This window comes from Vibrio echinoideorum, from assembly GCF_024347455.1.
GTDB classification, from domain to species: Bacteria; Pseudomonadota; Gammaproteobacteria; order Enterobacterales; family Vibrionaceae; genus Vibrio; species Vibrio echinoideorum.
Map to the genome: position 1 here is coordinate 1326077 of NZ_AP025484.1, position 57671 is coordinate 1383747.

Here is a 57671-nt window from a genome sequence, read left to right on the forward strand (position 1 = left end):
CCCATCAAAAATGAATTCACATGGCGCTGCACCAATTTCTCAGACGAAAATTCAACATGAGGAGCTGGTATAACGGTAGTAAATGGCCATTTCGGGTTATTAAAAACCAACGTATCATGCGGGTTACTTTTACACAGCGTATAACTTATCGCTCTAGATTCTTTAGATCGACCAGCGCGACCTGCTCGCTGAAGATAGTTCGCAGGGTGTGGCGGCACATTGTTCATCACTACCGCTGTAATACCCCCGATGTCAACGCCCATTTCCATTGTTGTTGAGCAATTGAGGACATTTTTCCTGCCAACTTTAAACTCATCCTCATAGATTTTAAGTCGCTCAGCGGATTGTTGCGCAGAGTGTTCTGCTGAAGCATAGTAAAAACCACCCTCTACTGTTCGGTCATTAATGTCCGTCCACAAATTCTGCTCTCTAAGTGATCTCACTTCCGATGATTTTTCAATATCCTTACGCGTTAGAATCAATGAAAGTAAGAAGTCGTCACTCCCTTCAAAAGCCCATACCGCGGGAAGTTTCACTTTTTCACATAGGTTGCTATCTAACTGGCCTTTAAACGGAATATAAGGAGTGATCCCTTTAAACGTAGTGTCCAACAGCTTGTTCGTAATCGGGCATATATAAGCCGAATTCATCAAAGAAAAGCTGACATTAGTCAGGTTCAAACTATATTGTTTGTCTGCTGTTGAATCTTGTAAAATTTTTGATCCAGTTAATGCATTCCATGCAGAAATCAACCAACCATTAACCGTGTCTTCCCCTAATGTACTCGTAATATCAATTCCTGTGGCAACAGTGAGCAGAGTGATTATACGTTGTTGACGTTTACTGCCTTTTCGCACTAACGGCCAACTCTTCGCTCTGTTTTCATCGACATCACTAGCATCTGGCCCTAATAATGTTTTAGGTGAAAAGTGCATACCGATCCAACGAATCCATTCACGATCAATGGTTATATAAGAGTTTTCGCGGACAAAAAAATCCAAACAAACTTTAAGGTAATCACGCCAATCTTTTACCGTTAGGCCGTAATTCTCCCAAAGCTCCGGAACAACATCGATTTTATCCAATCCTGGGTAGACTATTTTGACCAACCCCTGAGTCTCTAGACTGTTTCTATTTTTTGGCCGTCTCGCAAACTCTCTCGTCAATAGCATTTGAGTGAGTCGTAAAGGTCCGGTCGAGTCATCGAAAATTTCTGGCGATAGCCGCTTGTTCTCTTTTAACATCGACTCTTTTAGATCGTTATCTTGCTTAATAACAGCTGCCAATTCAGACCAAGGGATCGTTTGAGGCAAAGGTATAGCAACCGAACTACTGACAACATCAATATATTCTTTTAGTGCCTTTGCATCTTCAGGCATGGATTGTTCGATGGATGGCAACATGACTCGTAATTTGTCGATAGGCATACTCAAGTAGTCCTTTACGCTGTCGAGTAACGCCTCATCTATAACGACTTTCTCTTCAACATGCCTGCGAAGCTCCTTAAATACTAAACCTCGCAATCGAGAGCGCTCTGCTTCTTGCTGCATTCGAATGGACATTTTTGCCGTTCCTTGTCGGCTATCGGTAAAAGTAATTAACCGACGCCCTCGACCCGGGACAGAATTAGGACCTATTTTGGATTCTTTATCGACTTCAATATCCGGACAGTATTCTAATACTGTTGGTACCGCATTTGCTGTATAAAATGGTGCACCCAACAACCCTCTTCGTAACGCTTTACTGTACTGACCTCTACCTGAGTAACCACATTCGCAGCACTGTTGCGATTCACTCATCAACACAGCTAAGTGAATTGAACTGTTTTCCAAAGATTCTTCACACCCAGCATTATCAAATCCTTTTAATTGGTATTCATATTCATCGCTCTGTTTTGAACCAATAACGATTTGAGTATTACTTGCCGTTGTCTTTTTGGAACACTGATCTGAGCGCTCTTCATCTACCTCTTTTTCTTCTTCATCAAGTAGCGAAAATTCATCGCTTATTTTCCCGGTACATTGTTGCAATTGACCATTTTGGTCTATGGCTAATAGGTGTGGTTCATTACAATCATTGCAAAATGTCAATTCAAGTACTGCAGACCCACAATGACATTTCTGACGATGTTCACTATAAACAAGACCAAATGGCCATGCGCCATTCAGTTTAGACTGTTTCTTATTCGCACAATTTGGGTCAATGCAGCACCACAAACCATGCAATGTGCGCTGAAAATAGTGAGCTCTAAGCTTTAAAAAGGCCTCACTGTTATGAAACTGCTTGGTTCCGGTACAGATATCTAGCCATCGGCATAATTCTGCTTCGTTTAAATCATAAGGTTGTAATTTATCCAGCAATTCAGCGTAATGTACCGGACCTATATTGTCGCCAGCTAACAACGCTCGTATTCTAACGGCTAGTTTGGAACTCGCTAAAGCAGAGTATCGACGCTCTGATACTTCCGAGTTTTGACTTAGCTTCTTCTCTTTAGGTTGTTCACCTTCTGGATCTATCGCTTCTATTTCACTGATGGTTAGGTTTGCTGGTGTTACTTTGGGTAAGCCCGGAACAACGCGTCTCCCCCCAATGACGGCTACCTGCTCTACGCCGACATTAGCTAGCCTAGCGAGGTATTGTTTAAGTTGCGTTTCTGCTTCAGCGCCCGCAATTGTTGCGGACGTAGCAATAAATCGAATATCCTCTGGCTTAACATCAAAAGCTTGCATCACACGTCTTAGCTGCAAAGCAAGTTCAGCGGCTTGGGAACCAATATACGTATGCGCTTCATCTAATACGATCCAACGCAGCTTGCCCTGCGATTGCTGGATAATGGGAGCATCTGCTTGCCTCACCAACATATACTCCAACATGGTTCCGTTGGTGACCAAAATAGGAGCTGGGTTGTCTCGCATCAACGTCCTCGAAAGCACTTCCTGAGGCTGATTTTTTTGCCTTTGCCTATCTTGAGCTTTAAGGTCATTAGGCGTATTACCGTTATACAGACAAAAACGAATATCACCGTTAAAGTGTGTCGTCCAAGCATTCAGTCGTTCTTTCTGCGAGTTTATTAACGCATTCAAAGGATACAAAAATAGCGCTCTCACCCCGGTTAGCGAACTGTTGGTCTGTTGTGTTTCTCGATACAAATCTTCGAGAACTGGTACCATGAAACACTCTGTTTTACCCGAACCTGTACCACTAGTGATAATTTGGGATTGGGGGCGAGGGTCAAGCAAACCTCTCCATGCTTCTAGTTGATGTTTGTACGGCTTTATCTCTCGATTCAGAACATACTTACACTTGCAGCTACTGTCTCTTTTACACCCCTCTTTATGCGGTGCGACATCTAGCGCGTCTAGTAGCTCTGGGCTGAGTAGGTTGTTATATTCAGGGGTAGAAAGGTCTTCTATCGTTATTTCGTCTGCTTCCCAAGAGAACATTTGCTCAAACACCGGGCCGTGAACAAATTTTTCATCCGTTTCCATTCTCTCGCTTAAATGGTTTCTAAGCGCCGGGTTATTGATACCCAAAATACTTAAAGTTGACTCTTTTGCTCGGCTATTAGCTTGTTGTTTTAGAGTGGAAAAATATTGCTTCATTTAAGCTTCCTCTTGGGAAAATACGCACAATGCACTTTGAAATACGGGGTTAAACCAATGACGGTCAAACTCGACAATCTGTCGTAGATGGAAATAATCTATGGGGTAAAGTGACGGTGACAATTCTTCCAGTTGCACTTTTCCACACGCCACTGCAGCGGCAAAAATAGGGAAATAAAGCACACTTTTGTGTGAACTTCGGTTTACTTCAAAATGAATAAGCGATTCGCAATGTTTCTGGCACCATGTTTCTAAGTCATAGCCAAATGCTTTAGGCCATTCACGGTCAGACAAGTGAACTCGCATCAAGTCCTGGCTCCATTTCGGTAGAAAGTATTGAAACACAGCTGATAAATTGGTTGTTTGCTGAGTAAATTGATCGTCAATTAGTGCTCGGCACTGCTTTTCAAACAATGGGGTAAATTCAGAAAGAGTTTCTAGCTTGCTCTTAACTTTGTTATCCACCACTTTTTCAGGCAGCCCTATATCTAGCAACATCTGGCGATACTTAACAGTATGTGACCGCCAAATACTCAGCGGTATAAGCTCTCAAATAACATTGAACTCAACTTTCAAACGTTCCATTAATTGAGCGGGGTTATCGGCTTTAAACGCAAGAGCCGATAAGCAAGTCGTATTCGTCACTATTGCCTTCCACACTTCAAAGGTCGCCATCGGAAGATGCGAGTAATTAGCAAACAAATCGTTGATAAAGCGCCAGCTACTGTGATTAAAGTCATTCGCTAACATTGGGAGCACATCGGCTATCGCGTTTGGGTTAGTTACTGGATGAAATAACGCAACCGCCTTATTTAAAGTTTTAACATCACTAGAATGTTCAATAGGCTCACGACTTGGAATAAACTTCGCGCGAAAAGCCAACTGAGTCTTGTTTGAAGGAACGATTAACGCTGGCTGAGATAATTTTGTATTTAGCTCGAATACGCCTGTCGCTACGCCATTGGAATATCTTTGTTGAAGGGCGTGCGGTTTTTCTGCTGGGTCAGCCAAATTAATCAATTCTGGCTTAATAATGAGTTCTTTTTCCAGTTTTACATTAAAGCTCACAGTGTCATTTAGCTGTTGAGCTTCTGTGGCATATCGTCCAATGATAGTTTGTTGTTCTCTACAACCCGACCCTCCAATAACCATTCGGATTTCATCATCAAGTTCACCAGATGCTGCCAATAGTTCGCGAATTCGATGGCGAAACTCATATAAGCTGACCTCTAGCACCTTATCTGCAACCTTGTACTCCCAATAATAAGACGCATCACGAGACCTCGTCGGCCCTTTCAATTCAATATGGTAACTTGCCGCTACATCTACACGCGGGAAAAACTGAATACGTGCACCTAATAAATCATCGATGGTGATACGATTGGCTAGACCGTTACCATGTTTGTCAAAGGTTAACGCTCCTGAGGCTGGAAAAGGTACCCGTACTTTTATCGGGTCAGCCATCAAGTTAGCACTGATAGAGAGAATAATATCCGCTGGCGGTGACCCTTCAGCTGTCACCGTTATTCTCTTGCCACCTTCTATATTGGTTTGTTTATAGGAGACCTGTTCGCCTTCTATGGATACAAATAAGTTCCTTTCACAATGAAGATCGACAAAACCACTATTAGCCTGCTTAGACGGCTTAAGTTCAATGCCGAATGATTGCGGAAGAATAGCGAAGCGTTTACGAAGCATTGTTCGATTACCACTCGCCTTTAAACGTACTGATTGGATACCAAACAAGCCAGCTTGATGCGTTTCTCCTAGTGGTTTATTACCTAACCATAATTCTGTATGCGCTTCTTGGCTGGTAATGGTTGGCAACCCCAGATAGATAGGTTGTCCAGTACTTGAGTAATATTGTAATTTGACACCTCGAACGCTCACTTGCTCTGCTAAGACTGCAGACTGTCGCGTTGATATTACATAAGTATCATGCTCATCATCTTCAGTATAATAATTAACCTTAATTTCCCCACTAAAGTGGACAAACTGGCAGTGTTCTGTCGTTACTGATGTGCACAATTCTGGAAACTCGGCAGTGTACGTCGAACCTTTTGATAAGATAGCTTTCAGTTGATCTGCTTTAACATTTACACTTCCTTGTCCAACGACCCAATCATGTTCACCGTCTGACTTAAGCACAATGGGCATCTCATTCATAGCGAGATCAGAATTAGCGATTTCTTCACGATGAAGCTCAACACCGGCTTGCAATACGACTAAGTACAGATCTTGCTCTATAGCTTGGCGACGAAATTCACAAGCAGGAGTTCGTAAAATAACCTTCGTCGTTTCTCCTTCAAAGGTTGTATGACCAATGCCTAGCTCTGCAATTACTCTATTGCCTTCTTGTATAAATAACTCAACTCGACTGTTAATCAATGCTTCGCGTTTAAAAGGCATAGGTATCGCCTTCATCAATTTAATTTGAGCAACAAAGCCCAAATCATCATTGTTCGAAAGCCTTTGCCTGCAAATAATTCGTTTTGTTTGTTGTGATTTATCTTTTCGCTGAACGGAGGCTGAAGTCAGCAAGCCAGTGAGAAATTCACTTCCGGTGTCTACATCAAGCGGGATTGGAAATAGGTCTCTCCAATTGGGTAATTGGGTGTCTAAATGATCGGCTGGTTGCTCTTGTTGTTGCAGGTTGTATTCGTCAGTTAAACGCAGCAATAGCTCCGCCATATTAGTGATTAGATCAACCGTCGTTTCTTGTCTAAATGCCTCAGGTAAATGTTCAAGGCCCTCCGACACTAACTGAAAAGGCGATTGGCCAAATTCCTGAGCGTCGTCAAAAAACCTAAGAATACGTTTAAAGATTGTTTGGAAACGGCCGCCTTCACTCGCTAGCAGCCCATAGGGCAAACCGCCCTCTCGAAATACTGAACCAAGAAAACTATGCCTTTCATCGTTATATTGGCTAACCGTACGCTGCCAATATTTAAAACCTGTTTTTATTACTTTACTACGTTGGTTAGCATCTAACTCAAACTCTAAGCTGCTTGATATACCACTCCAGCTCCATCCACCTTGATATTGACGTCGATACCATTCAGCACTAAAAAGGCAAAAAGCGGCACACCAGCTACTATCTCCGTGCAATCTTGTTGGCAATTTTTGGTTTTTTAAACTGGTTCGTAAGTGATGATATTCGGATTCTGATAGCTGATAGGTAAAGAGCGGCTGACCTGTTGGCTGAGATAGTTCTCGCTTCGTCAAAATGGCTCGTAGGCAACCATTAACCGAAGTAGAGCCGAGTATCGCACTTGTAGGTTCAAGTGCGCTGGGGGACGTAGTATCCATTAATAACCTAACCTTATTTACTTAACCTTAACTGTAAGCCGGCCAAATACTTCGCACTTAGCCATTTTTATACAAGCCAATGCATTGCAACAAACATTCCGATTAGTAACAAGTTGATTTATCAAGGAATAAGTCGGTAATCACACTTTAACTTTGGAAGTTAAATTACCAAGGTGTAATTAATTTTACGGTTAAGTTTAGAGAAAATAGATTATTTGGATAACCACTGATGTGGTGAGTACTATTGCGATCTAGGCTTAACTTTTATGCCGTTGAAACCACCAACGGAAAGCAATGCTGTTTAACGTTATTTAAAGTAGAACAGGCCTAACCTTTGATCAAAAAAAGAGGCATCCGAAGATGCCTCTGAAATTTATAACTGACCTGAAAATGCTTTTTGAGATAAAGAGTTAAAAGATTCTTTCAGAAACACGTTAGTACTGTTTAGCTTTGCGTACCACTGGTTATAACTTGAGACCAACTTGACAAATTTAAGTTGCTCTTCCATGGGAGGAAGCATGAGTGGAAGCTCCTTTTGGCGTGTAATACCGATATAAGCTCTCGTGGACTGCTTACCTTCTTTTTCTAACAATGTTTGAAATGATTGCGTGTCAAAATACCCTTTCAAATATTCGGGTATTAGAGTGCGTTCATCTAGCCTATAGTAAGTGGTTTGAGGGCTAAAAATATAATCATCATACGTACTATCAAGCACGGCTGTTAAACCAAGAGTTCCTTTGTGAGATAGCAAAACGTCCCTAGGTTTTGCAAACCCAATACGCAATTTATCTAACCATTCTGAAGACAGATAATAACAACTATCAAATAGTACTTTGCCTTTTCGAATCACGTTAGCCGCCAAGAATGGGATACCTTCCGAAGAAAAATCGCTTACCTTTGGATGGCTATTACCATGATTCCCGTCTTGGACATCAAGAATTATCTTAGCCTCAAGACATTCTTTGACTGTTTTTGTCTCCCACCCCTTCGGGTTCGTCACCGGGTCACCAAACATATCCAAGAACACGCTGCGTAAAAAATCATCAGCAAGGTCAATGGCTTGTTTACGTTTCTGGCGAATCGCATCGGCTTTATCCAAAATGGTAGCGATGCGTTTTTGTTCATCTAGTGGGGGGAGTGGGATCTGAAAAGTTTTCAAATCAGTTGCTGATAGATTCGGTTGAGCAGCGCCATTTTCATATAATTGAATCTCTCTTTCGCAAAGAAAGCTACCTAAGTAGTGCTTCAAATAATCGATGTGTATTTTCTCATTCACGCGAATGATCACAAGAGATGAAGCTATTGCCCCTTTCATATCTGAGTCAACCAATGCGAACTTACCTAGAGAGCCTCGCAAACAAAAAAGGATATCCCCTTTTTCGATTTTCCCGCTGTTCAATGAATTGAACTTATCCTCAGTTATGTAATTGAGCGCATCTGCATAAATAGTATGAACAAGGCTTAGATTACCAGCATTAATAAATGGGATACCCTCATCAACAAAAGAGCCTTTTGATGGGTAGTTTTTCCCTCTATCACCATTAATAAACTGGGCTACGTCTCCAAAGCTTACGACGGGCCAACTCATAGCATCGACTCCAACTCATTTAGGTCAGCTAGAATGTCATTCTCGAGGGCTTTGAGTTTGCCTAAAATCACTTTTGGTTCTTCATAAGTTTCTTGCTCATAGACTACTTCTTTATAGCGATTGATCGACAGATCATATTTGTTCGACTTGATATCATCTTTCGCCACCAAGAAAGCTTTTTGTTTTTTATTCGCCCATTGCTCGGTTGACTCACCCGCCATTACCGCCGCTTGATACGCTTTGTACTGAGTAACAAGATCAGGTAAGTCGTTATCTTTGATTGGGGTACGTTTATCGTCAAGTGATTTACCATCGGCCTGTACATCGTAGAACCAAACGTTATCGGTACTGCCACCTTTGGTGAAGATGATAATTGCGGTAGACACACCGGCATATGGCTTGAACACACCGCTTGGTAGTGAGATAACAGCTTCTAACTGGTTATCTTCAATTAAGTGTGCACGAAGCGTTTGGTGCGCTTTAGAACTACCAAATAAAACACCGTCAGGCACAACAGTCGCACTACGGCCACCAACCTTAAGCATGCGTTGAATCAAAGCAACAAACAGTAGCTCGGTTTTTTTGGTTTTAACTACTTTTAGAATGGCAGGATCGACATCTTCTTCATCTAGGCTGCCTTTAAATGGCGGGTTAGCTAGGATGATATCGAAGCCATTTTTTGCCTCATCGGGGAAGCGTTCAATAAAGCTTTGGCTTAATGTATCTTGGTAGTGGATACCCGGCTGTTTTACACCGTGCATCACCAAGTTCATTGCCGCAACACGTAGCATGGTAGAGTCAAAATCGAAGCCGTGGAACATGTCGTAATCGATATGGGCGCGATTTTCAAGCTCGTCACCTGCATACAGATAATTAAATACCGGATTACCGTCAATATCTAATACTGGCTTACCTTCTACGTCAAATGCTTGCTCTTTCTCGGTGCCTTCTGGTGAAGAGTATTTCTCTAACAGGTATTCGTACGTCGATGAAAGAAAGCCGCCAGTACCGCAAGCAGGGTCACAAATGCGATGTGTTTCTTCAACATCGAGCATTTCGATCATGGCTCGGATGATATGGCGCGGTGTACGGAACTGACCGTTGATACCTGCAGTAGTTAATTTCGAAAGCAGGTATTCGTACAAGTCACCTTTTACGTCTTTGTTTTCTAGCGGTAGCTCACTCACCAACTCAACCGCCTTCACCAATAGCGATTGCTTTTGAATCATTAGCTGAGCATCTTTCATAAACTCAGCAAACAAGGTGTCATCGCTGGTCAGCTCTTTAAAGAAGGGAAATACCTCGTCTTTAACCAATGGGTAAAGCTTTTCCGCACCTAAGTGACGAAATTTTTCCCAGCGGATATGTTGCTTATCCTTCTCTTTATCTTCGCTCATAGGAAAACGACGAGTGAATGGCTTACCAGTACGAGCGCTACGCTTCTCATCGTTACGTTCATTCATGTCTAACATACGGGCGTACATCAGGTAAGTAATTTGCTCAACGACGGTTAAAGGGTTGGTGATACCACCGGTCCAGAACTCTTCCCATAGCTTATCGATTTGGCTTTTTAGTGCACCTGATGTAATCATTATTCATTCTCTTAGTTTTTCGCTTGACTGCTTGCTTAATTCTTCGGCAAAGCTAGTTCGGGAGCAACCAACGGCGTATTCAGAGCCTTAATTCAAGGCCCTCATTCAAGGTAGTAGCCGCTGGTTTTTAATGGTTGTAGTGTAATCAGCTTGCTGGCTTAACCAAAGGGCTAATTCACTGCTTTCTCGACGCTTGATTGTTTATTACCCAAATGCACGCTAAAGCGACGCACAAATTGCTCAACTACATCTGCTTGAGCAGGGTTTGGGAACACGCCGTCTAATCCCGCATCGTCAATTTGATTAAATGGTGCGTCATAAAGAGCTTCAATATCAACGCTGCCATAACGACATAAGTGATTCTTGAGCATGCCGATAAAACGCTGCTGTCTTGCGTTCAAGTGAGTATGAACTTGTTGAACGAATGCGGTAAATTCATGCTCAATTTGTTGTTCATCCATCCCTACAATCGTTCGTAAAATTTGGTCTAACTCGGCGGTTGATTCAGGGAAGAACTCTTTGAGTGTATGTAAATCCACATTTGGGTTTTGTGTATGCACCAGTGCATTCAGTGTTGATAAATCAGCTTCTGTCACCGCTTGGCCGCCACGTATTTTCTGTAGCACAGTGTTAGATTCAAACAGTGGCGTCAGTGTTTTTTCAACTTCTTGACGGTAGATCTCGTAATCCACAGTGATGATGTCGGTTTTAATCTCTTCTGTTTCATAGAGCGTTGGATCTTCACGTAGGTCAATAATAGGCGTTTGCGGCGCAGGAGGCGCTACGCCTTTATCACGCAAGTGGATAACCGTGCGTAAATTATGGCGACACGTTTCTACCGCAAAATAATCGGCATCACTCAAATAGTTGGGTTGTTGAATCTGCTTGATCGTTGCCGCTTTACTACGCACTTCATTGAGATGCATCGACAGACTGATGACTTTGTCTAAGATCGGCGATGCCTCTAACTCAACTTTACTTGGCTGCTGCAGTTTGGTGAGTTGCAATTGTAAGAATTGTAGGTCTAAACGCAGCGCTTCACTTTCACCAGTAGTCTTCTTCCACTGCATCAGAGGTGCCATTTCATCAAAGAGTAACGCTTTAGTATCTGGCGCCATCTGCATTAAACGTTTTTCTTCACTCAGCTGTGCTTTTAGTTTCCATTTCTCGCGTACCGCGATGGTTTGATCATTTAGAGAGTCAATGTCTGCCTTAATCTGCGGTATAACGTCGGCAAAGATTTCCATTTCTGCTTTTTTAAGCGCTTCGACGGCAAGCACTAATTTTGCTTCAAATACTTTTTGCGCCAAAGATTTACTTTGCGTTCCTTCATCCTCATCTGGGTTCATTTTGAAATGCTCAAAGTTGCCCCAGTGGTCGAAGATGAGGAAGTGCTTCTTATCTGCTCCAGGCCCGTACAAGTTTTCACATAAACGTGTACCACGCCCTACCATTTGCCAAAATTTTACTTTTGATTTTATAGGCTTAGCAAAGACCAAGTTAACACATTCAGGCACATCAATACCGGTGTCTAACATATCAACCGAGACGGCAATGGTAACTTCATCATCGTTACCTTCAGTACTTTTGAAGTTGTCGATAAGCTCTTCTGCTCTCTCATATTTTGAGTGGATAACTCGGCAAAAATTTCCACCCATATCTGGGTACATTTCACTAAACAACTCAACTAGCAGTTCGGCGTGAGCTATGTTTCTTGCAAAGATAATCGATTTACCAGGAAGTTGGTCATCCACATCTTTTAACCCCTTTTCCATTAGGTTGCGGATGATTGCTCGGTTGGTATCTTTATTGAATATGGCTTTATCAACCTGCTTCGCATCGAAATCCAGAGTGTTTGGATCAATACCTTGATCTTCTAGTTCTGCAATCTGCTCATCCGTCAGTTCGCTTGCCTTAATGCCGTCACGTAAGAATTGAGTTGTGTGGGTAACGACTTTAAATGGAACTAAGTTTTTCTCTTCAATCGCTTGCTCAAGTGGGTAGTTCGCCGTCGGCATTTTGTAGTCACAGCCGAACAACTGACTGGTTGAGCGCGAAATCATCTCAACAGGAGTCGCGGTTAAACCCACTTGTAATGCATCGAAATATTTGAATAGCTCGCCGTACTTGTTGTAAATCGAACGATGCGATTCATCAGCAACGATCAGGTCAAAGTGGCCAACATCATACTCTTCATAATTTTGGATCATACCCGGATAGGTCGCGATAACGATACGCGCCTTTGAAGCTAGTTCTTTCTTACTTTTACCTTTGATGAAAAGCGGCTCTTTAGTGTGCTCATTAAACGCATTACCAGCCTGTTTACGTAGCTCTTTTCGGTCACATAAGAACAGAATACGTTTCGCCCAACCTGCATCTAACAAGCGCTTGGCTAATGCAATAGAGACTCGCGTTTTACCCGTCCCGGTTGCCTGTACAATAAGGGCCTTTCGATGCTTGTCTGAAAAGCGCTCACAAATACGGCTGATGCTTTCCATTTGATATAAACGACCCGCAACTTTTGTATCAATGGGTGTGCTGTTTAAATCTTTCTTTATTTCTCGTTGAAGAATCAGATATTGAAGGCTGTCTTTTGAGTAATAGCCAAAAATCAGTCTAGGTGCGTAACCCTGAGCATCATCCCAAATATAGATTTCGTAACCGTTAGTGTAGAAAATGACTGGTCGCTGGCCGGTACTTGCTTCTAGTGCGTCTGCGTATAGTTTCGCTTGCTCACGCCCTGCATTGGCATCTTTTCGAGTACGCTTAGCTTCAATAACTGCTAATGGTTTGCCATTATCATCCCACAATACATAATCGCAGCGACCTTTGCCTGTTGTGGTTGGTTGGCCGTCGACTTCGTACTCTTTTGACACCTGTTCCGTGCTTTCATTATCAAGAGCGACATCCCAACCTTCACTGCGTAATTCAGCATCAATGAGACGCTTACGAGTTTCGGCTTCATTAAAGTCAAAGCTGCTTTTTAGTGACAGGGTATTAGTGCGAATTTTATCGGCTTTAACGTGGTCAGTTTGCTGCTTCAGCTGAGCGGCTTGTTTCTGAGCTTCTAACTGCGCTTGCTTTACTTCTTCTAATTCTTTTAGCGCTTTCTTAAGAAGGTCATCATTTTGGTTAAGCTTCTGCTGTAACAGTTTGTTCTTTCTCTTGAACTCAGCTTTAGACTCTTCACCCGTTGGTGCATTGTCTGGAACAGTAAATTTAGGGCAACCTTCTATATCACCGTCGCCATAGGCCATATAGAGCCAACAACCAATAAAGTAAGACTCTTTCAACAACCAAATCGAATCATGTTGTGAGACTTTCCCTTCATGAGCAGCTTTGTTGCCCCCCTTGCGAACAGCGTGAAACTTATCAGCAATGGTTTTATCAACAACCGAGGTAAAAGCGCCACTGACAAGTTTGTCGTGCATTGAAGCATTGGGAGCAACAGGTAGGTGAAGTTCTTGGTATAGGTAACCAACAATTTTTTCAACATAACAACGTAGCTTCACGAGAGCACTTTGCGGATCAACAACGGCATACGTTTCAGCAAAAGCACCAAGCTCAGCTAACTCGGGCCACTGTTCTCTTAAATGTTCAAAATTCATAGACTTCTTCACCTTTCTGTCTCCTAAGATGAGTGATACTTTGCAACGTTTACGCCAATTTCAAACTTGGTTGTTTTTATGATTCTAAATTGAGCGTTTTCAGCCAGTTATTTAGCGTTTGATGATTATTTAAACCTAACGATTTTGCAGCTTTAGATTTGTTTCCAGCAGCATAATCCATCGCAGACTCAATTGCACTTTTCTTTATATTATCAATATGTTGCTGAAGGTCACCAGGAACCCTAAATTCACCATTGTTCGCCGAATTTAGGTCACGACTTATTATCGCAACGTCCAAATCTTGTTTAGTGACCTCTTTACCTTCCGACCATAATACGGCTCGGTTTAATGTGTTCCATAGCTCACGAATATTACCCGGCCAGCTGTATGCTTCTGCAAATTCTATTGCAGACTTGGAAATATTCTTACTCTCAAATAAGGGATGAGTCTTCATCTGCTGGTTTATCTCGATCATCAACTCTTCGATCAGGAAAGGGATCTCTTCTGAACGCGCCCTTAACGAAGGCAACTCAATCACTCCAACGGCTAGCCGATAGAAAAGATCTTCACGAAAAGACTCGTCAGAAACCATTTTAAAAAGGTCACGGTGTGTCGCAGCGACAATCCTCACATCAACACTTTTCGTGGCAACGTCTCCCACCTTTGTAATTTCCTGCTGCTGCAATGCCCTAAGTAATTTGACTTGAACGGCTAAAGGGAGTTCACCAACTTCATCAAGAAATAATGTTCCACCATTTGCTTGCTCAAATAACCCTGCATGATCTTGGTGTGCCCCTGTAAACGCACCTTTTACATGACCAAACAAAATGGAATCAACCAAATTTTCAGGTAAAGCACCACAGTTAACAGCTTTAAATGGCTTATCAGCACGAGGACTGGCTTTATGAATACCTTTTGCCATCACTTCTTTACCGGTACCACTTTCTCCGAGTAGCAAAGCCGGTAGATCAGCATAAGCCAATCGTTGTGCTTTCTTGATGACGTTCTGCATGACAGTAGATTTGGCCGTAATCGAATCAAAAGCACTATTGAGAGACGGTGTTTTTGAAGCAAGTTGAGCAATAGCTGTTGACGAAGATTTTTGATACTCAGCAGAAAAGTCTACAGGTACATCAACTTCGATTAACTGACCTTGAGGGGTAGTTTGAACTAACTGACATTTCGCAATACTCTTTCCAAGTAGAACAGAAACGACTGTCATTGCAGGAGTACCAGAGGTCAAATTTAGATAAATACCATCAGCCTGATCAGAGACATGAGCCAGTTGCTTGTGCATGACTTTGGTAATTGCAGTGTAATCAATTGGAGATGACAACCTGATACGTTGAATCTTTACTGAAGTATTGGAACGCCCGGCACAAGCAAGTTTTTTTTCAAGCCACTCTTTGTAATCATGCCATTCATCTTCCCATGTACTAGCCAGAATCACGACATCATCAAATGCTGGCGCTTTTAACGCAATAGTCGCAATTGAAGCTGTTTTATCTAGCTTCATCTGATCAAGGTCTGTTCTTCCAAGCCAACTAAGCAAGGTTGCCATTCTATCTTCCGTAATTATCTTTACTTATTGATAAATACTTTACAGCAATAGTCCCTTAGTTGATATTCAATTAAGTGAAATGCAGACCCAGGTTACACAAAATGGAAACTTGTCTATAGCGTCTCAATCTGAAGTAAAACTCGGTTAATCATGTTGGTAACTCCTATATTTGGATTAGGAGGAGCTTAATGCTTTTACAAAGACCCAAACCACACAGTAACGAAAGCTTGGAGAGCTTCTTTATCCGAGTTGCAAATAAAAATGGCTATGAAGATGTGAACCGTTTTCTTATGGCCACGAAACGTTACCTTCAAGATATCGACTTCTCAGGGTTCCAGACCTTCCCTACTAACATCTGCAAGATGAATCCTGCGTCAGCCAAAAGCAGTTCCAGTGCCCGAATAGCTTCACTCCTGAAGCTCGCTCAATTGACGTTTAATGAACCGCCCGAGCTGCTTGGGTTAGCAATTAACAGAACAAATTTAAAATACTCTCCATCCACCAGTGCTGTGATACGAGGTTCTGAAGTTTTTCCTCGTAGTTTACTTCGAACTAAATCCATCCCCTGCTGCCCATTATGTTTACAACAAAATGGCTACGCCTCCTACCTTTGGCATTTTGAGGGTTACGATCACTGCCACATTCATAATACACCTTTAATTACTGCCTGTAGTTGTGGGTCTGAATTTGACTACCGAGAGTCGAGGTTGAAAGGAAATTGCAGTAATTGCAAAGAACCTATAGCCATAAAGAGTTCAGAGGTGAGTCATGAGGCAATATTCACTGTCGCAAATTGGCTCGCCGGCAATGAGTCTAAAAATCTACCTGACGTCCCCAAAAGCTACCGTTGGGGGTTGGTTCATTGGTGGCTCCATCTTAATGACAATAAGTTCGACCATCTATTATTCACCCAATTTTTCTCGAATTGGCCTAGCTCGTTTCATTCTATGATTGATAGCGAAATCGAATTCAACGTAGATCACGCAATTGTTGGAAGAAAAGAATTGCGGGTAAAAGATCTTATGGGGCGGATATTTTTTAGTTCCATTCGATTACCAGAGCGCAACCTGCAGCACAATATCGTCTTAGGCGAGCTTCTACGGCATATAGAGACGCATTTATGGAATAGCAACGGTCTGATCGCTAACCTACGCATGAACGCTTTAGAGGCTGCTGTATTCCTCAATTGCAGTATGGATGAGGTAGCTTCAATGGTAGAACAGCGCATCTTAAAGCCAAATCGTAAAACTAAGCCAAACATGCCTCTGGCGGTTAACGACTACTTATTTTATTTCGGCGACATCTTCTGCCTTTGGTTAGCCGAATTTCAAACTGATGAATTTAACCGCTCTTTCTATGTATCGAGGTGGTAAATGGAGAGTCTGAAAGAGTTACTACAATCAAGACCAGATGATTTGAACGTAGAATTAAAGCGAGCATTCCGCCCTCTTACTCCACATATCAATATCGATGGAAAGGAGCTTGATGCTCTCACCGTTTTGGTTAACTTAACGGATAAAACCGCCGACCAAAAAGACCTGACTGATCGAGCGAAGTGTAAAGAAAAACTACGAGACCAAAAGTGGTGGGGTCTTTGCCTGAACACTATCGAGTACATTCAGAGCCATAACCTAAAGTTCCCGGACATTCGTGCAGGTGGTGTTATTCGAGCATCTACGTTGGGCTCTCTACCAGAACATTTGTTGTCATCATCTAAGCTGCCACAACACTATTGGGCTTACAGCCATGATTCAAAGTACGTCAATAAAAGCGCTTTCCTTACAAGTGAGTTCTGCTGGAACAATTCAATTTCATGCCTTGCTATCTTTCTACAAGATGATTCACATATTTTATGGACTAAGTTGCTGACACTAGGCTGTTACAAGAAAACAAAAAAGGCAGTAATTAAGCAGTTGCAGAGCTTTGATAAGGAAAAAATTGACGTCACATTAACTGGCAATTACCTAACACAACTTTCATTGCCAGATGACGAAGATTCATATATTTCAATATCTCCTGTTGCCTCTCAAGCGATGCAAAGTCACTGTTATCAAGCGCTAGAAACTGAGTATCGCTATACAGCATTAACCCGTTACAGCCGCGGTACTAACATGGGAGTATTACCTATGACATGTGGTGGTGCTTTAAGGATGCTTACATCTGTTCCTAACTTCTCAAATACACATCACCACAAACTCAACAGCAATGAGCACTGGCTATCAAGAGAAAGCATTCAATCTTTAAAAGACTATCTACAACTGAACAGGCTAGTGATACCTGAGAATCGAAAACAGGCACAACGTAAGTTGGTAACCGACAATATTCAAATTATGATTCGAGCATGGCTTTCTCGACAAGATGCAAGGATAGGTGCGAAGACACTAACAGAATACTTAAATTACGACCTCTCACAGGCAAAAGCGACGAAGCGTTTTGCGTATGTTCCCAAGCTCACTAGGTTGTTTCACAGCCTCCTAAAACAAAAAATAGATAGCCCATTGCCCCAACCTCGTGTCGATGAACCTAGCTCAAACTCTGGTGCATTTTTGCTCTTACCCAATATCACCGTCTCTGGAGCAACAGCTTTGAGCTCTTCTGTAACAATCGGTATTCCGTCACTAACAGCATTCTATGGGTATGTGCATGCATTTGAGCGCAAGCTAAGAGAGTTACACGCAGCAACGAAAATTGAGTCCTTTGCTATCTGTATTCATCAGCTCCATTTAGACAAACGTGGTTTAACCAAAGAATTTGTTGAGAAAGCGAACAGCACTATTTCTCCCCCATCAACAAATGATGACTGGCAATGTGATTTCACATTTAGCTTTATCCTAAAGTTCTTGCATAAGCCAAACATACCCAATGACTCTATTATTAAAGCCCTACCAAAACGGCTTGCCCGAGGGGCAACAAAAATTTCTATTGCAGACTTTCATCGCATTCAGCCATTCGACAGCTTAACTTCCGCCGTTAAATATGTGCCAATACAAACGGGAAAATGGCTCTCGCTCTATAAGGGGCATCTGGGTAGCTTTGATGACTTGATAGGAAGCGTTAGGGAGAAGCGGTGGTTTACCCCCTCTTGCGTTGGATTTCATCTGCTAGAACGACCAGTAGAAAAAAAGGACGTATTACGAGGCTATAAGCACGCATTTTCCGAGCCTATTATTGGGCTCATAAACCCTATCATTTTTGGGAACACGACAGACCCTAATAAAATTTTATGGCGTTATAAGTACCATCAAAATCATATCGTATTACAAACCGAGGCATAACTATCATGGAACTACCAACCAACTTAGCTTATGAGCGCTCCATCAACCCCTCCGACGTTTGCTTTTTTGTTGTTTGGCCTGATGGTACGAAAGAACCTCTAAGATATACATCTCGCATTGCACTTGGGCAAATGGAAACGGCTTCATTAGCTTATGATTCAAAGGGAAACATTAAAGAAAGTGCGACCGCGGAAAAACTAGCACACGGCAATCCACATGCTGGTGACTTTTGTAGTGTTCCTTTCGGAGCTAGCCACATTGAATGTTTTTTCTCAGTATCTTTCTCTTCAGAGTTACGGAAACCATACAAATGCAATTCAAACACTGTCAAAGATACTCTCGTTAAGCTGATTGAGCTTTATGAGAAACGAATCGGTTGGCAGAAGTTAGTGTCCAGATACCTAATCAACGTCTGTAACGGCTCTTGGTTGTGGAAAAATACCAAGAGGGCATACCGCCTTGACGTAGAACTATCACCTTGGCCTTGGTCCGAAAGACCTGTTTTATTTGAAAATATACGTACAGAGTACAGAGAAGAATCAGCATTTGAAGCTCATCAACAGTGGAGTGCAATCCGTCAGTTAGTTGTTGATGCATTCAGCCAATCGAATGGGCTAGCAATATTTGAAGTTAAAGCCACTTTAGTACTCCCAACCAATAGTGAGATTTATCCAAGCCAAGCATTCACTGAAAAAGAAAACAAAGACTCTAAAAAATCTGGCGACAAAGCTCGAACATTTCAGAACACTCAGATAAAAAACGTACGCTCGCCGATCATTGGTACTTACAAAGTAGGAGCTGCTATCGCTAAAATTGACGATTGGTATCCGAACGCCATTGAACCTTTGCGAGTTAGTCGATTTGGCGCTCATAAAGGCGAGGTGACTTGTTATCGTCACCCGTCCACACAAAAAGATCTGTTTTCCATTATTCAAAATGCCGACCAATACGTTGAACACTTATCTGCATCAGGGAGATTGAGCCAAGAACTTACTAATGACTTGCACTACTTAGTTGCTAATCTAATCAAAGGTGGGATGTTTCAGCATAAGGGGGATTAGCTATGAGCTGGTTCTATAAGACAGTAACTTTCTTACCAGAGCGCTGTGACAATAAAGTGCTCGCAGCAAAGTGTTTGAGTATTCTTCACGGATTCAATTACAAGTATGATACGAGAAGTATTGGAGTTTCTTTTCCTGATTGGTGTGATGAGACTGTCGGCAAAAAGCTAACGTTTATCAGCACGAGTAAAGTTGAGCTCGATTTGTTACTTAAGCATCATTACTTTATTCAAATGAGACAGCTTGGCTATTTCGATATATCAGCAACGACAAAGATTCCCGCTAATTGCGAATATGCTGCGTTTACTCGGAATCAGTCAATCGACAAATCTTCTGCTGCAGGTCAAGCAAGAAAGCTGAGGCGACTTGAAAAACGTGCAATCGCTAGAGGGGAAGCTTTTCACCCCGCTCTACTTAAACAAAAAGAACTAATCGTTCTTCCTCATTACCATTCGCTCGAAGTAAGCAGTCAAAGCAAAAACAGTATCTTTCGGTTGAACATACAAATGAAGGCTACTCATAGCTTTGAAGGTAACTCGATGTTCAGCAGTTACGGATTGTCCAATACAGACAATTCGTATCAAGCAGTCCCCCTAATTTGACCCTATTTCCATCAACACTTTTAAGCTATTGAATTATAGAAGATTGATCACAGTGAGAAAAATAGGGTTACTTGACGCTAAATCTATTAACTGATTGATAAAGTTATACTATTCTTTAATTAGTATGCGTATTTCGGTGATTGCGATCGCTCGTTTCGGTTTATTCCGATCACCTGATCCTACCGTTTTTCTCTCTTCTTATTTTTACTCTAAGTGATCGGATTGCGCCAGTTTTCTCATTGACTCACCTCCCAGTTCTATTCTATGACTATTGTGTACTAACCGATCCATTAGCGCGTCCGCGACGGTGGCGTTGCCGATCATGTTGTACCACTCCCTTACAGGTAACTGGCTGATGACGATTGTGCTGCTGTTTTGATAACGCTCTTCCAGCACTTCTAATAAGTGACCCGCATGCTCTTGAGTGAGTTTTTCCATCCCCCAGTCGTCGAGGATCAGTAAGGTTTTCTTAGCCAGCGATTGGAGTTGCTTTTGATAGCTACCATCCAGACGACCAGCGGTCAGGTCGTCAAGCAAGCGAGTTAATCGGTAGTACTTAACCGTTTGTTGTTGGTCACAGGCGCTGGTTGCCAGTGCGCAGGCAAGATACGTTTTGCCTGCGCCTGTTGGGCCTGTAACCAAGATGTTCTGGTGTTTGTATAGATAACTGCCCGTCAGAAGTTCGCTCATCTGTTTACGATTGAGGTTTCGTCCCTCCTTATAGATGAGTTGGCTCGGCTGCGCATCTACTCTCAGCTTGGCTTGTCGTTTTAAGCGTTGGATTTTGCTCTGATTGCGATTCAAGATCTCGCTTTCCAGAAGTAGGCTTAGCCTTTCCTCGAAGTCCAGTTCTGCGTAGGTGGTCAGTTGCTCTTGCTGCTGCTCTAATGCTTTCGCTACATGGCTCAAGCGTAGGGTTTTGAGTTGGTCGTTCAGTGCATTCATATCCTTTCTCCTAGTGATAACTGTTCGGGCCACGAACATTGCTATGAACAAGATTTGGCGTACTCGTGTTGTCTTTACTCAGTTGTCCTTCACGATTGTTTTTCAACAAATTGCTGATGAAGGTGTAATTGGATTTTGTCAGCATCAGCGCATCTTTACAGGCTTGCTCTAGGCGCGATTCGCCATAGGTTTTACTGAGGCTGAGCAAGCCAAGGCAGGAACGATAAGACTGCTCTGGATGAGGCTTGGAGTTCAGCATCTTATTGACGACTTCTCGTGTGGCTGGGCCGATATTGGCTCCCCAGCTAAGCAAGCGCCCTGGCGACCACTTCTGATGTTGATGGTTGCTTGGCATGTGCTCTGGTTGGGTGCTGTTTCCTCGCTCTCTTTGGCTACGTGGATGCTGGGCCACCAAGTTACCTTGATGGTAGATCTGCACCAGGCGATTAGAGGCTTCCAACTCGACATGGTGACCAACAAGTTGATGGGGAACCGAGTAGTAATGACGGCGATATTCGATGTGATAGTCAGGGCCAACTTTGGCTCGTTTAGTTTCGGTATACAGGTAACGCTGCCTAGGCAGTGGCTTTAATGCAGGTTTGTCGAGTTTATCGAACAGCGCTTGGCGGCTGGCGCCATACTGTTTCATCTCACGCTGATTTAACTCATTCATGAGTTCACGGATGGCGAGATTCAACTCTTTAAAAGTGTGGAAGGCTTGGTGTCGCAACCGCATCATGATCCAGCGTTCTACTAGGAGCACGGCATTCTCTGCCTTGGCTTTGTCTTTCGGTTTGTAGGGGCGAGCAGGCATCACGGCTGTTTGATAGTGATTAGCCAGCTTTTGATAGCTGTCGTTCAGTCTCGGCTCATAACGATTGGCTTTGGTGACTGCGCTGCGTAGGTTATCGGGAACTAAGAGTTGTGGTACGCCACCGAAGTGTTCGAACGCATTCGCATGCGCCTCTAACCAGTAGGGCTTCCCTTGGCTGGGGAAGGCTTCAACATAAGTGTAATTGGACGCGCCTAAAGTCGCGACGAACACCTCCGCTTCGCGCACTTCGCCTGTGTCAGGGTTGACCACCTGAAGCCGAGGCCCACAGTAATCGATAAACAGTTTATCACCTGCAACATGAAGCTGGCGCATGCTGCGTTTTTGGGTTTTGAACCAACGAGTGAAGTGCTCGCAGAACTGAGTGTAAGCGTAAGCTTGCTCTTGATATTGCTCATGATACTCCTGCCAGAGCAGCATCTTTGTCATACCTTTACGCCTGAGTTCGACTGCGTATTGAGTGAAGTCTGGCATAACTTTATCTCGACTGACTTTCTTGCCGTGATACAGCGTCTGTGTGAGATCTGCATCGCTGCAACTGTCGGGTAGAGGCCAACCAAGTTGGCTTTGTTTAAAGCGAGTAAGGAGTTCTGATACGGTGGACGGGCCGAGTTTAAGGCAAGAAGCGATACCACGATTTGAGAGACCGCAGTCGTATTTAAGGCGTAATACCTCTTTGATTTTGTTCATTGGAGTTCTCTTTTTGGCCATTGTCGCTTCCTTTCCTTCTTGTTTAAGAAGTAAAGAATAGCGAGCTATTGATTTAAAAGAGAAAAAGGAAGGATTTCGGCCATTACGATCGCGGTTTTCGCTATTCCGATCACCGATTTCGGAGTTTGACTAAAAGTGATCGGATAATCGCGGAATCAGTGATCGGTTTAAACCGAAATGGGTGATCGGATAATCCCGAAATGACTGATCGGAATGCTCCGAAATATGCAATTAGTAACAGTGAACTGCCGAATAGGTAGCTGATAATAGACTCTATATCGATGAGCATCACAATGTTGTGTGAACTGCCGAATAGGTAGAAGCCCCTTCAATATCAATTCTGTTGCTTCCAATCTCAAACCACTATTCAGTGGTTTGCTTTAGAAAAAAATGAGGACTATAATCCCCAGCACTACTGCAAAGTAGTTGATAACAAACGAACCACATTCATTCGAGTTCCAGAGCAATTCACTGCTGAATAAGTAGATACTCTAAGACATGTAACTTAAGGCAATAAATCTCTCACATCACACTCAAGCACTTGTGCTAGCTGATAGGCTTTTTCGAGTGTGATGTTCACTTCTCCACGCTCAATCCTGCCAATATAACTTCGATCGATATCAGCCAACAAAGCTAGTTGGTCTTGAGAAACCTTCTTATCCCTGCGTTTTCCGCGTAATTTGGCCCCAAAGCGCTTTGCTAAGTCTTTCATTTAAAACGACTCTAAAAAACAAAAACTATCGCCTCTTGATGCATTTATTACCACGGACTATAATCCGCAAAAATTCACAAATAGATTCAACAATGAGTTCAAAAGTAAAAATTAATCAAGATATCTTTGATGCAATTAATCGATGCAATTCAAACCAGTTCAGCATTATTGAGATTAGAAGTTCGATTCAAAAAGAATCTGACCAGTATGAGAACAGTAGCGTTGCTCGACTTTTTGTAGCGAGGTCATTGGAGCGACTTCTCTCGTTAGGTGTATTACAGGCAACGGGGGAGGGTCGAAACAGAACGTTTTCAAAATCAGATAATTTTGATTCAACGCAATTTAACATTGTTCCTAGACGCAAAAAGGTCATAGCAAAAGAACAGGGACTAAAAATATCCGAATTAAATATAGCAAAAGCCCAATTAGAGGTTGAACGACAAGACATAACTGCGCAGCTCACAGTAACTCTTGCTGAGATTGATGAATACCAAAGCCTTATGCGACGCTTCAATTCCTTACAACCATTCATACAACCGAGTTACCAAGAAGCAACTAACAAGTCGGCAAAGCTAATGGCTCAATTGAATGTGTGGACAAACACTATATCTCTAATTAATCAAAATACTGGTGGTAAAAAAGAATGTTAAGGCGTTGGCAATCAGAGTGTATTGGAAACGCAATGGCCCACTACATTCAAGGAAACAAACATTTTTTAGCACAAGCCACACCAGGTGCAGGCAAAACATTTATGGCCGCCAATCTAGCTAAAGGCTTATTTGAACGCTCTATGATCGATTTCGTTATCTGCTTTTCTCCATCAAAGACTGTGTCATCGAGTATACAAAGTAACTTCTCCGAAACACTACAAGATGAAATGGATGGAAAGTTTGGCTCTCTAGGTACATCTATCACTTACCAATCAATAACACACCTAGATGACAAGTTCTGGAATAGGCTTTTAAAATATCGTGTACTTTGTGTTTTTGATGAAATACATCACTGCGGTGGTGATAATAATGAGAACAGCAATGTCTGGGGCCAACTGATTCTATGCAAGATTAAGAAAGTAGCCACTTATACACTCGCTTTAACTGGTACACCTTGGCGTTCAAATTTGACCCCCGTTGTACTCTCGTCATACAGCGATCCTGAGGGGACGATTGTATGTGATTATCAATACACACTAGCGCAAGCTGTCCAAGACGGCGTTTGCCGTAAACCAACGATTACGCTTATTGATTGTGATAAATCCACGATTAAGTTAGATAATCATATTGAATCATTTAACTCATTCAATGAGCTTATATCTGAGAGTGAAATTAACTACTCTACTATTCTCAACAACAAACCTGCTTTGATTCATATTTTGGGAACAGCCGTTACTCGCTTGAAGAAAATTCGAAGTCAATCCCCATATGCCGGAGGCTTAATCGTAGCTACATCTGTCAATCACGCCATAGAAATAGCTTCACTACTCAAAAATACATTCAATCAAACAACCACGATAGTCACATACAAAAATGATGACTCCCAAGTCAGAATTAAACAATTTAGAACCGACTACACCGAGTGGATTGTGAGTGTTGGTATGGTCAGTGAGGGCACAGATATTCCGAGACTCCAAGTATGTTGCCATCTGAGCAACATAAAGACCGAACTCTACTTTCGCCAAATCCTTGGTCGTATACTCCGTATGACTTCATGCCCGAACCAAGAAGCATGGCTATATACTTTTGCCGCCCCAAAACTCATCGAATTTGCAGAAGAAGTTGAACGAGATATTCCAGATAGCTGTCGTTATTTGAGGAGGCCTCAGAAAAAACCAAATCAAGCACTAGAACACATAGCTACAAATTCAAATCTCCCCCTTAGTGATAATGGAGACAATACCGATACTGTCTCCATCAATTTCTCTGGACGAATTGATCAGAGTGGTAGCACAGAATCGGAAAGCAACTCTGCCGAGATCGCGGACCTAACACTGACAAGCTTTAAACAACGAGTAATTGAAGCTTTCCAATATCTTTGATCCAGTTTGGTTAAATCTTATAAGTGACACGTCGAATTTTCAGCGAATCAACCCTCCACAATCTGACTTTTAGCCACTTCTTGTTTAGACCATTGTTATTTATCAGTTCGCCTAATCATTATTTGGCCTACTTTTCTTAATGTAGTATTGTGTATTACACTTACTACATCCATTTAGGTGGAGTTTAAGGTGAATAAAGAAACGAAAAAGAATTTTGATAGAGTATTTCAGGAAGCACTAGCGCTGTTTGGAAGTGAAGAAGCTACTCATTACTGGCTTAAACACCCAGTTAGAGGACTAAGTAACAAACGGCCAATTGACATGCTTTCAACAACTGAAGACACTCAAGTCGTAATTAGTTTAATCGGTCGTTTAGAGCACGGAGTGTTTTCGTGACCTTTTGTAGTAGGTTTTGCCCAGAAAATAAGGACAACGCTCCTTAAGTAGTGTTGTGAACACCATTACATTACTCAAACATGTTCCCACCATTAAGCTTACTTTTTGATCTTGAATTAATGTTTTTCAGATAATCCTCCCATCCAATATCCTTTGGTGGAGGACGCAACATTTCCTCCGTCACCTTGACTCCGTTTTCAAAAGGGTTTTTCCATGTGTAGGGCTTGTTACTACATGTGAGCTCAGCAGAAAAAACTAGATCTTCATAAATAATCGTGGCCCGATGATTATCAATGGCATTAACCGATGCTTGATAGATGAGGTTTCTCAGCGAACGCATATTACCTTCAGAAAAAGCATATAGTTTTTTCTGAAGGTTTTTCTCTGCTAACCCAGCCTCTTTGACAAAAGGTAATAATTTATCAAGATTTTCCAGAAATTTTTTGAATACACCTTCACCACCTTGATAGCTAAATGGGCGGAGTTCACACTGAATTGAGAATCGTCCATGCAGTTGTGAGTTTGCTTTCAATACAACCTTAGAATACGGCATACCAAAAAGAACAATTGGGCACTTCGTTCTATTGAGTATCATTTTGAGCCAATTGCCTACTTGTGTAAGAATGCGATTTGACCTCTCTTCAACTAAGTGCTGAAATTCATCAATAATGATCAACTTAACACCAGCCAAAGGTATCAAGTCAGTCAGTTTTTTCGTCAACCTAGCCAGATCAGTATCATAAAGCGCTAATGGGTCACCCATTTCAAGCAACAACTCTCTTGCTGCATCAATAGGCTTCGCATTGTCTGGTAATTCGATATGCAGAACAGGAACTATCTCTCCTCGCACTTTAGAATCCCGATTATTTTGACTTAAATATTTTTTGATAACCGTCGTCTTGCCTACTCCCGATGCACCAAAGACCATCATACAAGTTGGCTCGGATTCAAAATCTGACAAATCCCTACATCTATCCATATAGCCCAAAATTTTCGTAACACTCGGCGTTGATACAAATGCTCTTTTGGCTTTTGAGATGCGCGCTTCTCGAGTTTCATTCATCTAATGATTTCTCAAACATAACCAATATCCCAATCTTCATTATCTACAATTACAATTTCTTCTTCGTCTTTCTGGGGTGGGACTAGCTTAGTATTGCTGATGCTCTTTGCTCTTGCGCTATTTTCCTGATGCCTAGCTCCACGCCTCCGGGATCTAATTTTCCTTGTTTCAAGAATTGAACGATCAGCAATTTCTTCAATTTTGATCTCTGCATCGATTTCCTTATCTTCGTCATATTCTGCTGAATTTAATTCTGCTGAATTTAATTCTGCTAGATACTTAATATTGTATTTATGCTGCCACAGAGAAACTCTACTAGCATATTCATAATCTATAGCATTAACCGTGAAGTATTCGTTCACATCTTCATCTAACACCCAAATGACCGCCATACACTCTGGATTATATTTGAACTGCACTTTATGATTCCCTTTCTTACCCCTGTACCCAGCTAAACGTTCACTGCTGTATGTCAGTCCTTTGTAGACGGTTACACCTGCTTTGGTTAGTTGTTTGCTATCAACAATAGCGAATTTAAAGTCCAACTCATCTTTAGAACCAGAAAACTCTTCAGGTTCCCATTCTTGGCACCCATTTCGCCAAGCGATATTCGGACAATTAGTGCCTCTCTGGTTAGAGTCTTTATGATAAATATCTACTAACCAAATTAAGTAAATTTCTTGAATTTCATCTAGTGTAAGAGTAGCTTCACCCACTGAATCATAACCCTCTCTCTGAAGGTATTGACTAAAAGCTTTCCCTGGTAAATCGTCTAATAGAGAAGTATTGATCGTCCCGTATTTACGTTCGACATCAGGCTTATTGTCAGGCACTTCGACTCTGTTTTGATGAACATTGATCAACAGTGACTCACATGCTTTATCAAAGGCTTTAGACAAAAATTCTTTACCATTATCAGTTACGAGCAAGTCAGGGATACCGTAACATAGCCATTCATTTTCAATTGATTCATATGAAGACAATAAGTCATCTTTGCGTTGTATTGCATTTTTTAGGGCTAACGATACCGATACGTAACTGGGTGGCTCAAAACCTAAATAAAAACCAATTACGGCTTTACTATAACAATCTACTAACTGCGTGAGCCAAGGTCTTCCTAAAGTAACTCGATGTACTGGGTGTACCGCAAATATATCAACCATTGTATGGTCTATTTCCACCCGCTCTAATACGGCCGAGGTTGTTATCTTCTTTCCCATACGGCGGAATTCTCTTTTAGCAACTCGTTCGCCTTTCTTTGCTGCTAATACTTCGAAGGGAGTTTTCTTTTTAACCCGTATTCTTACAGACTCGTATTTAGGGTATGGATACTTTGTACCGTGCGTTAAGTTATATTGTCGAACTTTACGCTTAACTCGCCTGTGTGCCGAGCTGATATTGATCTTTCGACCAGAAATAACTCTTTCAACTGCTTGTTCTATTATCGAATCAACAATTGGTGAAACTTTAGCCCCCCTATTTCCTCTACTTTTAAAGTCAGGAGCTAAACTAACCGGGTTATAACCGGAGGCTCTGAAAACTAACCACCACCTGTATATTGATATCGCACTTGGAATATTTTTGTCGTGTAACCGTTGCAGTGCGACGCGATATGGTTCGATTGTCTTGGGAGTGATTTTTTCGCACTTACCAGCTAAAAAACGAAGAATGCTTAGACGAAAAGTAATCTGATTGGCTATATTTTCAGGAAATGCGGATATATCTTGATATGTTGCTTCATCGACATCGTTGGAATTAACGACTCTATCATTCTGCTCAAGTTTTTCTTGCTGAAGTGCTGACTTCCTATGAAAACTTGAAAATGATTTCTTAGGCATAACAACCCAATTCAAATTCAGACTCAAGTGATAGTGGGGTCTCTAAGCTCGTCTGGAGGAGGTTCCGAGAGAGTAAATCACACAGGAATGGTAATATTTTTCTTCCATTTAAGCCGAGGTGATGCCCTAAACTCTTTGCTGTTTGCGTACCATTCCGTTTCAAAGTAGTAAGGAGAATTTGATGGAAGTCGTTCAAGTTATCTCTTGAGGCATATCTATGCAAAAGCTTAAGGTTGTTAAATATGACCTCATCCAGTATTTCTTCCTCTACAACCAGCTCTAGATCTAACCCTATCTCAAACGCACCTTGAACTTTTGCTTCCCATTCACAATGAAACTCCTCTTTTGAACTTTCCTTGTCGGACTTTACCTCGTACAACTTATATTCACCGGTATCAAATTGAACTAGAAAGTCTGGAACATAAGTATGGGTCTTACCATTTAGGCTGTATGAAAATCTTATCGGTTGAGAACAAAAGCGAACGATACTAGGTTCGAAATCAAAATGATAACAAGCGGCACATTCTAAAAAAGATTCTACCGTGACTCTTTTTCCCATCTTAGCACTGACGTAACGGTGTATGTTTTTTCCACGTGATTTAGTTAAGTTTCTAGCAGGAGTGTCAAACGCAGTTTCAAGTTCAAGCAGGGTGGCTATAGAAAGGAAAGGTAGAGCAGACATAATATTGCCTCTTCACGATTTTGTCGTAAACTTACACAAGTTTAGACCATGAAGAGGCAATATCAAATTATGGCTGTACCAAAAATCAATATATGGTTGTAAATATCAATTTATGGATGTTTCAACATTAAACAAGTGTTTTAAACGTTACTCTTTACCGAATACGTTGTTCTCTTGCTCTTGTACACGGATGAAAGTCGTGCGCTTAGTTAGCTCTTTAAGCTTTGCTGCGCCTACGTATGTACAAGTTGAACGTACACCACCAAGGATGTCAGAAATCGTGTAATGAACTGAACCACGGTATGGAAGTAAAACAGTTTTACCTTCTGCTGCACGGTACTTAGCAACACCACCTGAGTGCTTGTCCATAGCCGACTGTGAAGACATGCCGTAGAACTTCATGTATTGCTTACCGTCTTGCTCAACTACTTCACCGCCTGACTCCGAGTGACCAGCTAGCATGCCGCCTAGCATTACGAAGTCAGCACCGCCGCCGAACGCTTTAGATACGTCACCCGCACATGAACAACCACCGTCACCGATGATCATGCCGCCAAGGCCGTGTGCTGCGTCGCCACACTCAATGATTGCAGAAAGTTGAGGGTAACCTACGCCTGTTTTAACACGTGTAGTACAAACAGAACCAGGGCCGATACCAACCTTAACAATGTCTGCGCCAGCTAGGATTAGCTCTTCAACCATGTCACCCGTTACAACGTTACCCGCAGAGATAACTTTAGTCGGGAATTCAGCACGTACTTTCTGTACGAACTCAACAAGGTGCTCTGAATAACCGTTAGCGATATCAATACAGATAAATACAAACTCTTCGCTAAGCGCCATGATCTTCTTAACTTTCTCGAACTCAGCTTCAGACGTACCTGTTGATACAAAAACGTTGTTCAGAGTTTTCTTGTCTGCTGTTTTAGCAAACTCAGCCCACTGCTCTACTGTGTAGTGCTTGTGTACTGCAGTCATAACACCGTGCTCTGCTAGAGCGGCTGCCATTTCAAAGCTTGCTACCGAATCCATGTTCGCTGCAATTACTGGAGTACCAGACCATTGACGACCGCTATGCTTGAATGTAAAATCGCGGGTTAATTCAACTTGAGAACGGCTTTTAAGGGTAGAACGCTTCGGACGGAAGAGTACATCTTTGAAACCTAACTTAAGTTCTTGTTCGATACGCATGGTGTTTTCCTTGATTCATAAAATTATGTGTCTCTCGCGAAATGCGTAGTAAAACCGTTGGCAGACGAGTTTACTTTTCTTCGGACACAAAAAAACCGGAGCGTTGGCAGACGCTCCGGTTTTCAGCATTATAGGTCGCGATTTACTAACAGCAAGTCTGATATTTCAGTTTTTTTTATGCTATCCTCTCGAAGATTCCATATCTGCTAAAACCTCTCTAACTCTACTTTTCAACTAAATCCTTACTAATTAACTACTTAGGCATACCTTCACGCAAACACTGTCGCTTTATTGCGCAATCGTTTTCCTCGAAATCACATGTCACAATCCACTCATAATGTAGATTTGTGACCAAAGTCGTTCGAAATCACATAAAAATCACACTTTTCTTCAACAAAAAAATGCCCTTTTTTCCTAAATAAATTCGATTTTTTCCCAAATTTTCTTTGTTCTCGACCAAATTCGGCAATCTCATGACCTTCTCAGTTCGCCCCAACTAGGAAAAGCACTGTGCAATGGGTTCGATCTAGAGGTCAAGATTCACTTAGTTTGGACAATCCAGTACTCACTCTCTATTAAACAACCCCTTCAAGTCGAAGTTTTATAAAGATGAGATTTATAAACCAGTAATATTAGCATTCGAAAACACACAGCTTTCTAACCGAGTAACTCATAATATCGAGATCATTCAGTAAAAATTATTGGATAAAAGGATGTTGCTAACACCAGAAGCGGAGTAACTGAGTATGCTTGTAGTGATCTAAATTCAAGAATTGAAGGTTAGAAAACCAACCTGAAGAATAAAAAGCAAAAAAATGGCTAAGGTGATTAACCTTAGCCATTTTTATTCGATGATTAGACTGATGCTACTACGCACATAGAAAAGTGCTGTTTGGCACAAAGAACAGTGCTAGCGCTTTTAAGAAACCAAGGCTTCTGCAGTCGCATCTTGAATAGACAAGAACAATGAGGTGACCTGCCCTGTTGGCGAGCGCATCGGGTTGAGCGTTACGTTCTGGTACATGAAATCGGCTTGTTGAGTCACGGGTCTAACGTTACGACACTTGAACAAGTAAGGCCTTTGCTGCCATGTAATGAAGCTGCGGCAGCCTAGATCGTAGACTGGCTTGGTTTTGAGCCTAAACCACTCTTCAGGGATCTCAGGGAACAGTTCAAAGATAGACTTACCAATAGCATCATGCGATTGCTTGCCACTATGGTGCGTCATGAAGCCGTTCCAAACTTGCACCTGAAAATCACGATTGATGACCACCAGCCCCATATCGACGTTTTGAACCATGTCCACCATCCAGTGGAACTGTTCAAATTCAGCAGGAAGATTCAGCATATTAAAACTCCTCCATCAGGTAGGCCAATTTGTTATCTAGAAGAGGCAGAGACTCATCAACGAACATAAACAGCAGGTCACAACGGATAGAAGTGCCATCAATGTTGTAGCTGACTTCAAAGGTCATGGTCTTTTTGAACGAGCCGCTGGTATTTTCAATCACCGAATCAATCGAGATGTGTTGACCTAGAAGCACAGGAGAACTCTGGAAAAAACGGACTTCTGATTGCTCCCCTAACCCATTCAAGAATGAACCCACCAAAATGTTCGACACATCCATCAGTAATTCTAGTTCTTCTAGCTGCTCACTTTCGGTGGGTACCTTCATGAGCTTTTTAAGGTCGCTAACGCTGGAATCACTCAGTAATACTAGTGCTTCACCTGCAATACCTTCACCACTAAAGCCTTGGCAAACACCAGATACTTGGTCGTTATCAGCTAGGTCGCGAAGTGCCATGTGCAATTCACTCACTTCAAAGATGTTGACGTTTGGAAGTGGTAAATGAACAAATACATTAAAGTGACGAGCTAGAGCATCAGCAGCACGGCCTATCGCTACGTTCGCCACTTCCATATAGATATCGCGTCTGCGCAATATTGGAAGTTCGAGAGCGGTTGGAGTATACAGTTGAGGCTGTTTTGGCGGCTCAACATGCTCACGTAAAATAGCTTTTAGCGCTTCTTTATCGATCGGTTTTTGCAAAAACGCTTTAGCACCAAGGTCCATGACCTTCTGCTGCGCTTTTGGTTGTATGTCACCCGAAACAACAACAACAGGCGTGGTATCGCCCAAGCGTAGCATCTCTTCCAATGTGCCATAGCCGTCTAATTCCGGCATGGTGAGGTCGAGGAACATCAATTTAAATTGGTTTTGAGCTAACTCTTCAAGTGCATTAAGCCCATGAACAGCAAAAGTTATATCTGCATTTAGAGAACTAGGCAGTGATCGAGCCATCTGCTTCCTTGCTAACGCAGAATCATCACATATAAGAACTGGGAACGACATAAATGCACCACCGACAAATTAAAGCTAATTCGGACGAGTGTAACAGAACATTATGGTATCAGGTACGGGGTGAATGGATTTATGTGTAGATTATTAGTAAGAATGATGGAACAAGCAGGTAAGCTATTATCTGGCATTATTCTTCATGAAAAACAATATGCTACAAAGGTAATAACCGTTCGTCATTATAGAGTAATAGCACTTTTTTATGGAACAACAGCACTAGTTTATGAAATGGCAGCCTTAATAAGTGACTTTATTAAGGCTCGGTTTGCTCATTCATTTATCGGCTTTATGTAGCCATGATAAGAGACGCAGTGTGAAGAACTAGAACTGGTACGAAGGCCATAAGATCAGTAAAGCGAAACGAATGACCACAGCAAACACCAATAAAGCGATACCCAAACGATACCATTTGTATTCCGCGATACTCATTGGGATACGCTTATAAAACATCGTAATCACGCCCTTCCAATCACTACTGCGTCTTCCGTACTGCATCATGCTAGTCAAAACAAACAGTGCGCCAAGCACTAACATTCCTTTTTCAGCCCAGAACAATCCAACTTCCATTTGTACATTCCTTGATAAGACATTTAGCAACTCAATTCATTCTAGTCACCTTTGCGCTCGGTTTCTGTAAGACCAAGGTCTAACTCGTTCTGTGCTATCTGGACGTACCTATCTGGACGCTCCTAGTTGAACGTAACTAGCTGCGCGAACTTAACTGAACAGCGTGTTCATATCGAGTTCAGCTTCGCCACTTATACTCATGCTTCCACTAACAGGAGAAACTCAATGAAATCACTGAAAAAGTCGCTTTGTGTATTAGCTGCTTCAGCTTTACTCGTTACCGCTCCGTTTGTGAGTGCTTCTTCACCACAACAACCGCCTCAGCCAGCAATGAGCCCACTACAAATGGTCATTGCTTCTTTAAATCTAACCGAAGAGCAGCAAGCTGAAGTGTTCTCTCTTGTTGAAGATTATCAATCCGATAGAACTGAGATTGATATGGATAACGCGATAGAACTTAAGAAAAAACAGATCAGCCTTGTCACTCAACCTGAGTTTGATGAAGCCGAGATGGAAAAGGTTATCGACACTGTTCAGGCAACAGAGAAAACGCTAGTGATGCAAGAGATGCGCCTGAAGAACAACATTTATAATGTGCTAACCAATGAGCAGAAAGAGCAATTCAAAACAATGATGAAGTCCGTGTTGTCTGGTAACAAGTAGACGTCACTCTTTGCCTTGATAGCGATAAGTTGATCCTTGCCCGCAGATACATGTCGCATACAAACATAAGACCGAATCAGAAAAATGAGAACAAAAAAAGCCGCAGTCGTTACGATGACTGCGGCTTTTTATTGCTCAGTATGTGTCTTTACCAGCTCACGTGTAAGCTTGATTCGACAAATCTGGAGACTGATTGTTCTTTTGAATCACGCGCATCAGTTGGATAAGCAGCAAAATACCGGTCACACCTAAGCCCACACCGATCCCGCCCCAAATCCCCGCCAGTTGGAATTGTGGCATCAAATACCAAGCTGCAGGCAGGCCAAATACCCAATAACCGATTGCAGTCATTACGGTTGGCATCGAGACAATCTTCATGCCTCTCAGCAAATTAATCGCCAACAATTGCCAAGCATCAACAATAAAGCAAAGAGCGACCACCCAAATAACAGAAGCCAGTAATGAAGTCATCGCGCCTGTTCCATCATCCAGTTTGAAGATAGAAGCGATCATTTCTGGCCAGATGATGAACACGGCAGATAACACCACACTCAAAACTGAAACCAAGATAAAGCTTTGAATCGACGTTCGCTTGATTCCTTCATAGTTACCCGCACCGAAATCACGACCAACCAAAATAGCGGCAGCTTGTGAAAAACCGAAATTAAAGTTCCAAGTAAAACTTAGGCATTGAAGCAAGATTTGATGCAGTGCCAACGAGGCAATACTGATCGTCCCCGCCATTAAAGTGCCGCCGTAAATAAGCCCATGCTCAAGCAACGCGGCTAACCCGATAGGTAAACCCATCATTAGCAAAGGGCTCATCAACTTAATTGAGTACTCTTCGGTATTTAACCAAGGAGCGAATTGTTTGAACTCATCACGCTTGAACACCCAAACCGTGTATCCAACCATCACGATAAATGCCGCGATAGCCGTACCTAAGCCAAGCCCCGCTAATCCCATATCTAATTGGAAGGTTAGGAGGTAGCTCACTGGCACATTCAGAATCACGGTGATGATAGACATCACTAGAATGGATCGCACGTTACCAAACGCACTGGTTAAGCCACGAAGCACCAACAATATAAGCGAAGGCAGCATCACCCATTTCAGAGCATGCACGTATTCCATGGCTAAAGTGATCACTTCTTGTGGCTGTTTGGCCGCATCTAATACCAGTGGCGCAAACCAGAAGCTTGCCATCAAGCTGACACTAAGTACGAATGCCAACATAATTGCGCCTTTAACAGCCAACCTAATTTGGGTATTACCAAACTCTGGGCGTGCAACTCGCTGACCATAAGCAATAGCAATTAAGTTCGCGACACAGCCAACGGTACTGCTGGCAATAATAAAAATGAAAAAGTAAATAGAAGCACCTAATCCACCAGCCGCAAGCGCCGACACACTAATACGCGACATCATCCAAACATCAGTCAGGACGAGTGCCATAGATATCAGCTGTGAAATGATCAAAGGGAATGCTAGTGCGAGTATTTTTTTCATGAGCGCCTCAAGTTATTTCGGCCAAAATACGATCGATGAGGCTGGTGTTCAATTGATAAATTTGCGACTCTAGCATTCCATAAACTCATGCGAACGAATTATGACCCCATATCCGAGCTTGCCATCCTCACATAATGGCTTAAAAGCCTTCGAAGCTGTAGCAAGGCTAATGAGCTTTACGTTAGCCGCCGATGAGCTTCACGTAACACAGAGTGCGATCAGCCGTCAGATAAAGCAGCTTGAAGATGAGCTCAGCGCATCACTGGTTGTTCGCAAACACAGAGCAATTGAACTCACACCTCAAGGGCATGATTTATATAAAGTATTGCGTGAGAGCTATGGCAATATCGAAGCGGTGATGGCGTCTTGGAAAGATCCCACGCAAAAGCGAATCGTTATTAAAGCAACCTTGAGCTTTGCCACCCGTGTACTGATATCTAAAGTGCGAGAGCTGAATGAACGCTACTCGGATTATGAGATAGTGATTGTTCCTGTGATAGAAGAAGATGAAGCGATCAATAGCAGTGAGTATGACCTACTGATCTTTCACACTCGTTTCGAAAAACGTTATGACAATGCACCAGATATTACCTTCTTACGTGAAGAGTTTATGGCTCCAGTGTGTTCCACGAACATAATTACTGAAGACACCGATTTAACTTCCATTTTAACAATGCCTCGCATTCACCCAACACTCGACCACCATGACTGGAAGGCTTGGCTTGCAGATGTAGAGTCCCCTCCAAAGAAGTCCGTCAGGAATACCAGTTTCTTATCGTTAGATATGGCACTCAGTGCGTGTTTATCGGGCGAAGGTGTGACGGTTACGGATTTGCTTTTGGTTTTACAAGAACTGCAACGCGGCTTTTTGTATTGTCCAGAGCACGCCAAGCTCCAGCACAGTGCTTGGACGTATTACACTCACCAGCGTACTCTTGCTCCCGTTATAGACGATCTTATTGATTGGCTTAGAGGAGAAACAGCAAAAGAGATCGAATTACTAAAGCAACTTGCGCTGCAATACCATTGGTCTGGCGTGATTAAAGACCTGGATTAGCTAAAGAAATAGTAAGTAAAAACCTCAAACCAAAACACAAATAAGCCGCAGTCTTTGCTGCGGCTTATGCTTTCTGAGCGGTCGTGTTTAGCTTTTATTCGGTCTCCCTAGAAAACTGAACACTACAACTACAACTTAAACATACGTGCGCTGCGTGGTGGTAAATTGAAGGTATGGTAGCGAGAAGAAATGGTTTCTGTAGCGCTGCTTAATACGTCTTTGTATTGAACATTCCAGTTGAACTCATGTTGGTAGGTATCAACAGTAACCCCGCGGGTTTCACCGCACTTGTTGATACCCACAACCCCTTCTTTGCCACGCTTGAATAGCAAAGTACATTGGTCGCTCGAAATCATCGTCATCGATTTACCTTGCATCGCGTTATGGAAGCTCAACATGCTCTTCATCGTTGAACTATTCCATACATTGCCCCAACGACCATTATCTTTGTCTTCAGAGTCCGGAAGATCATCGCTGTAGATCAACGGTGTACCACCATCTTTGCCAAGGATATAAGCGTAAGCGAGTTGCTCATCTTGTGGATCCATGATTTGGTAACGGAAGCCGTCATTGGTTGGAATATCATGCGTGATCGCGAAGGTGATCGAGCGATTGTCATCCAGTGCTTGGCCGTACGCTTTAGGATTGTGTAGTTGGTTCAAACCTCCGTTCATAGAGAAGGCCGAGCGAATAGAAGCAAACAACGGGAAATCGTACGCAGAGTGATTGGTATTGTTTAGGTATGGCGCTAAAAACGACTCATAGCCACTGTTCCCTGCTCCACCACTGGTAATCACCTCACCAAACACATGCATGTTCGAGGTAATCTCAGACGTAAATACTTGATCGATTTGGTACTGACTCATGTGTTTTACGGCATCAATACGGAAGCCTTTGACTCCCATATCTTTTAGGGCTTTTAAATATAGACGTTGCTGTGAAACCACCCAATTGTTTGGATCCAAATCTGGAAGACCAACATCACCATCTGCACCACATAAACGCCAATACTGAACGTGACCAGGATCGTTCCAATCCGAAATACAGCCTGCGGGGTGGAAATCGTTAGCCGAGACAAAACCTTGCGCTAGGTTGCCAAACAGAGTCTGGTCAGCATAGTAGCTTGAACGGCTCGCATAATCGTTTAGCAATTCTGTGCCTGGGTAATCCAAGTCACTTCGCTTCCAGCTTTCATTGGCCATATGATTGAGCACCACATCGGCATACACATCAACACCGACGCTTTTTAATGCGGCGATCATTGTGGCTAGATCTTGTTTGTTCCCCAAAGGAGAATCAATGGTTCGCAAATCTTGAGGTTGATAGCGAGCCCACCATTGGGTACCGCTGGATTTCATTGCAGGCGCGACGAGTACTTTCTTGTAACCCGCTTGAGCAATCTGATTGGCGTTGGCCGTTACGTCCGAATACTTCCAGTTGAAAGCGTGCAAAATGGTATCAGCGTAGGTAACTGAACTGAAAGAACAAGCGGCAAGTGCGGATATGAGTAGGGTATTTATTGGTTTCATAGAACATATCTCTCATTATAAATTCACAAGAATGATATGAGTGAAAGTGATAATTAAAATGATCGATAAATCAGAGTTGAATTAGCGTCACCTTCTGTTGGTGTCGATTTTATAAAACTGAGTCATAACCGATATTATGTGGGATAAAGGCACGCATAACTGAAATGAGAATTAATTGAGTCAAGTTGACTATAACAAGACAAAGACTTTGGTCGGCGATTCTAAACTAAGTTATGATTCCTTCTCCCTCAACCGATTGATATTTTTATGCCTTCTTTCTCTTTTTCTCAGATCCCTGTTGGGGTTCGATTCATGATTCTCTCCGCTTTTGGATTCGCACTGATGTCAGCTTGTGTGAAGTACATTAGCAACTACGGCATACCAGTATTCGAAATCGTCGCAGCTAGGGCGTTGGTGTCGTTGATCATCAGCTATGTCGATGTGAAGCGCAAACGTATTTCTATTTGGGGCAACAACAAACCCCTCTTGTTCGTGCGTGGTACTGTCGGTACTGCGGCGCTAATGTGTGTTTACTATGCTGTTACCACCTTGCCATTAGCAGAAGCCACCATTCTACAATACGTGCACCCCGTATTTACCGCACTGCTGGGCGTATTATTCCTCAAAGAACGCATCCAAAAATCGACCATGATCTGCATTGCATTTTGTCTGGCAGGATTATTGGTAATGGTACAACCGAGCATGAACAGTGGAGCGAGCAGCGAGTTACCATTATTCAGTATTATGCTGGCATTATGTGGCGCGTTTGGCAGCTCGATTGCCTATGTGATTGTGAGAAAGCTTAGCCAAACTGAAGACAGCTCGGTGATCATTTTCTACTTCCCACTGGTTGCTCTGCCAATATCAACCGTTCTTATCTGGAACGATTTTGTGTGGCCGAACCTGTTCTTAACATTGATGTTGGTGCTGGTCGGGATTTTCACACAAATAGGTCAATACGGTTTAACCAAGGCGATGCAAACCCAAGCAGCAGGTAAAGCTTCGGCTTACTCATACGTTCAGATCGTATTCTCAGCACTATTAGGAGTGTGGGTCTTTAACGAGATTCCATCGGTTTGGACATATCTAGGTGGTGGGCTGATCGTGACAGGCGCACTAATCAATGTGTTTGGTAAACAGTTATTGGTGCCATTTAAAGCTAAGTAGTTAGCTGTCTATAGTTAGACTTAGACGCTTAAGCCAAACAGCCAAACAGCCAAACAAATAAGATTAAAAAGGGCATTGCGGAGTATTCCGCAATGCCCTTTTCTGTAAATCTTTCCTAGCACCCTTTATTGGACGTTTTATTTGAACAAACTCGCTCTAGCAAACCAACTCGATTAATGAGTTTTATTACGTGGCATTGCGCAGTTTAGGATCATCACTCAGGTATTCTACGAACTCGATTTCAAAACCTGCCGGATCCACAAAGTAGACGTTTTTACGGTAAGGTTCTTCCGCTCCGGGTTTGGCTATTGGGAAGCCCGCATCAATAAGACGTTCAATCACACTCTCAATATTATTGGTCACATAAGCGAAGTGAGCGAGACCAACTGAGTGTCCGGCTAAGTCTCTATTTTCACCCTCTCCATGATCACTCATTGCGATATATTGATACTCATCGCCAAAGTGCAGCCAGTTACGTGGCTTGCCTGACCATTCACCTTTCCCTTCATCACGGACATACCAGTGAGGGAACGCCGCTTTGTAGAAAGTCAGCATTTCTGGGATGTCTTTGACGACTAAATTCACATGTTCAAGTTGGATCATTCTTCTCTCCTTAAAGTATTCTCGTAAGCAACGTTGTATATCCTAATACCTCAAGTTAAGTTGAGGTAAAGGGTTAATTTACGTTTATTTTCAAGAACGTTTTTAGAGTCCAAATTGTTCTATTTTTTGATGCTATACAAACTTTAAGCATGAGAACTTTAATCACATAAGTTTTAAACAATAGACGTTAAGTTTAGACGACCTACCCCAAACTGACTTCCTGATCATGCGGCTTGTTAAGCTCGTTTCTTAATTCTGTAATGATTCAAAAACAAAAAGCGAACCACTTAGGTTCGCTTTTCTTTCATCTAGCACGTTTCGTCTTTGCAATACGCGGCGGTTAAGCCGCAGATATTATGACTTGGGCTGATCCACTTCTACATCGAGGGGGGTTCTGTTCCCTAGACTAAAGAACTTCTTCCATTTAATCGGCATCATTGGAATAACAATGAGGCTGATACCAACCAGTGTCAGAATATCGGGGATCTCGTCAAACCACATCACGCCAAACAAGGTTACAAACACTAACCCCGAGTATTCTGCGAGCGCAATTTGGTTTGCTGGAGCCTTTTTATACGCGACCACCACCAATGCATGATAGCCAAGAACAAATAGATTGATTGCCATGATCCACCCCAAATGACGCCATTCAATCGCAGCCCATGCTGGCAATGCAAACGCCAGTGCAAGTGGCAGAGTCATAACACTAGTCCAAAATAAGGTCGAGATAATGTGTTGTTCGGCGTTCAAACGCTTAATCAAAATATTACCAACACCCATTGCAAGCGCACTGCCTAGCCCTGCAATCGCCGCCCAGTGAAATTGCTCAGGACGCAACACAATTAGCACACCCACGAAACCTATCAATGTCGCGATCACTTTTGATGATGTCGGCCTTTCTTTCAACAACACAATAGACAGAGGAAGCATCAGGATTGGCCCAACATAGAACATCGCGTTCGCTGTCGCCAAGGTAAGGTGTGTAATGGCAATCATCGCACAACCACTACCCACTAATATAAATTGAGCCCGTAAAAAATTGATGCGGCAACCGCCTTGCATGCGAGTTTCTTTAGGGAGCTTTAGCCAAAAAGGAAGCAACAGCATCACGCTCAATAACTGACGAATAAACACGTACTGAAACGTGGGAACTTCACCATTGAGTATTTTTAATGAGACATCAGAAAAAGACGCCAATAGGTTTGCAAATACCAAAAGCAAAATGGCGTGGTTGGTGACTTTATTCATACGGAAACAGAATTACACATTTGTCATACAATTATGGGCAAGCATAATACATGAGAATGGCAAATAAGTAACTCGATTCAAACTTCATCTTCAGAACAGAAGAATAAGACTCTCTGGATTGGCACTAAACCCTATTTGCTCAAAAAAAATTTGTAAGTGAGAGGCTCTTTGTAAATAGACTCGCTTACTCTCCCCTGTGATCGGAATAGAAAGTAAAACCGTAGTTAATTGAAATACAAGCACTTAGAATTTTTCATCGACTGCGCAACGGGAGTAGTACATGGACAACAGAATCACCATTATTGAATTTCTTAGAGTGTTTGATTGCATTCGCTCCTCTGGAAAGCAATTAGATAGCAAATATCAATTTGGCGAGATGTTTGCGTGGCACGACTATGACGGCTATACCTGTTGGCTAAGCTACAGAGACGTTACGGTGACACTGATGTTCCACGGCTCATTGAAGATCGAATACGACAAAGCATCGAACTATGAAGACTTCATCAAGCGTTGTTTAGCTATGCTTGAAACTGAACCGTCTTCATAAGTTACCCATCGCTATCGAGTAAAGAACGCATAGTCTACAGGGAAAGAGTGGAGAAGTTCATGAACGGAACCAATTGTAAAACGCGGTTACCCCCTAGGTTAACCTCACCTTTACTCCTTCTACTTAGTCTACATTCGTTAAGTCTTAAGGCAGATGCAACAGGGACAAACATGATCGACTTTACACAAGCTAGTGAGCATCAAAACTGGACAGTGACCAACGACGATGTAATGGGCGGCATCTCAACAGGCGAGCTCATTTATCTCAATAACATGAGTCGATTTAGGGGAGAGCTCTCGTTAGAAAACAATGGTGGTTTCAGTTCTGTAAAGCGCTCCATTGAATCACCTGACCATGGAATAGATAGTGCAGAGCTGATATTCGTTGGTGATGGTCACACCTACCAACTGAGGTTCACAACATCGAAGGAGGGTAATCGAGTTCAATACAAACACGATTTCGATACCATTAAGGGACAGCAGCTTAACAAGACCTTCCACTTCAATGATTTTCAAGCGGTGTTCAGAGGTCGGTTACTGAGCTATGCGCCGGAACTTAAGGCACAAGACATGAAGCAAATTGGCTTTTTGATTGCAGACAAACAGCCCTCGCCTTTTGAGCTAGACCTAATACAGCTTCACTTCAAAACATTGCAACCTATCCCATCACCAGAAGCTAACTAAACCGCACACAAACAAAAGCCCCTGATACCTTTTTGACTAACAACAAGATATCAAGGGCTTCTTCTATTTAAACCGTCAACGATTCAAAACAATGGCGGATTAAAACATCAGCGATTAGTATTTGATGGCTGTTTTACCAATCGACGCACTGCTTTCAATACGTTGGTGTGCATCTTTAATTGTGTCCACACTAAAGCCACCTAGGGTCGTGGTCAGCGTCGATTTAATACGGCCCGCATCAATCAGATTCGCTGCTTGGAATAAGATATCTTGTTGCTTCTGGATATCGTCGGTGTTGAACAGTGAACGTGTAAACATCAATTCCCAAATAAAGCCTGCTGATTTGCCTTGCAGCGCTGATAAGTCAATCCCGCCATCGAACTCTACAATCGAACTGATCAGGCCTTGTGGCGCAATCAGCTCTACCATTGCATCCCAATGACCTTTGGTATCTGCAACATTAAAGATGTAGTCGACATGTTGAATGCCCTGCTCTCGCACAGACTCAACCAAATTACGGTGATTAACCACATGGTCAGCCCCCATGTCTCTTACCCACTGTTCCGTTTCAGGTCTTGAAGCTGTTGCGATAACATTTAAGTTAGTGAGTTGCTTAGCCAGTTGAATAGTGATCGAACCTACACCGCCCGCTCCACCAATGATCAGGATAGACTTTTTCTCTTCAGGACGAACACGCAGACGATCGAACAATGCTTCCCACGCCGTAAGTGTTGCTAGTGGCATAACTGCAGCCGCTTCATCAGAAAGGCTCTTAGGCGCTTTAGCGGTAATACGGTAGTCCACAGCTTGGTATTCTGCGTTGGCACCCATACGCGTTACATCACCCGCATAGTACACACGGTCGCCAACCTCAAAACCTTCAACGTCTAGGCCTTTTGCAACCACTTCCCCTACTGCGTCATAGCCAAGCACTTTAGGTTGTTCGAGTGTTTTATCCTTGGCATTGCGAATACGAATTTTTGCGTCTGCAGGGTTGATAGAAGTCGCGCTCACTTTTACCAACAAGTCATTATTTTTTAGTTCTGGTAGGCTTGTTTCAAATTCAAACAAACTCTCTTGCTCAGTAATAGCGAATGACTGAGTAAATCCGATAGCTTTCATTTTTGATGGTAATGACATGGTGCTTTCTCCGTAAATTTGATGAGTTAATCTTAGAGAACTCTCACTCTAGATAAACAGTCTAGCTTTTGAATGATTATCAAATATTTTTTGACAATCGTATTACCGCTGCTGCGCAACACGACAATCTAATGGTCTTGCCAACGACATTGAGGTTAAATCAGGCCTTTCTCAATCAACCAATCACGCGTTACTTCATCTTGTGGCTTACCTTCGCGGCAAACTTTGTAATCGAGCTCTGCGATAATGTCATTTGAGAAGCGTAGTGAATCCAACTCCTGAATCTGCTCTTCGTTGAACAAACCTTGCTTGTCACCTCTTAAAAGAAGTACCGCTCTGTCAACGATTCCGAGTAAGCCTTTAGGCTCTTTAAGTTCTCGAATATCATAGCGATAATGTAAGAATTGCGGTTTCCACAGGGGCACGATTACCCACTCTTTATTAGCCACTGCACTTTCAAAAGCATCAAAGCAATCGGCTTCACTGCCAGGGAAAAATTCGTAGCCCGCATCGCTAAGCCCGTACTCTTTCATCATCTGAATGGAGAAACGTGTGATACCTGCTCCCGGGTTGATCCCCTGAATTTGGGAGATCATCCTCTCTGCTACTTCAGGCTTTAACAGGTCAGCGACTTCAGAAACCGCTTCTTCAGGGACATAATCAGGTACACCCCATAACGCGTAAGGTTCATAATGCAGTCCAAGTTCTATCAACGGTTCTACTTCTTCAACATCTGCTTTGTAAATTCCATGGCTTGAAGGGAGCCAAGCAGACGAGAGCATATCTATTTCACCCGTTTTAAGTTTTTCAAAGTTCTCCTGATGTGGAGAGAAAATGCGCTCTACCTCAAAACCCATGGTTTTCAATACATTGGCAACCAATGAAGCGGTCGTACGGTGGAACGACAAATCCGTTACACCCATTGTGATTTTCTTAGTCATCTTATCCCCCTAGATCGTAGGCTTCGTCCATACGGTGTGTACTGCGCTACGTTGTCGATAGGGGAAATGATAGTGAGAAAATTACTAATGAAAAACAGCTTCACATTTGAATTATTATCAAATTAATTTTGACAATTAAGAGTTTGAAGCTAAGTTAGAAGCGACAAGTAGAGATAACCCATTTGCAGATTGTGAGCGGGAAATATCCCAACCCCATGTTTAGAACATAATTCAATACAGGTAGATAACATGCTTCTTGAAGACTTACAGGTCATTTTGAAAGTGGCGGAGTTTCGCAGTATCACTGCAGCAGCCACCAACCTTGATATGCGTACTGCCACCGCGAGCGCTGCCGTAAAACGTGTTGAAGCCGCGTTAGGCGCTGAACTATTTGTAAGAACCACTCGCCACTTAAGGCTCTCTTCAGCAGGCGAACGCTATTTACCTGAATGTGAACAAGCCTTAAAAATGTTAGAACAAGCGAAGCTCAACATGCGAGAAGAGTTGGGCATCGTTGACGGTGAGATCCGTATTGCGCTTTCATCGGATCTAGGGCGAAACTTAATCACACCTTGGCTTGATGAATTTTTACTGGAATACCCTAACGCCGCACTACGTACTAGCATCAGCGATAGCAATATCGATTTTTACCGTGATTCTGTTGATATGGCACTGCGCTATGGTTCGCCAAATGACGCCAACATGTACGGTTTTAAGATATGCGATGTTCCTAGGGTATTGTGCGCCACTCCTGAATACTTGGCAGACAGGGGCACACCCAATGAACCTAGTGACTTAACTCAGCACAATGGTTTGCTCTACCAACTTCATGACATATTGCAAGACGAGTGGATATTTAACGATGGTACTCAAGATCACAAAGTGAAACTAAAGGGCAATCGCGCATCTAACGACGCCGATTTGGTGAGACGTTGGTGTATTGCAGGGAAAGGGGTCGCGATAAAATCTTGTCTCGATATGTCGAACCATTTACTTTCGGGTGATGTTGTCAATGTTATGCCCGAATATAAACCAACATCAACAGAGCTATGGTTAGTGTGTCCAAGCCGACAATCAATCACTCCGACCGTTCGCTTGTTAAGAGATTTGTTTCGAGGTAAAACCGCAAACATCCTCTCTCAATTGAGTGATCAAGGCATCTTAGAAACCAAAATATCATAGGCTCTCATGCCGAATAGAGATTAGAGGCCGAGATAGAAAAAAGGCGCTAACGAACTATCTTCCGTTAACGCCTCAAATAAACCGAACATCACGCAATGCAAATGGGCATGTTTACTTTAAATGTGAGTGCTTAATTTGACTCTTCTTCAACGTCGCAGTCTGCACAGCACTGAAGAGCAATTTCATGTTCGAAGGTGATTGTATCTTTACCTTCTTCTAATAGCTCTGCGATTTCATCCGCGACTTCTTTCTCATCATCCGCTTCGATTTCACTCGCTAGCTCTTCTTCTGAGTAACCGAAGAAATTCAGTAACAAGTACTCACGAGCTTCATCTTTAGTACAAACCACGTTTGCAGAGAGATCAGATGGAATCTCACCTTGTGCCAGAGTCGCCGTCACTTGTGCTATAGCATCATCTTTCATTGCAGGCGTTAACCAACCAAGATCAGTACTTACAGTCGTTTTTTTACAGTCGAAACAAGGCAGTTGGTGAAAGTAGTATTGAAAAGTAGTCATAGGTAAATTCTTCTTTAAATGTTGTATAGCGAGATTATGCGCGTTTTGTAGCAAAATACTATCTCAATCACAACCTGAAACCGCTTCGTGTTGAGTATTTTTACAAGCTCCTCGCAAGCTTATATGATCATCCGATCAAAGCGCTATTTTACCCATGCTTACCCAACTTTACGTTTGTTTACATTCGTACAGGTAATATATGCCTCATCACATAACAGGCGTGGCACCTCACAAATACTTTAGTTCCTGCTTAGCTTCGTCGCTCCAGCTATCGGAACTTGGCTATTTAGCTAGTTAGCAACTTAGCTCGGATTTGTTTGAAATAGCTTTGTTTTCAATTAACTTACTTGCACTTGGCTTATTTTGAGCCACGCTTATTGAAATCACCCCGCTTCGGATATCCAATCAATGATCATCACAAAATATCAAGCCCTTACCCTTTCATCGGTTGCTTTGCTCGCTACAGGTTGCTCACCATCATCAGATACGCCCTCGGTCAGCAACATCATTGATTACCAAGGCTCAGCGAGTATTACTCAAGGTGTAGCGACCACCGTTGAATCGAATCTCTTTGAGTGTGCAAACGGACGTAGCCGAGTGGCGGGCGTCGGGGAAATTACGGACTCGGAAGAAAAAGTTTGGACGGTTCCAGCCAAGAACAACTTTGCGACAGGGCCAAAAGCCTTTGATCTTTATGAAGAGTGCTCAAACACCACACCAAGCAGCCTAGCCGAAGTCGATCAAAACTCTGTGCCTGTAGCGGTTGTGGATCCAGACGGTGAGGAAATAACAGGCTATATTTTTGCCGATAACTATTTCGAACTTTATATCAACGGCAAGTTAATCGCGGTCGACACAGTTCCTTTCACACCGTTTAACTCAAACATCGTCAAATTTAAGGTTAAGAAGCCTTACACGATTGCGGTGAAAGTGATTGATTGGGAAGAAAACCTAGGTCTTGGCAGCGAAGATAACCGCGGAAAGGCTTACCACGCTGGTGATGGTGGCTTTATTGCGAGCTTTAGTGACGGAACCGTGACAGGACCAGACTGGCAAGCACAAACCTTTTATACGTCACCGATTTATGACCTGACTTGCTTAAGTGAAGTGGACGGGAAACGCCTTTCTGAAAACTGCACCACGGAAGGAACTGACCACGGTCAAGATGCCTACGCTGCTCATTGGGAAACACCAACTAACTGGATGAACCAAGAGTTCGATGCAACATCTTGGCCTCAAGCATCGGTATACTCAGAAGACGATATTGGCGTAAACAATAAAAAAGCGTACATGAACTTTATCGAAAAATTCAGTGGCGCAGGCGCAAGCTTTATCTGGTCGACAAATGTCGTTCTCGATAATGAAGTGCTACTGAGATATAAGGTTAAATAACCCTTCTGACTTCGTACCTTTGTAATTAAACCTAGCCTCCATTGAGTTAATACTGTCTCGTCCTCAATGTGTAAACACATTTCAGGACGGGACATACAAACACAAAAAAGCGAGCCACTTGGCTCGCTTTTTTGTCGTCTATATTCTACACAAGCGGTTGCTTAGATTACAGGAGCTCTACCGACTGTTGAGCAATTACGAATTCTTCGTTCGTTGGAATAACCATTGCTACTGCATCAAGCATTTCTGATTTAGCGATGATGCCTTCAGCGCCAAAGCGAGCTGCTTCGTTGCCCGCTACATCTTCAACAAAACCAAGAATCTTAAGGTTGCTTAGGATCTCACGACGAATTGGTAGAGAGTTCTCACCGATACCGCCAGTAAAGATGATGCCGTCTAGAGAGTCTAGCGTTGCTAGGTAAGAAGCAACGTATTTAGCTACTCGGTAAGTAAACACCTCAAAAGCAAGCTTAGCGCCTTCATGGCCCTCTTCCATTGCTTCTAAAATGCCACGAGCATCGCTCGTAAGACCAGACACGCCGAGGAAGCCAGACTCCTTGTTTAAAGAGTTGAATACTTGCTCTTGTGACCAACCTTTCTTAAGTAGGTACTCAATGATGCCTGGATCTAAGTCACCACAACGTGTGCCCATCATTAGGCCAGAAAGCGGTGTGAAGCCCATTGACGTATCAACACTGTTGCCATCTTTGATAGCACATACAGAAGCGCCGTTGCCTAGGTGCACAGAGATGAAGCTAGATTCTTCAACTGGCTTGTTCAGCATCTTCGCAGCTTCACGGCTAACGAAGTAGTGGCTAGTACCGTGGAAACCATAACGACGTACACCGAAGTCTGTGTATAGCTCTTTTGCGATTGCACCCGTGAATGCTCGTTGTGGCATTGTTTGGTGGAAAGCAGTATCAAACACAGCGAACTGAGGTAGAGAAGGGAAAGCTTCAATCGCAGCACGGATACCGATAGCACCAGCAGGGTTATGAAGTGGAGCTAGGTCAGATAGGCTTTCAATCTCACTCGTCACTTCTTCAGTAATACGAACGGTTTGAGTAAACTTCTCACCACCGTGAACGATACGGTGACCGATAGCCACGATATCAGCAGTGAAGCCTAAGTCTTCCATCAGGCCTACCAATTTGCCAATGGCAATTTTGTGGTGGTTACCCTCACCTTGAATAGCAATTTCTGTTTTCTGACCTTGATACTTCCAGCTCATGCGAGCATCCTCAAGACCAAAACACTCCCCTAAGCCACTTAATACTGCGTCACCAGAAACAGAATCGATGACAGCAAATTTAAGGGAAGAACTACCCGAGTTAATAACCAGAACAAACGAATTAGACATTGGATATGGATCCTGTTTCAGTACGAATTGGATGAAGTGTTTACTTCAATTTTAGTTAAGCCCATTATTCAATAATTTTTGAATCTTTCAACTTTTGTTTTGTAAAAACCACTAAATGAACACAATTAAGTTGATCTTAGTCATCTATTTATTTATTTCGAGAGCGAAATTAAAAAATAGTTGAATAATAAAGTTGATGAACTGACGAAGCAAACGACTGCTCAAATTATTTTTAGCTTGATTCAGTTAATTAGAGTGACTCAAGAAAATGCAAGAAATCAGAAGAGAAAGCGATAGCACTCTGCCCTCACCCAATAAAAAATGCCGACAATTTATTCTCCCTTTCCCAGCGTTTACATCAAAAAGGCAGAAAGTACGAAGATATTCATAAACGACGTGATAAGGCATTCGACTTAAGTGCAGATAGAACTCTTTTCTACGAATAGGCGTCCTACACTGTAGCTTAGAGGGTTTCTATTCATTGTAACCAGTCGTTGTGGCACGTTATTTCAGTATGGCCTCGTAGGCCAATACAGTTACGTTAACGGTGTATGTCTCTGCTAACGATGTATTTACTAATCTCGCCGAAAAGACCATTAGCGATACGGATTCGAATCGATCCCTTTGATACACCAATGCGGGTAAAAGTTAGCGAGCAGGCACAAAAAAGCCGAGCATTAAGCTCGGCTTTTAAATTCTGTGTCTAGATTAGAATATCTAGGCTAAAGGTTGATTAACCTTCGCTGCGTTCTGGACGACGACCACGGTTACCACCGTTGCCAGCGCTAGCGCCATTGCCGTTACCATGGCCACGTTCGCCACGGAAGTTACCACGGTGATCACCACCACGGTTACGGTCAAAACGACGCTCGCCATCACGACCACCAGCAGAGTTACCATCACGACCGCCAGCTGGGCTACCATCACGGTTGCCACGGTAGCCACCACGACCGCCATTGCCACCTTCACGGTTACCACCTTCGCGATTACCGCCTTCACGGTTACCACGGTAGCCGCCGCCATCACGACCGCCGCCACGGTTGCCATCACGACCGCCGCCGCCACGACGAGGCTCACGGAAGTCGTTGAAATCAACAACTACAGCGCCAGCTTCTTTTTGACGAATGCGAAGTTTGCTTAGCTTACCAGTAGTTTCAGAGTTCATTGCTTTTGGAAGCTGAACGTAAGTAGAACCTTGGTCTAGCTTGATAGCACCGATAGAACCTTTAGTTAGGCCAAGTTCGTTTGCTAGTGCGCCAACGATATCTTTAACCTGAACACCTTGCTCACGGCCAACTTGTAGTTGGTAAGTATCCCAATCTTGCGTATTGAAGTTACGACCACCACCGTCACGGCCATTGTCACGATCTTCGCGACGATCTTTACGACGGTTCTTATCGCGCTCGATAGCAGCGATCATTGGGTCTTCGCCAACGTAGAATAGTGGGCTCTTACCTTGCTGACGCTTAAGAAGCATTGCAGCTAGTGTAGCAGCGTCTACTTCTAGAGACTCTTGAAGAGTAGAGATAAGACCTGCAAAGTTTTCTAGAGCTTTGCTTTCTTTCTCTGTTTCAAGTTCAGCGCCAAGCTTAGCAACACGTGCAGCAGCAACTTCGTCACGTTGTGGAAGTTGGATTTCTTCCATTTGAGACTTAGTTACGCGCTCGATAGTGCGAAGCATGCGAATTTGATTAGTGCGAACTAGTAGGATCGCTTTACCTTTACGTCCAGCACGGCCTGTACGACCAATACGGTGGATGTAAGATTCAACATCGAATGGGATGTCGTAGTTAAATACGTGAGTGATACGTGGAACATCAAGACCACGAGCTACAACGTCAGTTGCAACTAGGATATCGATAACACCTTGTTTGATGTGATCAACAGTGCGCTCACGTAGAGACTGAGGAATATCACCGTGCAGTGCAGCAGCTTTGAAGCCACGTGCAGATAGCCAATCAGCTAGACGCTCAGTGTCTTGACGAGTACGTACGAATACGATTGACGCGTCAGTTTCTTCAGTTTCTAGAAGACGAGACATTGCTTCGTCTTTTTCTACGCCTTTAACAACCCAGTAATTCTGCGCTACTTTATCAACCGTGTGGTTAGTACCAGCAACGTCAACTCGTGCAGGGTTACGTAGGTAACGGTCAACAATAGTCTTAACCATTGGAGGCATAGTTGCAGAGAAAAGTACACGTTGTGCAGATTCTGGAGCTTGCTCAAGGATCCAAGTAACGTCATCTACGAAACCCATTTTTAGCATTTCATCTGCTTCATCAAGAACAAATGTGTGTGCTTCATCTAGGTGTAGACGGTCACGAGTTAGTAAGTCTTTAACACGACCTGGAGTACCAACAACAATGTGAGCACCGCGGCTTAGAGCACGCATTTGGTCAACAATTGAAGCACCACCGTAGATTTCAAGAACTTTAAGACCGTTGATGTCACGACCTAAGTTTTTGATTTCTGCAGCAACTTGAATCGCTAGCTCACGAGTAGGAGCCATGATGATTGCTTGTGGTTTGTGTTGGTTCAGGTTGATTTTGTTAAGTAAAGGCAGAGAGAATGCTGCTGTTTTACCAGTACCAGTCTGTGCTTTACCTAGTGCGTCACGGCCTTCAAGAAGAAGAGGAATAGCTGCTGCTTGGATTGGAGTCGGAGAAACGAAACCCATTCCATCAAGAGCTGAAAGAATGTTATCGTTAAGGGCTAATTCATTAAATTGAATTACAGATTCGGACATTGGGATCCCACTATATATAAGTAAACAAAAGGTCCCGGGAGCTCTATCAATTCCAATACTGATCCAATCAGATACTGATTCCATTCAGAGTTACGAAGCAGTAATAAAACACTTCAAGCCATTAGGGACGTCTAAGGGAGGCGGATTATTCCCTAAATGCATAAAAAAAGCCAGAAAAAATTGAAATACATCACATATTTTTCGGTTTTATATCAATACTGGTTATCATATCGTCAAAACTTGATGAATATCTCGTCACAGCTTGCCGATTCCATCAAATTGATACAGTTAAATAAGTGGGCAATTAATTTAAGCCCACTTCGGCTTTCAGTAGTAATCAGACCTCGCAATGATTATAGTATGCTCAATTGTCCTCGTTAGATAAAAGTAAGATGTTTCAAGATAATCCCCTACTCGCTCAGCTAAAGCAGCAAATCCAAGAAACCCTCCCTAAAAAGGAAGGTACGATCAAAGCCACTGAAAAAGGGTTTGGTTTTCTCGAAGTCGATAGCAAAACAAGCTTCTTCATCCCGCCTCCGTACATGAAGAAATGTGTACACGGTGACAAAGTCATTGCGATCATTCGTACAGAGAAAGAACGCGAAGTAGCCGAACCAGAGGAATTGGTTGAACAAGGTCTTACTCGCTTCATCGCACGAGTTAAGCTTTTCAAAGGTCGATTGAACGTTGTTCCAGATCACCCGCAACTGAAAAAGCTGCAACTAAAAGCAAAAGCTAAGAAAGGCTTAAACCCTGAAACGCTAAAAGAAGGCGACTGGGTTGTCGCTCATATCGTTCAGCACCCATTAAAAGGTGATAACGGTTTCTTGGCTCAAATCTCTGAAAAAATCACCGACGCTGATGACAAGATCGCACCTTGGTGGGTAACACTGGCACAAAACGACCTACCTAACAGTGAGCCTCAAGGCATCGACAACTGGCAGATCAACGACGATGCCGATCTTGAACGCGTAGATATGACGCACGTACCTTTTGTAACCATCGATGGTGAAAGCACAAAAGATATGGACGATGCGCTTTACGCGAAGAAGAAAGAGAACGGTGATTTCGAACTGACTATCGCTATTGCGGATCCTACGGCTTACATCTCTCCAGATGACTCTATGGATAAAGTAGCTCGCGAACGTGGTTTCACTATTTACCTTCCTGGCCGTAACATTCCTATGTTACCTCGCGATCTTGCCGACAACTTATGTTCACTAATTGAGAACGAAGTTCGCCCTGCACTTTGCTGTACAGTGACGGTATCTAAAGAAGGTGTTATCGGTGATGACATTAACTTCTTTGCTGCGAACATCAAATCTCACGCTCGTCTTGCTTACGACAACGTATCAGACTGGCTAGAAACAGGGACGTCAGAGAAGTGGCAGCCATCAGAAGAAATCGCTGCTATTGTTTCTGATTTGCACCAATTTGCACAAGCACGTTCAGCATGGCGCTCTGCAAACGCAGTTGTGTTCCCAGATCGCCCTGACTACCGCTTTGAACTAAGCGAAGACAACGACGTTGTCGCTATCCACGCAGATACTCGTCGCAGCGCGAACAAGCTAGTTGAAGAATCAATGATCAGCGCGAACATCTGTGCTGGTCGTGTATTGAAAGAAAATTTCAATCAAGGTGTGTTTAACTGCCACTCTGGATTCAAAGCTGAAAAACTATCAGACGTTCTAGAACTGGTTAATCCAGAAGCAGAAACACCGTTTACAGAAGAGCAGATCGTATCTCTAGAGGGTTTTGCTACTCTGCGCCGTTGGTTGGGCTCTTTAGACAACAGCTACTACGACAACCGCATTCGTAAATTTCAAGCGTACAGCGAGATCAGCAATGAGCCTGCACCACACTACGCTATGGGTTTAGACATTTACGCAACTTGGACTTCTCCAATTCGTAAATACGGCGATATGATTAACCACCGTATGCTTAAAGCGCACATCTTAGGTAAAGCGCCAATTCAAACGCCAGATGAAACGATTGGTGATGAACTTGCTCTGCACCGCCGTCATCACGGTATGGCTGAGCGTAATGTTGGCGATTGGTTATATGCCCGCACGCTAGCGAACGCTCCGGCAGACGAAACTCGCTTCCAAGCAGAGATCTTCGACATTAACCGTGCAGGCATGCGTGTTCGCCTACTGGATAATGGTGCAGCTGCATTTATCCCTGGCTCTCTCATTATTAATAATAAGGAGAGAATAGAGTGCAACAGTGATATGGGTACTGTATCTATCGATAAAGAAATGGTATACAAACTGGGAGACGTTTTAGAAGTAGTTCTCTCAGAAGTTAATCAGGAAAACCGTAACTTAGTAGCCAAACCTACTCAAGTTTTTGCGGACTTGCCTAGCGAGCCTGAAACGACAAATGAAACCGAAGCTTAAGAACTTTAAAGGTTAGGCTTGCAAGGTTAGATCTTTCAAGGTTAAAAGCTTCAAAGGTTCACTTCTAAAGGCGCTAATTATTAGCGCCTTTTTTGTAAATGTCTCATGCTTAAACAATACTTAAAAAAACATTCAATAAGCAATCAATTTACAACGTCAAAGAAGCGCACTATGTCATCGATTACAGTTACTCAATTCAGAAATTTTATTCCTAGGAAACGAGAACGTTACCCCGCCTCGAAAAACGGTATCTTCATCGTATCTAAAGGCAGTATTTCTTTCACGTTACCCAATGGCACTGAAGCCTCATTACAAGCGGGAGATTTCACGCTTTACAATTCAGGGCAGATTAAAGATGTCACTGTTAATACTGAAAATGGCGAATTTAGCTCAACGTGTTTAGATTTTGATTTGGCTATTTTTCAGAAATTCATCAATCAATTTGGTGATTTAGAGCCTACTCGAATTCCAAATAAATACATCAAGTTCGACAAAACCGACACTGAGATACATCAGATGAAGGAGCTCATCCTAACACTGGCTAATTCACAAACTCAGAATGACTACGCACTCACCCAGTTAGGCTTAGCTTTGTTGTCGTTGATGGTAGAGCAATACCCGGCTTTGCTGACGATTATTGTCCGTGCTTCAAGTTTAAATGTGACACAGAAGGTCATACATTACATTGAGCAGAACATTGAAAATAATATTTCATTAGATACGCTAGCCAGTTATATGGGGATGTCTCCTGCTACGCTTAAACGTCGCTTGTCGGCTGAAGACCTGTCATTTTCAAATCTATTAAAGATAAAGCGCATTGCCCATGCTGCTACTCAGCTCAGAACATCGAACAAATCGATTACTCAGATCGCTTACGAATCCGGTTTTAAAAGTGCTGCCCACTTCAGTACTGCCTTTAAAACCTATCATGGCAAGACACCCAAAGACTTCCGCTCTTTAGTTGCACAGTCTTTGTAAGTGCAGGTTCAGGTAAAAATAAAAGTAAAAATCTGAAATGTGTTGATTGGAATTTACGAAGGTCGTTCATTTTTGGTATCAAACCACCAGTGAACGCCTAAGTAAAATGGTCACGACCAGAAATACGATTTAGGATCTTTTTCTATTTCAGAAAGAATGGCATCAAGATCCTTCGATTTAGCGAGGTAAGGATAAGGTCCCCAATTCACTGAGTCACTTTCCGAATCACCTTCAAGCGGCACCATAACCGACCAACAAGATAGCGACTCATCAAAGATCACGCAGGCTATATCGTTTGTATAATCACTGTGAGATGAGTCGAGCAGATAATGTGCCTGAGAAAACACCACACCACCCTCACACGCTTCATAGAGGGATTTACCTAGCTCTACCGGTAAACTGCGATTGCGAGAAGTACAGAGCCTTTCAGCCCCAATTAAAAGACGGTTCAGTTCTATATGAATGACGGACATAACACCCCTTGCGACTTCATAGAAACTTTCTAAGTAGTGAGTTTCTCTACTTAGCTTAGGATTCAACAAACATTTTAGCGAACAAGCGCGAACAAAATACCCACCCTGCTCTCATAAACGAACCTTCTCTTGATCCCGTCCATTAGTTCAGACTGCGACAACTCATTTGAGCCAAACTAAGCTATGCCGAACTCACTTTTATAAGCCAACCTAGCTGGCATCTTGCACACGAATGGAATTTCACAAAAGTGTCATATAAGCGACCTATGATATGCGACAAATGTTATTAACTAGGAGTTGTTTATGTTACGAGTCGCGCTTGCCTCTCTTTTATCCTTAGCCCTGTCTTCTCAAGCTGCTTTTGCTCAAGAAACCAATATTTCGGGCTCCACTTCTGTATCGCGAGTTATGGATGTATTAGCAGAGGAGTACAACAAGACTCACCCTGATAACTATATTGCTGTTCAGGGTATTGGCTCTACGGCCGGTATTACTATGGTTAATAAAGGTGTATCTGATATCGGTATGAGCTCACGCTACTTAACAAATCGTGAGCAAAACGAAGAATTGAAGGTATTTCCAATTGCCTTTGACGGCCTAGCCGTTGTAACAAACCGTTCAAACGGTGTTACTAACGTAACCCGCGAACAACTGTTCGATATCTACAAAGGTAAGATCACGAACTGGAAAGAAGTGGGTGGTGCAGATCAACCTATCGCAGTGGTAACTCGTGAAGCTTCTTCAGGTTCACGCTACAGCTTCGAAAGCTTACTTGGTTTAACTCAAATCATTAACGACCGTCTGGTGTCTGATATCAATCCAAATAACTTGGTTGTAAACAGCAACAGCATGGTAAAAACGATTGTTAACCATAACCCACACGCCATTGGGTTTATTTCAGTTGGTTCGATCGACCGTTCAATTAAGGCAATCACCTTTGAAGGCGTAGAACCAACATCAAAGAACATTGCTAACCACAGCTATGAATTGGCTCGCCCATTCTTATTGCTACACAAAACAGACTCTGTTTCTGACGAGAGCAAAGATTTCATTAAGTTCGTAAAGTCAAAGCAAGGGCAAGATCTTATCGAAGAGTACGGTTATACACGTATTAAGTAACGGCTCTTAGATAGAGTAAATGCGAGATATCGCACAAACAAAAAGAGAGAGCACTAAGCTCTCTCTTTTTTTTGGAATCTATAATCTTCGTTTAAGAGTCATTTCACTTACAGCAAAGGATTAGAAATGCAGTTGGATTACCGAAACAATCACAGCACCAGGGCGACGAACCCCTTCGATTTCTACGCGGATTTCGCGTTCAATCTCTAAACCTTTTTTAATTGGCGTTACTTTTGTCAACGTGCTCTTAGCGCGGACGTTACTGCCCGACTTTACAGGGTATGGAAAACGAACTTGGTTAAGACCAATGTTTACAACCATCTTAGCTGTTGGGAATTGAGATTTATCAGGATCAACACTGTCAGTCAGTCGTGGAAGCAAAGACAACGTTAAAAAACCATGTGCGATGGTTGTTTTGAACGGAGAGTCTGTTTCTGCCTTAGAAGGCTCAGTATGAATCCACTGCATATCTTCAGTAACAAGGCCGAACTGATTAATACGTTCTTGACTTACATTGATCCAGTCACCAGTATGAATAACCTCACCGATCTGCTGATTGAGCTCATCAAACACAAGTTGAGCTTCTTGCTTTAACACGGTCGGCTGCTCTATTGGCATTTCAGGTGCATCTTCATTTACCGCTGGTTTGTGGTGATCACGAACCCATGCGAAAAAATGGCTATTTTGCGTACGATCAAGAAAGTCGCCCCAGTAATCTCTAAGAGCTGGAGACATCCATTGCATAAACTCTGAGTGTTGCGAAGACACGCTATCGCCTCGGTGTTTAAATAAATCAATGACTTTCATAAGAACCTCAATGCACATAAAATTTCAATATAACTTCGTAATTTTGAAACACTTCACACTATTGTGCAAATGTTTTCGAGCATA

Annotated in this window: 46 protein-coding genes (1 of these 46 cut by a window edge); 18 read left to right on the forward strand and 28 right to left on the reverse strand. The window is 42.7% G+C overall.

The features are described 5' to 3' along the window. From OCV36_RS22055 to OCV36_RS22085, 7 genes are all read right to left on the reverse strand, one after another. Positions 1-3602, reverse strand: partial view of a DEAD/DEAH box helicase gene (locus tag OCV36_RS22055; protein WP_135459160.1) — the 5' portion only. 2728 nt of this gene lie to the left of the window's left edge; only the first 3602 of its 6330 coding nucleotides appear in the window; it begins with the start codon at positions 3600-3602; its stop codon lies off the left edge, out of view. Continuing rightward, a complete protein-coding gene (locus OCV36_RS22060) occupies positions 3603-4100 on the reverse strand; it encodes a hypothetical protein (protein WP_135459158.1) in 498 nt (165 codons plus the stop codon). A gap of 51 nt (positions 4101-4151) precedes the next feature. Next, positions 4152-6911, reverse strand: a complete 2760-nt coding sequence (locus OCV36_RS22065) for an STY4851/ECs_5259 family protein (RefSeq protein ID WP_135459155.1) — start codon at positions 6909-6911, stop codon at positions 4152-4154. A 373-nt stretch (positions 6912-7284) separates the two neighbouring features. Continuing rightward, a complete protein-coding gene (locus OCV36_RS22070; RefSeq protein ID WP_135459153.1) occupies positions 7285-8499 on the reverse strand; it encodes a restriction endonuclease subunit S in 1215 nt (404 codons plus the stop codon). Continuing rightward, positions 8496-10091: a type I restriction-modification system subunit M gene (locus tag OCV36_RS22075; RefSeq protein WP_135459151.1), complete on the reverse strand. Its 1596-nt coding sequence runs from the start codon at positions 10089-10091 to the stop codon at positions 8496-8498. Before OCV36_RS22075 ends, OCV36_RS22070 begins: the two co-directional genes overlap by 4 nt. Positions 10092-10261: 170 nt before the next feature. Next, positions 10262-13699 (reverse strand): DEAD/DEAH box helicase family protein, encoded by a 3438-nt coding sequence (locus OCV36_RS22080; RefSeq protein WP_135459149.1) that lies wholly within the window; start codon positions 13697-13699, stop codon positions 10262-10264. Between the two features lie 76 nt (positions 13700-13775). Further along, a complete protein-coding gene (locus tag OCV36_RS22085) occupies positions 13776-15260 on the reverse strand; it encodes a sigma-54 interaction domain-containing protein (RefSeq protein WP_135459147.1) in 1485 nt (494 codons plus the stop codon). Between the two features lie 188 nt (positions 15261-15448). On the opposite strand from OCV36_RS22085, the gene OCV36_RS22090 reads away from it, so the two are divergent. From OCV36_RS22090 to cas6f, 4 genes are all read left to right on the forward strand, one after another. Next, positions 15449-16633 carry a TniQ family protein gene (locus tag OCV36_RS22090; RefSeq protein ID WP_135459145.1) on the forward strand — a complete coding sequence of 395 codons (1185 nt, stop codon included), beginning with the start codon at positions 15449-15451 and terminating at the stop codon, positions 16631-16633. A gap of 330 nt (positions 16634-16963) precedes the next feature. Continuing rightward, positions 16964-18535, forward strand: coding sequence for a type I-F CRISPR-associated protein Csy2 (locus OCV36_RS22095; RefSeq protein ID WP_261887537.1), 1572 nt, complete (start codon positions 16964-16966; stop codon positions 18533-18535). A gap of 5 nt (positions 18536-18540) precedes the next feature. Next, a complete protein-coding gene (csy3, locus tag OCV36_RS22100; RefSeq protein WP_135459143.1) occupies positions 18541-19596 on the forward strand; it encodes a type I-F CRISPR-associated protein Csy3 in 1056 nt (351 codons plus the stop codon). Positions 19597-19598: 2 nt separating this feature from the next. Beyond that, positions 19599-20198 (forward strand): type I-F CRISPR-associated endoribonuclease Cas6/Csy4, encoded by a 600-nt coding sequence (gene cas6f, locus OCV36_RS22105; RefSeq protein WP_135459141.1) that lies wholly within the window; start codon positions 19599-19601, stop codon positions 20196-20198. 204 nt (positions 20199-20402) lie between these two features. Here the strand turns inward: cas6f and istB are convergent, their stop codons facing one another. From istB to OCV36_RS22120, 3 genes are all read right to left on the reverse strand, one after another. Further along, on the reverse strand, positions 20403-21143 hold the full coding sequence (istB, locus tag OCV36_RS22110) for an IS21-like element ISVch3 family helper ATPase IstB (protein WP_135459317.1): 741 nt from the start codon (positions 21141-21143) through the stop codon (positions 20403-20405). 10 nt (positions 21144-21153) lie between these two features. Continuing rightward, positions 21154-22686, reverse strand: coding sequence for an IS21 family transposase (gene istA / locus OCV36_RS22115; RefSeq protein WP_135459315.1), 1533 nt, complete (start codon positions 22684-22686; stop codon positions 21154-21156). 505 nt (positions 22687-23191) lie between these two features. After that, complete coding sequence (locus tag OCV36_RS22120) at positions 23192-23398, reverse strand: helix-turn-helix domain-containing protein (protein WP_135457286.1); 207 nt, start codon at positions 23396-23398, stop codon at positions 23192-23194. 92 nt (positions 23399-23490) lie between these two features. Here OCV36_RS22120 and OCV36_RS22125 point away from each other — a divergent pair, with 92 nt between their 5' ends. The 3 genes from OCV36_RS22125 (at position 23491) to OCV36_RS22135 (ending at position 25826) form a co-directional block, all read left to right on the forward strand. Continuing rightward, on the forward strand, positions 23491-24048 hold the full coding sequence (locus tag OCV36_RS22125; protein ID WP_016795647.1) for a hypothetical protein: 558 nt from the start codon (positions 23491-23493) through the stop codon (positions 24046-24048). A 32-nt stretch (positions 24049-24080) separates the two neighbouring features. Continuing rightward, the gene (locus OCV36_RS22130; protein WP_245300933.1) at positions 24081-25430 is read left to right on the forward strand and encodes a DEAD/DEAH box helicase; all 1350 of its coding nucleotides are present in this window, start codon (positions 24081-24083) and stop codon (positions 25428-25430) included. A 189-nt stretch (positions 25431-25619) separates the two neighbouring features. After that, positions 25620-25826, forward strand: a complete 207-nt coding sequence (locus tag OCV36_RS22135) for an antitoxin Xre/MbcA/ParS toxin-binding domain-containing protein (protein WP_086712132.1) — start codon at positions 25620-25622, stop codon at positions 25824-25826. A 70-nt stretch (positions 25827-25896) separates the two neighbouring features. Here OCV36_RS22135 and OCV36_RS22140 read toward each other — a convergent pair whose 3' ends face one another. The 6 genes from OCV36_RS22140 to OCV36_RS22165 all read right to left on the reverse strand — a co-directional run bounded on the left by OCV36_RS22140 (position 25897) and on the right by OCV36_RS22165 (position 32954). Further along, complete coding sequence (locus OCV36_RS22140) at positions 25897-26889, reverse strand: TniB family NTP-binding protein (protein ID WP_135457290.1); 993 nt, start codon at positions 26887-26889, stop codon at positions 25897-25899. Between the two features lie 11 nt (positions 26890-26900). Next, a complete protein-coding gene (locus tag OCV36_RS22145) occupies positions 26901-28727 on the reverse strand; it encodes a Mu transposase C-terminal domain-containing protein (RefSeq protein WP_135457292.1) in 1827 nt (608 codons plus the stop codon). Further along, entirely contained in the window at positions 28720-29409 is a 690-nt protein-coding gene (locus OCV36_RS22150) for a TnsA endonuclease N-terminal domain-containing protein (protein ID WP_102337140.1), read from the reverse strand. The genes OCV36_RS22145 and OCV36_RS22150 overlap by 8 nt, the downstream gene beginning before the upstream one ends. Before the next feature lie 147 nt (positions 29410-29556). After that, positions 29557-30600 (reverse strand): GMP reductase, encoded by a 1044-nt coding sequence (locus OCV36_RS22155; RefSeq protein WP_004731658.1) that lies wholly within the window; start codon positions 30598-30600, stop codon positions 29557-29559. Positions 30601-31519: 919 nt separating this feature from the next. Continuing rightward, positions 31520-31948, reverse strand: a complete 429-nt coding sequence (locus tag OCV36_RS22160; protein ID WP_135457294.1) for a PAS domain-containing protein — start codon at positions 31946-31948, stop codon at positions 31520-31522. A 1-nt stretch (position 31949) separates the two neighbouring features. Further along, positions 31950-32954: a response regulator gene (locus OCV36_RS22165; RefSeq protein WP_135457296.1), complete on the reverse strand. Its 1005-nt coding sequence runs from the start codon at positions 32952-32954 to the stop codon at positions 31950-31952. Positions 32955-33035: 81 nt separating this feature from the next. Here OCV36_RS22165 and OCV36_RS22170 point away from each other — a divergent pair, with 81 nt between their 5' ends. Then, positions 33036-33254 carry a hypothetical protein gene (locus OCV36_RS22170; protein ID WP_241799277.1) on the forward strand — a complete coding sequence of 73 codons (219 nt, stop codon included), beginning with the start codon at positions 33036-33038 and terminating at the stop codon, positions 33252-33254. Between the two features lie 27 nt (positions 33255-33281). On the opposite strand, the gene OCV36_RS22175 is transcribed toward OCV36_RS22170, so the two are convergent. Further along, entirely contained in the window at positions 33282-33527 is a 246-nt protein-coding gene (locus tag OCV36_RS22175; RefSeq protein WP_004731665.1) for a hypothetical protein, read from the reverse strand. A 225-nt stretch (positions 33528-33752) separates the two neighbouring features. Between OCV36_RS22175 and OCV36_RS22180 the strand changes: the two genes are divergently transcribed. Beyond that, positions 33753-34190, forward strand: coding sequence for a Spy/CpxP family protein refolding chaperone (locus tag OCV36_RS22180; RefSeq protein WP_017074858.1), 438 nt, complete (start codon positions 33753-33755; stop codon positions 34188-34190). Positions 34191-34346: 156 nt separating this feature from the next. Here OCV36_RS22180 and OCV36_RS22185 read toward each other — a convergent pair whose 3' ends face one another. Then, positions 34347-35699, reverse strand: coding sequence for an MATE family efflux transporter (locus OCV36_RS22185; RefSeq protein WP_135457298.1), 1353 nt, complete (start codon positions 35697-35699; stop codon positions 34347-34349). Positions 35700-35799: 100 nt separating this feature from the next. Between OCV36_RS22185 and OCV36_RS22190 the strand changes: the two genes are divergently transcribed. Next, complete coding sequence (locus tag OCV36_RS22190; protein ID WP_135457300.1) at positions 35800-36756, forward strand: LysR family transcriptional regulator; 957 nt, start codon at positions 35800-35802, stop codon at positions 36754-36756. A gap of 128 nt (positions 36757-36884) precedes the next feature. Here the strand turns inward: OCV36_RS22190 and OCV36_RS22195 are convergent, their stop codons facing one another. Next, positions 36885-38285 (reverse strand): alpha-amylase family protein, encoded by a 1401-nt coding sequence (locus OCV36_RS22195; protein WP_135457302.1) that lies wholly within the window; start codon positions 38283-38285, stop codon positions 36885-36887. A gap of 267 nt (positions 38286-38552) precedes the next feature. Here OCV36_RS22195 and OCV36_RS22200 point away from each other — a divergent pair, with 267 nt between their 5' ends. Continuing rightward, positions 38553-39452 (forward strand): DMT family transporter, encoded by a 900-nt coding sequence (locus tag OCV36_RS22200; RefSeq protein WP_135457304.1) that lies wholly within the window; start codon positions 38553-38555, stop codon positions 39450-39452. Positions 39453-39638: 186 nt separating this feature from the next. Here OCV36_RS22200 and OCV36_RS22205 read toward each other — a convergent pair whose 3' ends face one another. Then, on the reverse strand, positions 39639-40055 hold the full coding sequence (locus OCV36_RS22205; RefSeq protein WP_017074853.1) for a VOC family protein: 417 nt from the start codon (positions 40053-40055) through the stop codon (positions 39639-39641). 354 nt (positions 40056-40409) lie between these two features. Then, on the reverse strand, positions 40410-41303 hold the full coding sequence (locus tag OCV36_RS22210; protein WP_135457306.1) for a DMT family transporter: 894 nt from the start codon (positions 41301-41303) through the stop codon (positions 40410-40412). A gap of 280 nt (positions 41304-41583) precedes the next feature. Between OCV36_RS22210 and OCV36_RS22215 the strand changes: the two genes are divergently transcribed. Both OCV36_RS22215 and OCV36_RS22220 read left to right on the forward strand, forming a co-directional pair. Continuing rightward, positions 41584-41850 (forward strand): DUF3081 domain-containing protein, encoded by a 267-nt coding sequence (locus tag OCV36_RS22215; protein ID WP_017074851.1) that lies wholly within the window; start codon positions 41584-41586, stop codon positions 41848-41850. Positions 41851-41897: 47 nt separating this feature from the next. Beyond that, on the forward strand, positions 41898-42533 hold the full coding sequence (locus OCV36_RS22220) for a CIA30 family protein (RefSeq protein ID WP_135457308.1): 636 nt from the start codon (positions 41898-41900) through the stop codon (positions 42531-42533). 114 nt (positions 42534-42647) lie between these two features. On the opposite strand, the gene OCV36_RS22225 is transcribed toward OCV36_RS22220, so the two are convergent. Both OCV36_RS22225 and OCV36_RS22230 read right to left on the reverse strand, forming a co-directional pair. After that, positions 42648-43673, reverse strand: coding sequence for a zinc-binding alcohol dehydrogenase family protein (locus tag OCV36_RS22225; protein ID WP_135457310.1), 1026 nt, complete (start codon positions 43671-43673; stop codon positions 42648-42650). A gap of 155 nt (positions 43674-43828) precedes the next feature. Next, on the reverse strand, positions 43829-44596 hold the full coding sequence (locus OCV36_RS22230) for a glycine betaine ABC transporter substrate-binding protein (protein WP_135457463.1): 768 nt from the start codon (positions 44594-44596) through the stop codon (positions 43829-43831). 267 nt (positions 44597-44863) lie between these two features. Here OCV36_RS22230 and OCV36_RS22235 point away from each other — a divergent pair, with 267 nt between their 5' ends. Next, positions 44864-45796, forward strand: coding sequence for a LysR family transcriptional regulator (locus OCV36_RS22235; protein ID WP_017074847.1), 933 nt, complete (start codon positions 44864-44866; stop codon positions 45794-45796). Between the two features lie 130 nt (positions 45797-45926). Here OCV36_RS22235 and OCV36_RS22240 read toward each other — a convergent pair whose 3' ends face one another. Further along, positions 45927-46313, reverse strand: a complete 387-nt coding sequence (locus OCV36_RS22240; protein ID WP_135457312.1) for a hypothetical protein — start codon at positions 46311-46313, stop codon at positions 45927-45929. Between the two features lie 408 nt (positions 46314-46721). Between OCV36_RS22240 and OCV36_RS22245 the strand changes: the two genes are divergently transcribed. Continuing rightward, positions 46722-47705, forward strand: coding sequence for a hypothetical protein (locus OCV36_RS22245; protein WP_135457314.1), 984 nt, complete (start codon positions 46722-46724; stop codon positions 47703-47705). A 166-nt stretch (positions 47706-47871) separates the two neighbouring features. Here the strand turns inward: OCV36_RS22245 and OCV36_RS22250 are convergent, their stop codons facing one another. After that, positions 47872-49065, reverse strand: coding sequence for an acetate/propionate family kinase (locus tag OCV36_RS22250; RefSeq protein ID WP_017074843.1), 1194 nt, complete (start codon positions 49063-49065; stop codon positions 47872-47874). A 733-nt stretch (positions 49066-49798) separates the two neighbouring features. Continuing rightward, entirely contained in the window at positions 49799-51895 is a 2097-nt protein-coding gene (locus OCV36_RS22255) for a DEAD/DEAH box helicase (protein ID WP_135457316.1), read from the reverse strand. 308 nt (positions 51896-52203) lie between these two features. On the opposite strand from OCV36_RS22255, the gene rnb reads away from it, so the two are divergent. Continuing rightward, a complete protein-coding gene (gene rnb / locus OCV36_RS22260) occupies positions 52204-54210 on the forward strand; it encodes an exoribonuclease II (RefSeq protein ID WP_135457317.1) in 2007 nt (668 codons plus the stop codon). 171 nt (positions 54211-54381) lie between these two features. Then, on the forward strand, positions 54382-55188 hold the full coding sequence (locus OCV36_RS22265) for an AraC family transcriptional regulator (protein WP_135457319.1): 807 nt from the start codon (positions 54382-54384) through the stop codon (positions 55186-55188). A 110-nt stretch (positions 55189-55298) separates the two neighbouring features. Here the strand turns inward: OCV36_RS22265 and OCV36_RS22270 are convergent, their stop codons facing one another. Further along, entirely contained in the window at positions 55299-55661 is a 363-nt protein-coding gene (locus OCV36_RS22270; RefSeq protein WP_135457321.1) for a DUF3024 domain-containing protein, read from the reverse strand. 303 nt (positions 55662-55964) lie between these two features. On the opposite strand from OCV36_RS22270, the gene OCV36_RS22275 reads away from it, so the two are divergent. After that, a complete protein-coding gene (locus OCV36_RS22275) occupies positions 55965-56780 on the forward strand; it encodes a phosphate ABC transporter substrate-binding protein (RefSeq protein ID WP_017074838.1) in 816 nt (271 codons plus the stop codon). A gap of 120 nt (positions 56781-56900) precedes the next feature. Here the strand turns inward: OCV36_RS22275 and OCV36_RS22280 are convergent, their stop codons facing one another. Then, the gene (locus OCV36_RS22280; protein WP_135457323.1) at positions 56901-57587 is read right to left on the reverse strand and encodes a MaoC family dehydratase; all 687 of its coding nucleotides are present in this window, start codon (positions 57585-57587) and stop codon (positions 56901-56903) included. Positions 57588-57671: the final 84 nt, after the last annotated feature.

What these genes read in the sequence shown, in the direction of transcription:
- OCV36_RS22060 (WP_135459158.1), bottom strand. Translation starts at nt 4,100, where the DNA reads ATGTTGCTAGATATAGGGCTGCCTGAAAAAGTGGTGGATAACAAAGTT.
- OCV36_RS22065 (WP_135459155.1), bottom strand. Translation starts at nt 6,911, where the DNA reads ATGGATACTACGTCCCCCAGCGCACTTGAACCTACAAGTGCGATACTC.
- OCV36_RS22070 (WP_135459153.1), bottom strand. Translation starts at nt 8,499, where the DNA reads ATGAGTTGGCCCGTCGTAAGCTTTGGAGACGTAGCCCAGTTTATTAAT.
- OCV36_RS22075 (WP_135459151.1), bottom strand. Translation starts at nt 10,091, where the DNA reads ATGATTACATCAGGTGCACTAAAAAGCCAAATCGATAAGCTATGGGAA.
- OCV36_RS22080 (WP_135459149.1), bottom strand. Translation starts at nt 13,699, where the DNA reads ATGAATTTTGAACATTTAAGAGAACAGTGGCCCGAGTTAGCTGAGCTT.
- OCV36_RS22085 (WP_135459147.1), bottom strand. Translation starts at nt 15,260, where the DNA reads ATGGCAACCTTGCTTAGTTGGCTTGGAAGAACAGACCTTGATCAGATG.
- OCV36_RS22090 (WP_135459145.1), top strand. Translation starts at nt 15,449, where the DNA reads ATGCTTTTACAAAGACCCAAACCACACAGTAACGAAAGCTTGGAGAGC.
- csy3 (WP_135459143.1), top strand. Translation starts at nt 18,541, where the DNA reads ATGGAACTACCAACCAACTTAGCTTATGAGCGCTCCATCAACCCCTCC.
- cas6f (WP_135459141.1), top strand. Translation starts at nt 19,599, where the DNA reads ATGAGCTGGTTCTATAAGACAGTAACTTTCTTACCAGAGCGCTGTGAC.
- istB (WP_135459317.1), bottom strand. Translation starts at nt 21,143, where the DNA reads ATGAATGCACTGAACGACCAACTCAAAACCCTACGCTTGAGCCATGTA.
- istA (WP_135459315.1), bottom strand. Translation starts at nt 22,686, where the DNA reads ATGGCCAAAAAGAGAACTCCAATGAACAAAATCAAAGAGGTATTACGC.
- OCV36_RS22120 (WP_135457286.1), bottom strand. Translation starts at nt 23,398, where the DNA reads ATGAAAGACTTAGCAAAGCGCTTTGGGGCCAAATTACGCGGAAAACGC.
- OCV36_RS22125 (WP_016795647.1), top strand. Translation starts at nt 23,491, where the DNA reads ATGAGTTCAAAAGTAAAAATTAATCAAGATATCTTTGATGCAATTAAT.
- OCV36_RS22130 (WP_245300933.1), top strand. Translation starts at nt 24,081, where the DNA reads ATGGCCCACTACATTCAAGGAAACAAACATTTTTTAGCACAAGCCACA.
- OCV36_RS22140 (WP_135457290.1), bottom strand. Translation starts at nt 26,889, where the DNA reads ATGAATGAAACTCGAGAAGCGCGCATCTCAAAAGCCAAAAGAGCATTT.
- OCV36_RS22145 (WP_135457292.1), bottom strand. Translation starts at nt 28,727, where the DNA reads ATGCCTAAGAAATCATTTTCAAGTTTTCATAGGAAGTCAGCACTTCAG.
- OCV36_RS22150 (WP_102337140.1), bottom strand. Translation starts at nt 29,409, where the DNA reads ATGTCTGCTCTACCTTTCCTTTCTATAGCCACCCTGCTTGAACTTGAA.
- OCV36_RS22155 (WP_004731658.1), bottom strand. Translation starts at nt 30,600, where the DNA reads ATGCGTATCGAACAAGAACTTAAGTTAGGTTTCAAAGATGTACTCTTC.
- OCV36_RS22160 (WP_135457294.1), bottom strand. Translation starts at nt 31,948, where the DNA reads ATGCTGAATCTTCCTGCTGAATTTGAACAGTTCCACTGGATGGTGGAC.
- OCV36_RS22165 (WP_135457296.1), bottom strand. Translation starts at nt 32,954, where the DNA reads ATGTCGTTCCCAGTTCTTATATGTGATGATTCTGCGTTAGCAAGGAAG.
- OCV36_RS22170 (WP_241799277.1), top strand. Translation starts at nt 33,036, where the DNA reads ATGTGTAGATTATTAGTAAGAATGATGGAACAAGCAGGTAAGCTATTA.
- OCV36_RS22175 (WP_004731665.1), bottom strand. Translation starts at nt 33,527, where the DNA reads ATGGAAGTTGGATTGTTCTGGGCTGAAAAAGGAATGTTAGTGCTTGGC.
- OCV36_RS22180 (WP_017074858.1), top strand. Translation starts at nt 33,753, where the DNA reads ATGAAATCACTGAAAAAGTCGCTTTGTGTATTAGCTGCTTCAGCTTTA.
- OCV36_RS22185 (WP_135457298.1), bottom strand. Translation starts at nt 35,699, where the DNA reads ATGAAAAAAATACTCGCACTAGCATTCCCTTTGATCATTTCACAGCTG.
- OCV36_RS22190 (WP_135457300.1), top strand. Translation starts at nt 35,800, where the DNA reads ATGACCCCATATCCGAGCTTGCCATCCTCACATAATGGCTTAAAAGCC.
- OCV36_RS22195 (WP_135457302.1), bottom strand. Translation starts at nt 38,285, where the DNA reads ATGAAACCAATAAATACCCTACTCATATCCGCACTTGCCGCTTGTTCT.
- OCV36_RS22200 (WP_135457304.1), top strand. Translation starts at nt 38,553, where the DNA reads ATGCCTTCTTTCTCTTTTTCTCAGATCCCTGTTGGGGTTCGATTCATG.
- OCV36_RS22205 (WP_017074853.1), bottom strand. Translation starts at nt 40,055, where the DNA reads ATGATCCAACTTGAACATGTGAATTTAGTCGTCAAAGACATCCCAGAA.
- OCV36_RS22210 (WP_135457306.1), bottom strand. Translation starts at nt 41,303, where the DNA reads ATGAATAAAGTCACCAACCACGCCATTTTGCTTTTGGTATTTGCAAAC.
- OCV36_RS22215 (WP_017074851.1), top strand. Translation starts at nt 41,584, where the DNA reads ATGGACAACAGAATCACCATTATTGAATTTCTTAGAGTGTTTGATTGC.
- OCV36_RS22225 (WP_135457310.1), bottom strand. Translation starts at nt 43,673, where the DNA reads ATGTCATTACCATCAAAAATGAAAGCTATCGGATTTACTCAGTCATTC.
- OCV36_RS22230 (WP_135457463.1), bottom strand. Translation starts at nt 44,596, where the DNA reads ATGGGTGTAACGGATTTGTCGTTCCACCGTACGACCGCTTCATTGGTT.
- OCV36_RS22235 (WP_017074847.1), top strand. Translation starts at nt 44,864, where the DNA reads ATGCTTCTTGAAGACTTACAGGTCATTTTGAAAGTGGCGGAGTTTCGC.
- OCV36_RS22240 (WP_135457312.1), bottom strand. Translation starts at nt 46,313, where the DNA reads ATGACTACTTTTCAATACTACTTTCACCAACTGCCTTGTTTCGACTGT.
- OCV36_RS22245 (WP_135457314.1), top strand. Translation starts at nt 46,722, where the DNA reads ATGATCATCACAAAATATCAAGCCCTTACCCTTTCATCGGTTGCTTTG.
- OCV36_RS22250 (WP_017074843.1), bottom strand. Translation starts at nt 49,065, where the DNA reads ATGTCTAATTCGTTTGTTCTGGTTATTAACTCGGGTAGTTCTTCCCTT.
- OCV36_RS22255 (WP_135457316.1), bottom strand. Translation starts at nt 51,895, where the DNA reads ATGGAATCAGTATCTGATTGGATCAGTATTGGAATTGATAGAGCTCCC.
- rnb (WP_135457317.1), top strand. Translation starts at nt 52,204, where the DNA reads ATGTTTCAAGATAATCCCCTACTCGCTCAGCTAAAGCAGCAAATCCAA.
- OCV36_RS22265 (WP_135457319.1), top strand. Translation starts at nt 54,382, where the DNA reads ATGTCATCGATTACAGTTACTCAATTCAGAAATTTTATTCCTAGGAAA.
- OCV36_RS22270 (WP_135457321.1), bottom strand. Translation starts at nt 55,661, where the DNA reads ATGTCCGTCATTCATATAGAACTGAACCGTCTTTTAATTGGGGCTGAA.
- OCV36_RS22275 (WP_017074838.1), top strand. Translation starts at nt 55,965, where the DNA reads ATGTTACGAGTCGCGCTTGCCTCTCTTTTATCCTTAGCCCTGTCTTCT.
- OCV36_RS22280 (WP_135457323.1), bottom strand. Translation starts at nt 57,587, where the DNA reads ATGAAAGTCATTGATTTATTTAAACACCGAGGCGATAGCGTGTCTTCG.